Origin of the sequence: Mesorhizobium sp. M7A.F.Ca.CA.002.15.2.1, assembly GCF_003998715.1 — a bacterium.
Lineage (GTDB): Bacteria > Pseudomonadota > Alphaproteobacteria > Rhizobiales > Rhizobiaceae > Mesorhizobium > Mesorhizobium ciceri.
In genome coordinates this window covers 1-42,069 of the sequence record NZ_RZPI01000003.1, presented here as the reverse complement: position 1 = coordinate 42,069, position 42,069 = coordinate 1, and the positions used below count along the sequence as shown (strand labels likewise).

The window sequence follows — 42,069 nt, the reverse complement described above, 5'->3', positions numbered from 1 at the left end:
GCGGCTCAGCGCATCGTTCATCGCGCGCGGCAAAACCCAAAATACCCCATGGGATCGCATCCAGATCAGCAAAACCTATTCACTCAAATGACATAGACAGATGAGTGTTATGAACAGGATTTAGGTCCTGCCTCCATTCGGCAGTGGCACTGCGGGCGTGGTCGAGGCCGAAGAACAGGCCATCGTTCAACAGCTCGTCTCGCATTCGGCCGTTGAGGGAATCGCGTAGCCATTTTGCATCGGCTTGCCCGGCGCGGTGTAGTGCCATTCGCTCCTGTTCAGCCGCTGATAACAGGCCAGTCAGTTGTTGCCCACAAGAATCAGGATCTCGTGGGCGCGCCGCACCACTGGCGGATCTATCATTTTGCCATTCAACGAGAATGCGGACAGTCCACGCGTGGCGGCATCATTTGCCGCCGCGACAACTTTATGGGCCCACTCGAGCTCCTGGGCGCTTGGCGAGAAAGCCTCATTGAATATGGCCACCTGTGTCGGATGGATCGCCAAAGCTCCGGCAAAGCCAAGCCGCCGCGCCCGCACCGCGGCCTCACGAAGTTTATGCGTGTCCGAGAACTCGCCGATGCTTCCTATGAAGCCCAGCGGGAGCAAGCCGGCCGCGCGGGCGGCAAACAGAACAGAAAGGTTCGGCGTCAAAAGAAGGTCGAATCCTGGGGCGCCGCCAACAGCGGCGCTGAAGTCTTCAGGGCCAAGCGCCATTGCGACCATCCTTGGATGCGCCGACGCAATGGCCGCAAGCCTTTGCAAGGCGCCCGGGGTCTCAATCTGGGCAAGGAACCGGATGCCTCCCTGCGGAAGATTTCTTTCACGTTCTAGTTCCGAAACCGCATTCGCGATCTCTATAACCCACTCTGCCGAATCCGTCTTCGGAAGAACCAGTGCGTCAACACCCGCCATCACGGCTGCATCGAGATCGGCCGCCAAGGCGCGCAGACCATGATTCACGCGGACCAAAACAGATGCGCCTTTCCGGCCCACCTCTGCCACGCATTCAGGAAGCTGCTGCCGTGACTCTCCTTTCCGATCCTGGGGCACGGAATCCTCCAGGTCGAGAATGACGCCATCTGCGCCCCGCTCATGGGCCGTCTCTACAAAGCGCGGAACGTGAACAGGAACGAAGAGCAGGGATCTCCAGCGCGGTACAGACATCGCGCCTTCAACGGCCGCAAAGGTGTCCTTGATCATGGAGACGCCTTTGCGGCCGATTTTAGCGCGGGCGCTGCCAGTGAGCTTTCTAGGCGGCCGGTGCGCTGAAATGATCCGAGGTACACAGGCATTTTGTAAACCGCGAGCAGTCTCACCTTACTGAAACGCGCGCTCACGCTGACGCGGCTCTTTCGCGCAAAAGCGCCCGCACCTCCTCGCGGACAGCCTCGGTATGAGAGCCAAGAGCCGGGACTGGGCGAAGCGAGGGGAGCTCCGAGTTGAAAATCGCCGCCGGCGCTATCGTCTCGACGGCTCCATCGGGTGTTCCAACCTGCACCCTGCGAATGTGTGGATGCTTTGAAACATCCACCACTTCGTTCAGTCGGCCATATGCCAGGCCGGCCGCCTCGAGCTCCTGCATCGCATCGTGGCAGGATAGTTCAAAAAACCGCTGTTCAATGATCTCATCAAGTTGCGCACGATGAGCGAGGCGCTCCATATTGTCAGCAAAACCAGGTGCGCGTGTGAGCCCGGACTGCTTCAGGAATTTCTCGCAGAAATTCACCCATTCGCGGTCATTCTGAACCGAAAAGATGACCTCTTTGCCGTCGGCACAGCGATAGGCACCATACGGCGCGAGCGACGGGTGTTTCACGCCTGCGCGTACCGTCTGGTAGCCGCTGTAATCATTTTGCAAAACCGGCACGTTCATCCAGTCGGCGACGGCATCAAACAGTGACACCTGGATGCTGGTCCCTTCGCCGGTGACCTCGCGGTGGTACAGTGCCTGAAGAATGGCGCTGTGCGCTGTCATGCCCGCCGAGATATCGCAAACCGAGACCCCTACACGCGCAGGCCCCTGTTGGTTGCCGGTGATAGCGCATAGACCTGTTTCGGCCTGGACGATCAGATCGTAGGCCTTCAAATGGGAATACGGCCCTGACTCCCCGAAACCAGAAATGTCGCAGGTGATCAGCCGCGGATATCGTCGACGCAGATCAGCGGACGCGAACCCCAGTTTTTCTATGCTGCCCGGCTTTAGATTCTGGATGAAGACATCAGCACTGGCAATGAGCGTGTCGAGGACGGCGCGATCCGCCTCCAACCTCAGGTCTAGACAGACCGACTCCTTACCCCGGTTGAGCCAGACGAAGTACGCGCTCTGCCCCCGCACCAGCTTGTCGTAGTTTCGGGCAAAGTCCCCTTCGGGCCTTTCGACCTTGATCACCCGGGCGCCTGCGTCAGCAAGGCGAGACGATGCGTAGGGAGCTGCAACGGCCTGTTCGACCGCCACAACCGTGATGTCCTTGAGACTGTTTAGCATCAGGGCGCTTCCTACGCGGCTTTCAGGTTTTGTGCCCGACGCCGATCAAGCATGGCGAGCAACCGATTTTGTTCGTTGCCTACAATGGAAAGACCTTCGTCGATGCCCATGCCAGGCTTCGCGAGCATCATGTCCGCCTGTGTTGCCACCGAAATGTGAACCGTCGCTCGCGCGGAGAGATCCGTCTCGCTGCAGCTGCCTCCCACATAGGCGTCCACGTTGTTCTCTTTGCACAGAAGCACCGCACGGGCGCTGTCGGCGATCGAGCCCACGTCCGGCGTCTTGATCTGCACGAGATGGGTCGCCTTAGCCTCCGCAAACAGACGCACATCCTCTAAGGTGTTGCAGCGTTCATCGACAACGATGCGCGCACGTGACGCGCGCGCATTCAGAATGCCGACGATCTGCCCGTAATTTTCGACCTGCGCCGGCGTAGACCCGAAGTCGGCTGGCGATTCGATATTCACCGTGAACTCCGGAACCGCGTCAGCAACCTTACTGATGAAGTCGGCGATGCGCTGGACGTCGAGCCCGATCTCCATACCGATCCAGCCGTACACATCGAAATGCAGCACCGGAGAATAGTCTGGTTGGCCGATTTGCTTGACGCGGTGCGCCACCCATTTGACGAAATCCAGAAAGGTTTCTCCCCCAACGCCGAATTTGCTACGCGAGTTGATGAGGCCATGCGGGATCACATCCACCCCCTTCAGGATCATTTTATCGACATTGATTTCGCGCGCATCACCGCTCTGGCAATAAATTGGGACACGACGATGCGGCATGGATAGGCAAAATTCCGAACAAACCACCTCCGCCATGGTACGACGCGCAGCATGGGCAGCAGCGCTTAAAAGGGCTTGGCTGACCCCATATTCGATGCATAGTGGGAGTCGTTTCCCAGTATGGAGATCGAAGACACTGGAGCAGGCTGTCAAAAAGCTGGACGCATCAATGTTTAAGAGCCGCGGGACAACAACACGTGACGTGAGATCCATGATGGCTCCGACGTCAAACAGGGGGTCACGCCCGCCAGCCCCTGAGTATTGCACTCCCATCATATCGCCCCAGGCGACCATATCGTCTTCCAGGACAAGCCCGACGCTTAAGCAAGCTGCCGGAACACGGATATCACGGAAGCCGGGCGTCAATGGCTCGCCGACGTAAACAAAACCGTCCTGGCCAACCCCTGCCCTAATGGCAGCTTGATCGTCATAAAAGAAGGCGCCGTTGCCGGGCGTGAGAATGACGTCTTTGATCTGCACTGAATTATACTCGAGTTTGGCCAAGCTATGAGCTGCGGCCGGATTTGCGCGCTCTGTCCTAAGTTATGCCCCGTTCGGAATCGGTTTTGCCAATATAAAGCCCCGAACGTGCCCATCTCGTTTTAAGATACGATAAAGTTGTTTTACGGGCGTCAGCGGGGACGGCACCGTCCGCCTCCCCTCTTGGTCGCGGTGCGCCGGATCGTCGCCCCTGCTTCCATAACAGAAGCTAGGCGATCAATCCGTCCGGCCAGCTCCCATCTCGGACCGCCACTTTCAACCATGGTTAGTATAAACCAAGCGATCAAGGATCAAGCAATCTTTTTGGCATGATTTTGGAAGACAGGATCAGCCGCTGATCGATCCGAGGAGCTGGCCTATAAGCTCCAGTCGAGGCCAGTGCCTTCATACCGGAGTTACTACAGCTGGCCAAGGCGCGGCTAATCTGTACCTCTAGTTATGCAGCGGCCGCGCAAGGATGGCTACCCCTTCATTGCGGTCGACATGCGCGCCCGATCCTATGGCTAGGACGATTGATGGCCCAGGCGCTCGGATGTCAATGGACGGAGCGGAAACAGAATCCATAGAGTGTAGGATACCTATAAGATCTCCCGACCTCACTTCATCCAACACAGAGCAGCGAGGTTCGAAGATACCCTGCGCGGGCGATTTCAACTCGTCTGATATCAGCGTCTCAAGGGTCTGACTGGACCTTTTGTTACGGAAAGACACGTCCTCGACTTTTCCTTCGACGAGTCCAAGCATAACGAGCGCGTTGCGAACTCCAGCTTCATAAATCGCTAGAGCTTCTGCGCTAACCGTACCACCGCCGAATTCCGCGCAAACGAATACCTTCCCTAGGCTATGTGCCCAACTGTCGAACATCCCAGCCGTGTCGTCATGTTGCCAGAGCAATGTTACGGGCAGCTTAAATGCCGCTGCCATTGCGAGCGTCTTAGCCATGAGATCCGCATCAGCAATTGGATGCGTGATGACCGCCGGGGGAAAATCCCACGTTGGGCCGAAGCTGTGCAGATCGAAAACGATGTCGGCATTTGGCAACAATACGCGTGAAACCGCATCCGCGATTCGTTCCGTAACAGACCCGTCGGCACGGCCCGGAAACACGCGGTTCAGATTCAAACCATCAAGCGGAGTATTGCGGCTCCATGCTTGAACTGCCAATGGATTAAGCACTGGCAGCACGATGATCCTACCACTGGTTTGCGCTTGTGGCAGCCACTCGATAAGCCGCCGCGCGACTAATGGCCCCTCCATTTCATTGCCATGATTCCCACCGGTGATAAGAAGGCGCGGTCCATCGCCCTTATTAAGACTAAAAACCGGAAGCGAGAACTCTTCATGGTCGGCGCCTCCCGGCACAACGAGGTGTCCTCTGCTCACGCCATGCGCATCGAGATCAAACGTAAGATGTGGTGCTTCGTTCATTGCTTAACCTATTGCGGGTGATCTGGCGACTTTGACCGGGCATATGGTCTTGTACACGGCTATTTTTTTCGCCTGGAACTATGCACACGCGGTCACCACTTCGCCAATATAATGTCCGAGACGGCACCATCGCGTTTTCAGATGACCAGGGCTCGCTCTGCTGACCTGTCCCTTGGTTCGTCACCTTGATCCCGGTGCACTAAGGGAGGAGGAAGGTCAAAGTCGCGGTGGGTAGCCGATTTCAGAAATCGCGCGATCAGCCGGTTGACGTTGGCTAGCTGTTCGTTGTTCAGACGGGCGAAGGATCTGTGCGATCCGGTCAGCGCCGTTGACCTCGAATTCCATCCTGGCGCGCAGCAAGAGGATCGGCAGGTCTGAGCTTGCTGGCGAGCAAGGCCGGCCGATCCCAGACATAGTCCGAATCCTTGATCCGCATGTGCCAGATGATAATTGCAAGAGCTTTACTGGTTTCCGTTTTGGACCAGGTGGCCATTTTATCCGCCCGTTGAAGCCCCGAACAGATGCTTGTCGCCAGTCCGTAGGAATAGGTCGGACGCATCATCAGGAAGTGGATCTGCCACGCCAGTTAGGCAGCGGCTTCCTGTAATGTTCGCTGCATGCTCGGTCGAGAACGCCACCAGACGGCATAGAGGACAAGCATCCAGATTAAAGGCAGAAGCATCAAAAGAGAAGCGACTGCAGCAATCGTCGGGTCGATTTGGTGGCGGATATTCTCCAGCATCTTCAAGGGCAACGTCCGCACCGACAGACCGCCGACCAAAGACGTTATGACCGCTTCATCGAATGACTGGAGGAATGCGAACATGGCGCCGCCGATCACTCCCGGCCTGATTAACGGCAGTGTTACGCGAAAAAACGTTTGCAGTGGTCCGGCACGCATACTCTTGGCCGCCTGCTCTAACGTCCGATCGAAGTTGGCCAACGTCGCAGAAACGATCACCACCACAATTCCAACAGCGCCGATACTGTGAGCGAGGGCGATACCACCCTTTGTGCCGATTAGACCAATCTGGATGAGACCCAGATAAGTCGCGATACCGACCACGATAACTGGAAAGGTGATAGGCGTGATTATGATCATTGTCAGCACGCCGCGAAGTCTTGCGCTTATTCGGCTCAATCCGAAAGCAGCAAGTGTTCCCAATAGAGTAGAAATAACAGCTACCTCGACACCAATCTCGACGCTGGTCCAAGCTGCTCCGCTCCAAGATGCATCGCCGAAAAACGAGCGATACCATTGAAGCGACAGGCCCGAAGGCGGAAATTGCAAAAATGCCCCGGAACTGAACGACATGATGACAACGATTATCCCTGGGAATAAAAGAAAGGCCATCACCAAAACGATAAAAACGATCGCGACGACTTTAGGCCATCGCCTTTCCGCCCCAGGCACGTAGCGCCGTCCCGTCCACCGTTTGACACGATAGGGACGCAGAATTTCGCTGAAGTTTCGTTTGATAACAAGAACAATGGGTAGTCGGGACATCGAGCCCTTCGGAGCTCGAGTTTGGCTTTGCTCTTGTTTGCCGGAGAGGTCAAGCCCGACCATGGAAAGCACCACAATGGCAAACCCGAGAAGGATGAAGGACGCAGCGGCAATGCGCGGAATATCGAACGAGCTATTCACCTCGGCCGCAATGAAGGTTGAAAGCATGGCATCGCGCAATCCCCCAAGTGCCGCCGGCGTGATATAGAATCCTAGGCAGAACACAAAAACTAGGAGCGAGCCACTCCGTGCGCCTGGAATGCTAAGGGGGAGAAATACACGCCTGAAAGCGGTGAAAGGTCCCGCTCCCATACTGCGTGCAGCAGCCATCAAGGACCGATCGATCCCCATCATCGCACTAACCAAGGGAAGTATCATCATCGGCAGCATGATGTGGACCATGCCAATATAGACCGCGGTTCGGTTATAGATGAGTTGCAGAGGTCGATCGATCAATCCGACGTCCAGCAAGATGTTGTTGATGACCCCGCGATCCCCAAGAATAACAATCCATGCGTAGGTACGCGCCAGCCCACTGGTCAAATAGGGGATGATCACGAGAGCGATGAGCGTCATGCGCAGAGTCTTGGATGCCGTGACGATCAGATACGCGGTTGGATAGCCTACGATTAAGCAGATGGCAGTTGCGACCAGACTTATTTCTATCGTTTGAAAGAGCACCCGCACATTAGCTGGCTGGGCGAAAAACGCTCCGTAGTATTGGAACGAGAAATCGGGGGCATTGACACTGCTTAGGAAAAGCAAGGTTATAGGGGCACCGAAAACCACAAGCAAAAGCGCGAACGCGGGCGCGGTTAACCCAAGTGGCACCTTGGCCATTCTGCGCAAAAGCTTCATGGATATCCCTTATCAATCGCTTATGGCGAAACGAAGCGAATGTCTGACCGCAGCCACGTGAGGCAAACCTCCTCGCCTGGCTGGAAAACAGGTTGGTCTGCCGCGACATGTTCCCGGACGATGAGAACATTGTTGCCAACGCGAACATGGTATTTTCGCAGAGGGCCGGCAAAAATCATATCGTCGACCGCACCGGCAACATATTGCCGCTGGTCCGTTTGAGCCCACTCCGCAGTCTTCGGAAGTACACTGATGCGCTCTGGCCTTATCATCGCAACGGTGCCGATTTGCGGCGCGTTGCCCCCTCTGGCCAGCAACAAGGCATCCTCGAGAATGTTCGCCTCACCCAGAAATTTAGCGACAAAGCACGATGATGGCCGATCATAGAGGGCCTCTGGTGTATCGATTTGCTCGACACGTCCTGCGCGCATTACAACAATCCGGTCTGACAGAGTAAGCGCCTCCTCCTGGTCATGCGTAACGCACACCGTCGTGATACCGAACTCCTTGTGCAAGCTCTTCATCTCGATCTGCATCTGCTCACGCAGGTTACGGTCGAGTGCGCCAAGCGGTTCATCAAGTAATAGGAAGGGTGGATCGGCAATCAGCGCGCGGGCTAGCGCCACGCGCTGCTGCTGACCGCCACTCAATTGGGATGGCATGCGACCGCCGAATTCCCCTAGATGCACGCGCTCAAGCATACGGGCTACCCGAACCTTCCTCTGATCGGGAGCCATGCCCCGCATTTCGAGAGGGAATTCCAGGTTTCGAGCCACTGTGAGATGCGGGAACAGCGCATAGCTCTGGAACACAATTCCTTGATCGCGCCGGTAGGACGGGACCGAAGCCACTGAATGGCCGGCGATCATAATATCACCCGAACTCGGGGCCTCAAAGCCGGCCAAGAGCATCAGGGTAGTGGTCTTACCCGAGCCGCTCGGGCCGAGAATCGTCAAGAACTCGCCGCGACGCACGGTCAGCGACAGATCCCTGACCGCCGGAACACTCCCGTACATCTTGGTAACACTGCTGAACTGAATTTGTGGCACCGATTGGTTCACATCTGCAGCGTCAACTTCCGAACGGGGGGCGGTATTCATTGCGTGCATGTTCACTGTGGCTCCTCCACCATCGCTGGCGTGCATTAGCAGGCATTTGCCGTACCTTCTGCCGTCGTACCCGATGCCGTGAGCGGAGAGGCTAGTGGGCTACCCCGCTCCCCGTCACATTTTCAGCATCAGTTTCGACTTTAGCCCGGTATGGAGTTACCCCGACCGGACTTTCGCACTTCAACCAACCCTACTGCAGGATCCACTCATTCCACCGCTGGATAAGCATCTCAGTGTTGGAAACACCGCTGGGGCCTACCTCATTGTACCATTTGCCGTTGATGGAAACGCTGCTCTTGATGTAATCTGGGTGGGTAGGGAGCTTGCGCGCAACTTTCTCGGGAAGAAGTTTGAACGCATTGCCGTTGCTTGGTCCCTCAGGAAACAATTGGCAAAATGCTGCCTGACGTTCCGCGCGAGTGGCGAATTCGATAAACTTCTGCGCAGCCTTCGCGTTGGGTGAACCCTTTGGAATGACCCAATAATCCCACTGCAGCTTCGCCTGGTTTCGATTGATCTCCGTCGCGGCGCCCTGATCGATCAACAGTAGAGCTCTTCCGTCATACGATTGAGCGATGTCAACGACCTTATCATGCAACATCTGTTGAATCTCTGATCCGCTGCTCCACCACTTACGGATGTGCGGCTTTATTTTGTCCAAACTGGCAAACACCCGGTCGATATCCATCGGGTAGAGCTTATCGGGAGATACACCGTCCGCTAACAGGGCCTCTTCCCAGGGTCCTTCTGAACCAAACTGGCCGGACACCAAGGTGCGAACGCCGGGAAACTTATCAGCATCCCAGAATTCAGCCCAGTTTGTCGGCCGGGGTTTATCAGCTGGGAATACGTCTGTGCTATATACCATATTATATGAGTAAATCAAATTTGCCACGCCAAACGGTTGCTTGGCAAATTCATAAATTCCGTCTAGCTCTTCTTTCCTGAACAAGGAGTAATCAATTTCTTCAAGAATTCCTTTCTTAGCTGCGACCAAGCCGGACCCTTGCGTAAGCGCCCCGACATCTACCGTGACATTGCCCGATTTTACCATCAACTCGACCTGTCCCATACCCATGTCGTCGGTGATTGGGTTGACCTTGATACCGGTCTCAGCTTCAAATGGCTTAGCGTAAGCCTCAATGTTAGCCTTTCCCCAATCGCCGCCGCCTAGCACTACGTTGATCTGGTTGGGTGTTTGGGCCGCAACGCGGCCCGCAATTGAAGACAGAGCGCCAGCCGCCATGGCGGTCGATGTCGCCTGCAGCAATCGTCGGCGATTTATTTCGTATTTCATGTCGTTACCCTCTTCTTGTGATCTCAGCCTTGATTAGCCAAGGTTGTTTTGCTTGGACAATGTCATGGTGCTAGAGCAGCCTCGGCCAAGTTGACCCAGTATCCAATGCCGTATGGCAGTGCTTCATCGTTAAAGTCGTAGGTTGGATTATGGAGAGCAGCAGTCGATCCATTTCCAAGCAGTATACATGCCCCCGGCCGCGCCTCTAGCATGTACGCGAAGTCCTCTGACCCCAAACTAGGTTTGACTTTGGGGTTCACCGATGAATGGCCGACCAGAGCACGCGCCACCTCTGTTGCCCGACGCGTTTGATCGGGATGATTGACAGTGAGGGGCTCCAGGCGGCGATGCTGAAACTCGACCTTCGCCCCGGAAGCGCGTGCAATATTTTCCGCGCACGCCTCAATCTGTTTTTCAGCGAAGTCGCGCAAAATCGGTGACAGTGTCCTGACTGTTCCGGCAATCTCCGCGCGTTCGGGAATGATGTTGTAAGCTTGTCCGGCGTTCAGCTTTGTGACGGAGATCACCAGGGACTCGGTGGGGTCCGTGTTGCGTGAGACTAGTGTCTGCAAGCCTAAAATGATCTGAGCTGCAACAACGACGGGGTCAATTGTCAGATGGGGAGCGGCCGCGTGACCCCCTCTGCCTTTGACCACAATATCGAACTCGTCGAGCGCGGCAAAAATCGAACCTTCGCAAATGCCGAACGCACCAACCTCCATGCCTGGCCAATTGTGCATGCCAAAGACCTGAGATATCCCGAAACGGTCCATGATCCCCTCCTGGACCATTCTTTGGCCGCCGCGGCCATCTTCCTCGGCAGGTTGGAAGATCAGGGCAACGGACCCTTTGAAGTTCCGGGTCGCGGCGAGGTATTTCGCGGCGCCAAGGAGCATTGCAGTATGCCCGTCGTGACCACACGCGTGCATCTGTCCGGACCTTTTCGACGTCCAAGGTTTGCCTGAAGCTTCGAGTATAGGCAGAGCGTCCATGTCGGCCCGCAACCCGATAGTGGGCCCATCTCCGAGTTGACCTTGGATCAACGCAACCACGCCGGTTTCAGCTATCCTGCACTCGATGTGGTTAATCCCGAAGGAAGCCAGCTTTTCCGCCACAAATGCCGCTGTGTCATTCACCCGATAGTCAAGCTCCGGATTCTCGTGCAGGTACCGGCGCCAAGTCATCGCTTCGATCTCGATCTCCTTGAACCTGTCAACGCCAACCATAGGCACGTTCCCGCATTTGAGTAATTTGGATCAGGCGCCGGTGCGTAATTAATGATCGATGCCACCGGTGTTTTCGTCAAATGCAGTTTGGATATCGTAACCATCTAGAACCGAGATAGCCCCGCGTTCAGGCCTCGGTGTTGGCGCCGGCGACTGCGACCCGATAACAAGCCGTTTGCCCTCAAATGGATAAGCTTCGGCCTTAGAGGACCAGCTGCGAAGTGCTGGCAATCATAAACTCTGGCTCTGCTGGCAACGGCCAATGGCAAAGGTCTGAGTAGGAAGAGCTGTCACCATCGCGACACTCCTCCCCCTCCCACGACCTACTTTCCAGGACTGCATGCGCTTTGCCACTCAATCCGCAAACCGCAGACCCTAGGCGGCGTGGACAAATTCGATGTTAGCAGGGTCGCTTTCCTGCGATCGGGTTGTTAGCATTGGGAATGACACTGGAAGAAGAGAGCGAACGAGCTACGTCGATGCTGATTGGCAAGGTTGTTCGCCGTGTCATGCGCCACCGCGATGGAGAGGTGGTGATCGAGTTTGAGGATGGCAGCCGATTTTTCGCGGATAGCGACAGCCCTCTCGAACTGTCCATCACCTTGGCGGAATAGTATATCCGCCTTACGGAATTTCGGACGTCGATGCGATTGACGTAGCCCAAGAGGATTGATTCAAGGCTGCTTTTTGGAGGCAGGTTTGAGCAGGGGCGATCTCACCGAAGCAGAATGGCGTGTTCTCAAGGGCTTGCTGCCCATCGACCCTGACAAACGCGGCCGAGGTAGACCTCCCAAGCAGAATCGTTCGATCATCAACGGCATTCTCTGGCGGCTCCGCTGCGGCGCTCCATGGCGGGATGTCCCGCCCAAATACGGCAGTTGGAACACCATCTATCGTCGGTTCCGACGCTGGAGCGAGGCCGGGGTCTGGGAGACCGTGGCGGTAATGCTCGCCGAGGTCATGGCGGACAGCGGCCACTACAGCATCGACAGCACCACAGTTCGCGCCCATGTCTCGGCAGCGGGCGGAAAAGGGGGACTCGTGCACCGGACGCCTTCCTTGCGGACAAGGGCTACGATGCCGATACCATTCGCGCCGATCTCGCCGAGCGGAAGATTAAACCCGTCATACCCGGCCGATCAAACCGCCGCGTGAAGATCGAGTATGACCGGGCGCTCTACAAGCAGCGGAACCGAATCGAGCGCATGTTCGGCCACCTCAAAATCAACCGGGCCATTGCCACCCGCTACGATCAATTGGCCAATAGCTTCCTCGGAATGGTCTACCTAGCCACCGCCAGATACTGGCTCAAATTTGTCCACGCCGCCTAGCATCACGCCCGATAAAGTGTTGGCGGGATTTCGCTCAGGAGTTCCGCGCCGCGCTCTGTCACGAGCACGTGTGCGCCGGCACCAAATAGGTAGCCACTTTCGCTGCACAAAATGTTTGGCATGTGCAGGGTCATGCCAGCTCGGAGTGGTTCATTTACATCGGGCTCCAGGCTTAGGTCGCCGCGCTCAGTCCAATTGATGCCAGTTTGGTATCCTGTTCGTTGGCGGAAGACGCCCTTGCGTCCAGATCGCTTCAACACCTCGCCCCCAGCAGCGTGAACGTCCGCCGGCGTAGCACCTGGTCGAATCGAGGAGACAAGGGCCGCAATGACCTCTTCAGCCAAGCCGTGCAAAGATTCGGTTTCGGGATGTTTGCCAAGGACTGCGCATCGAACCATTCCCACTGTATACCCGTGTTTCGAAGCCCCTATCTCCAGAAAGGCAGGTTCGTTGTTGCTGAGAGGATGATGGGTCGCTGGCGCATGGGGCAACTTCACTCGCTCTCCAAACAAAATGGTACCCGGCGCAAGCCCGATATCCCCAGCGGCGTTGCTGGGGTCGTTTGTTACCGCCGCAGCTAGGGCCGCTGCCATTTCGATCTCCGTAATGCCGGGACGAAGCGATTGCTGAAAGGTTCGAATTGCCACGTCAGTGAGTCGAACAGCATCGCGCATACACGCCAACTCAAGTTCTCCTTTCACTGCTGACACTGACGAGACCAGTCGGGTGACGTCAGTAATCTTCAGATCCGGGAGCTGGTCTTGGACTGCGCGCACGTCGGCGGGCGCGAGATTCCAGCAGCCAAGCTCGAAACCGACTCGCTTATTGTCCAGTCCGAGTCGACGCAATACATCGGCGCAGACCCTGCCAAAATCAGGCTGATGTGTATAGGTTTCAATTTCCTCGATGCAGCTATATGAACGTACTGCCTGCTCGTCATATTCTCGGACAACAAATATCGGGACCCGACCCGGCATCAGAATAAGAGGGAAAGGCGCGAAATATCCACCGCTCCCATCGTAGCCGCTGAGATACTTCAAGTGGCCGTGCGCCGTTACTACGATTGCGTCCAAGCCTGCCGTAGCAACCGCATCCAGCACATTGTTTTGCCGGCGCTCATACTCTGATATCGGAAACGGTACACCAGTCAGAGGAATTGCGGAGCGTGTCGTCGCCATATCTCACCTCAATCAGTGTGTCGTGGTTTGGTTGCGCAAAACGCGCGATCGCGTCCATGTTCGAAATTGAACAAAAGCTTCGCCGGCTCATGCGGGGTGACAATCCCCTTTCCTGGCGGCTAGCGTCAAATGCTGTTTTTATATCGGCTGCATCTCGCAGCGAGATGCGCATAGTGCCTTCATCGGCCGCTCAATGCAGGCAACGCTGGTCTCCGACAGCTTTGTTCTCGCCAGAGGATCGCCGACAAAGGCGCCGAGTTGCTCGGCAAGCTCGTCAGCCTCGGCCAGAAGAACCATGCTGACGACCTTGAGCTTGGCAGCGAGTCGGCGCGCCTTCGCATTCTTGCCGGCGAAGCCGCCGACGCCGGGGGAACTGTGCCGGCGCCACGCAACAGCATGTTTGCACTGATGTAAGGCCGCTGCGACACCAGCGACGGCTCTCCGCCGCCACCTCCGCATCTCGCTACCAGATGACACTAATACAAAGACTGCATTTGGCGCATCCGACGTGTAAGAGGATCGTGTCGCGCGAAGTGGTTAAGCTTGGCGGAACCGAATCGGTCGGAGCAATGAGCAAAGCGGCGGGCGCAGATGCGGATGTAGTTTCGCCGAAGACGTTTGCGCCGCTCAGGAATACGACATTTCGCTCAATCTGGTTTAGCCTCTCAAGTCTCTTCCCTTGGCTGGCTGATGCAGACCGTTGCTATCAGCTGGCTAATGGCAACGGTTCCGACCTCCGATCTGATGGTTGCGCTCGAGCAGGCTTCGTCTAACCTGCCCGCTTTCATTTTGTCCATTTTCGCTAGGGGTTCTCGCCGACAACTTCAGCCGTCGAAGAGTCATGTTCGCCGGCCGATGCCTAATGGTAATAGCATCCGCGATGCTACGGCTTCAGTGGTGCTGGGCTTTATCGCCCCGTGGATGATCTTCGGCTTCAGCTTCTTGATCGCAAGTGGTGCCGCGCTCAACGATACCGCCTGGCAGGCTTCTGTTGGCGATATTGTGGACCGACGCGAAGTTCCCGCTGCCGTCACCCTCCTCTCCATTGGCTTCAACACTGCACGGACCGTGGGACCGGCGCTCGCGGCATCATGATTGCGTCGTTCGGACTTATGACGGCTTTCGCTATGTTTACACTCACCTATATGATCCCTTTGGTCACCATATGGCGATGCAAATGGAAGGTTCGCTCCTCACTTCTCCCACGTGAGTCAATGAGGACGGCCATCTATGACAGGCTGCGCTTCACAGCGATGTCATCGGAAATCAAGACGGCGATCGCCCGCGGAACCTTCTTTGGCCTGTCGGGCATCGCCATACTCGCACTGCTGCCATTGGTTGTCCGCGATCAGCTGGGCGAAGGACCGCTCGCCTATGGCACCATCATCGCCGGCTTCGGCACAGGCGCCGTCATGGCTGGCGTCGCCAACAGCCTATTAAGACGGAGCTTGTCAGAAGAGCAACTAATGACGCTGGCATGCGTCGCCTGTGCGGCGTGCTCCCTTTTTCTGGCACTGCCTCTTCCATTGCGAGCGGCGTCCTGTTTCCCCTTCGCGAGGGTCGCGAGGCCGAGCCCGACCCTTTGGAGGAATTCGACGCGCCGGCAGTCGCCCTCAGTCTCAAGCCGAGAAGCGGCCCCATCGTGGTCAAAGTCGAGTACCTCATACTCGTGGAAAATCTAGAAGAATTCCTCGCCATGCGCGGGTGCCGGCATGTACAGAGTCGCGTTGGTGCTCGGCACTGGACTCTCCAGCGCAACCTTCAGGAGCCTGTGCTATGGACGGAGACATTCCGTACGCCGACCTGGACCGACTACCTTCGCCTGAATCATCGCCTTACCGAGGCCGACAAGGAACTGGACGAGAGAATCATCCTCCTCCACAAAGGAAAGCATTCTCCACGAATAACATTGTCAATCGAGCGCCCCACGAGTGCTCCACGCAAGCCTGAGTCATCAACGCCTTTTTTCCCCCGCCATTCAACGAAACGGCCAGCGTGCCACCGCAGGCTGAATGAAGATACATAAGAAGGCACGTCAACTGCTAACCACATCGGGCGGGCAACAAGCATCGCCGCCTTCGGGTATATGACAGACAGAATGTAGCGGACTTGAAAAATGAAAGGCGCTCACCCACCGCCAACATTTCTCGGCTGGTTCCCGGCATTCAAGGTCCTGCGGCTATACGCGAAGGCGGCAAGCCGCGTTGAAGTCGTCGATATTCAGTCGCATCGAAGGACAATGACGTGTTGCCCTGATGCCACTCTCTGCGAGGTTAGCTTGTTTCTCGGATGAGGAGACAGACAATGGTCTGCCCCCTGAAAGGTCCTCCCTGAGGTATGTGTCCATTCTTGAACTCGGCTCGACAATGATAGCGAACCCTGTTGACCGTCGCACTGTCAGTCTCGAATCAAGTGCTCTCCTACAGCAGATGCGATTATCGCCAATGCGTACTGGTAGCGCCCGAAGCGCGCGTTATCGGCAGCCGCCGAGGGCCGTGATGCGGCCGCGATCGAGCCTTGTAGTAACAGACGCGCTCTCCGGTGGTCGGGCCAGCACCTTACCCCTCTTCCCTATGGCCCCAAGGCAGAGCAATTGCCAATGCGGGACATCCCGCTTCTAAGTCTCCTGCAACATTATTGGAGGCCGCGACGGCCCTGCTCGTGACGATCAGGGGTGGTCGCCGCACACCAGCGGGATCATTGCCCCACAAGCGCATCCAGATTCCGGCCGGGCGTTCCGCTGTCAATATCAAAGTCGGCCGGCGGGCGCTAAAGTGTCGATCCTCACCTTGCCGCCAGGTGAGTTCGACCGATATGTTCCTGCTACAATGGTAAGCGGCCTATACTGTCGCATCCTCAACAGTCAGCGGGAGACAGGACGACCCTATGTTCGAGCTCCCTCCGTATGGACTCCTCTGAATATAACAAGGGCTTGTATTCGCCCCGTTGCCAATCGTGATTGAGGTCACGATAATGACTTGAGATCGGAACACCCGACTGACCTGGATTGTTAATAAAGAGACTGTCATCCCATGACCCAACGTCCATGATTATCCGCACTGACGGTCCTTCTGAAACAGAGAATTGGCCGCTTCGGTAACTCGAAAAATTGAGCGTTGAGCTACTTCCGCCGAGGGCTATGGCGCCCAACGACCATTGTTCAGACGTCAGTGCCTGCAGAGGGTGGCGCAAATCAAGCTTATGTATACTGCCCCATGCCCATGAGGCAGAATCGTCGCCAAATCGACATATGCATTCACTCCAGGCAGAAGTTAGGGATTCCATTATGGAATGCTTCAACTTTTCACTAGGCTCTGCCTGTTCGAGCCAAGAGGCTATGGCCGAAGGCTGTAAAGGCACGAGCAGTGCCAACACTTCATCGTCAGCGCTTTCTAAGCGAGCTACTGTCGGGCCAAGGTGTTTGCTAAGCCAAATCTCAAAGAACGCGGCGGCTGGCGAACTCGCATCCAAATGCCGGTCCCAGTTAGAAAATAAGTGCAACGCAGGCATGTTTGCAACCGAACCGAGAAGAGTGTCTAGTTTCGCAAGAATACGAACTGCTATCGGCGAATACACCGAACATTGCAGCGACATGCAGTCCCGCAACGAGATCTTCTCTGATCGTGAGAGAGTTGTATGAAGGGTATCATGTCTGCTGCTGTCAGACCACTCGTAGCCAAAAGCAGGATGCGATCTACTCCATTCCTCCGGAACATTCATTGCGTTGGCAGTGGCGACAAAACCTTTGGCGGGGTTCATCTCGAACGGCCCATCGTCCGGTGACAAATACCCTTCCCATTCGAACCGACCGTCTCCTGGAACCGGAAGCAGGCCGTCCCAATTTCTTCGGACCGGAGCCGCACCTGACGGTTTCCACGCAATTACATTCGACGTGTCCGCATAGATGTGATTAACTGAAGGACAACCCCAGTTTGCTAGACTGGAGGTGTATTCTGAAAATGTCTTAGAGCGCATTACGGCCAAGCTGGCCATGTAAGGTGCCATGCCGGGATCCATCCATACGGTTCTCAGTGCGAAGGCGCGGTCTTTTTCAGCATTTTGGTTTAAAATGGGTCCATGGCGTGTGAACTGAAGCTTTACCTCCTGGTCGGTGTGGGCGCGAACTGGAATTTTCTCGTGTATAGTCTTCACCTGCTCCCAGGCCCCTTTATATAAGTATTTATTTCCCTCACTCTTGGTTTCGTAAACATAAATATCTTCTTGGTCAGCGCCGAAAATAGTCAGACCAAAGGCGGCTGTCCCGTTGTGACCCATGGAGATTCCTGGGATCATAGGCTCTCCAGCGCCAATTACATCGAGCCCGGGCATACTCAGGTGTACAAGATACCTGATGGACGGAAGGACGTGCTTGCGATGCGGGTCTAGAGCAAGGATTGGTCGCTCCGTTGTGGTTTTTGTTGCGGATATGGCCCAGTTGTTTGAGCCCTCTTGGAACACCGTCTGCATGATCTCATCACTCGGTGTTACGCGGGTCCAACGGTCAGCTTCCTGAAGACTTGCTGCAAGTCTTTCCCTCGAGAATGAGACGGGACAGATTGCCAAGCGAAAATCCTGCAGTACTCGATCTGTCATAAAGGCGAGGTCAAGGCCCTCCGCTGGTCGTGGCGCTATCGGAGGTGACAATTCTTGTCTCAACCTGTCGAGGCGGGTACCTCGTTCCACACCTGCCAATGCCATCACCCTGCAGCGCAGAAGCTCCGAAATCGCATTTCGGGTTAGTGAGTGCGTTCGCACGCGAACGACGTCTTCGGGTTTCCAATAGTCGGGAGTGTGACCGAGGAGGCCAAACTCGGGTGGCAAGGCAATCAAACCGTCATGGCAACTGTCTACGTAGGAATTGATCCCCTCGGCAAACGCTGAGCATATCTCTTCGGAATCCGGGCCGTACGCCTGCCATTCTGCACTCATGGCTCCGCGAAATAAAAAGAGACGCGCCGCCCGATCCTGCTCCAAATATCCGGGGCCAAAGTCTCGTGACAGGAGACCGAGACCTCGTTTGCGCGCAATATCAATTTGCCAGAGGCGGTCTCGAGCTGCATTCCAACCCTGCGCGAAAAATAGGTCGTGCAAGTTCTGAGCCTTGATATGAGGAACCCCCCATTTATCAATGTCGATCGTGACCTCACTCTTAAGCTTGTCGGAGCTGTGGCGGTCGAAGGTTATGTTCTTTAACATGTGTTGATCCGTTTGGTTCACCCAAAGATGGTCGGGAATCTGCCAGAGGACGACGTCTGCAGATTGTGGTCGGTTGCGGGCAGAGGGTTGAGGCCGCACTCTTGCAACCTGATCATGTGTGGCGAGCCAATCCTCAGCGCGCCTGGACGCGAACTGGCACGGTGGGCTGCGCACAAGCTCAGCGGGATCCTACTCTCGCGCTTCCGGGAACGAGGCGCTTGCCGAGAACGCTCTGATGTATGTCAGCCAATACGTACGAATACAATATCCGCACATGTTGTCTCGCTGGCCTGAGGCAACGCATTCGATACACAGTAACTCGGTCGAACGGCCTCGTTGAAGGATGGCTCCCTCAATGCGACAAGATCTGGCTGAGAAACAATTTCGTTCTTTCGTGCTGCGGGTTTCTGAAGAAGTCGTGCGGTGTACCCTCTTCGACGATCTCACCTCGATCCATGAAGATTACTCGATCGGCCACGGCGCGCGCAAAGCCCATCTCGTGGGTGACGCATACCATGGTCATGCCGTCGCGTGCGAGTCCGGTCACAGTCTCGAGCACTTCAGCGACCATCTCTGGATCGAGCGAGGAGGTCGGCTCATCGAAGAGCATGACTGCAGGCTCCATACAGAGGGACCGGGCAATTGCGACGCGCTGCTGCTGTCCCCCGGAGAGCTGAGCCGGATATTTGTTCGCCTGTTCGGGAATGCGCACGCGCTCTAGGAATTTAAGCGCGATCTTTCTAGCCTCACCCTCTGGAACGCCCTTTATCCACATCGGCGCCGCCATACAGTTCATCAGCACGGTCATGTGCGGGAAAAGATTAAAGTGCTGAAAAACCATGCCGACGCTTTTGCGAACTTCAGCTACGTTGCGCATTTTGTTATGTAACCTAATCCCAGTGACGGTAATCTCGCCATCCTGGTGCGCTTCGAGCCGATTGACGCAACGGATCAGCGTCGACTTTCCCGAGCCTGAGGGCCCACAGATGACGATACGTTCGCCCTTGCGGACGGTTAGGTTGATGTCAGTTAGTGCTCTGAAGGCACCATACCATTTGGATACATTCTTAGCTTCGATGACTTCGTCGCTCAATATTGCATCTCTCTTGTTCATTGGCGCATCTGTAAGTGCCTTGAAAATGGCCGAACCAACTTAGACGTCTTTTTTAGCTTGACCAATGAATTCACGATCATCGCTTCTTACTTCTGGCAAAATGGTCCTCGATCCGGGATTGGACCAGTTCCAGGCAGGCGGATAAAATCCAATAAATCATTGCCGCTGTTACTAGCATCTCCATAGTATGGAAGGTTGGCTGGCCGAGTGAGTGAGCTAGATACGTCAGCTCCCAAACGCCAAGAACCGAAACGAGAGAGCTGTCTTTGAGCATTGAGATGAACGTGTTTCCCATCGGGGGAATGATAACCGGAAGCGCTTGCGGCAGAATGATTCTGCGCATTGTGAGCGCAAAGCCGAAACCTAATGACCGGGATGCCTCCCACTGGCCGCGATCGATGCTGGCTATGCCCGAACGGAAGATCTCCGTCATGTAGGCACCACTGCATAGCGAAAGCGCCAACACGCCTGCAGGCACGGCATTAATAACGTAACCTACCTGGGGCAAGCCCATGTAGATCAGATAAACCTGCATGAGAAGCGGCAGACCCCGGAAGCATGAAGTGTAGAAGCTGACTATCGCGTAAGCCATGCCGTTGCTTGACAGTTTCGCAATCGCGCCGATTATTGCGATAGCCGACGCAAATAGCAGTGACATCGCTGATACGTAAACTGTAGTAACTACCCCCTGCGTAATTAGAAATGGCAGGTTTGCCCAAATAAATGGCATGCTTAAGTCAAATGCCGCGAAGAGCGAAAGGAACAGTAGCACCAACTCAAACCATACGATCCCGATTTGGATTTTGAGCGGGACAAAACCAATCAGCACGAGGTTGAGGCAGAACATTGCGGCAATTACAAAAGCGATCGCAATGCGACTGTAAAACTTCACTTGTGCGTGATCGCCAATCACGGGCCGTAGGAGTTCGCCCATCGTGGTGCCCGCTACGTTGAAGATAAGAAAAACCGCGAGCACAATTGCAAATATGCAGCCGATAAACCATGGCTTGTGGACGAGCACCTCAGATTCAACTGTATCGTGGTAAAGCATAAGCATTTTCTTCCTAAGAAGAGGCGCCCCCGGGAAGGGGACGCCCACGATTGTGTCATGTTATTTATCGACGCTGAAATCCCCCCCGAACCACTTGACCGAGAGTTTAGCAAGAGTGCCGTCATCCTTCATCTTCTTGACCGCGGCAGCGACCTTGTCGATAAACTCCTTATCGCCACGCTCGATTGTGACAGCGCCCGGGGCGTAGAATAAGGGATCGCCAATAACCTTCAATGGATAGCCAGATTTGATTGCCGCAGCCGCCGTCGTTCCTTCAGTAATGACGCCATCGAGACGAACACCATCGCCGAGGCGCAGGTCGTCAAGCGTAAGAGAGTTAGCACTTGGATAAGCCTTCACTTGGCCCGCTGTAAATTGATATTGTATTGGCTTAGCGCCGATCCATGCCGGTGTGAGCTTGTGATTGGCATACAAATCGCCAAGAGTTCCCGCTCGGACGCCGACGATCTTGCCCTCCAGGTCGGAAGGCTTCGTCGCTTTGCTATCCTTGTGAACGACAGCGACTTCGCCTTCGTAGAAGTACATGGCCGGGAAGGCGAATTTTTTGGCGCGATCGTTGGTCGGCGTCATTTGACCCATGGCCATGTCCCAACGCCCCCCCCACTGGCCTGCCTGAATGATATCCCAGCCCGGGGTCACGAATTTGATCTTCACGCCCAAGTAGTCCGCAATGCCCTTCGCGACCTCTACATCATCACCGTCGAGTTCATGTTGGTCGTTCAAGTGAGACAAGGCTCCCCAGTCGGACCCGACCGCTACCGTCAATGTCTGTGCCGCGAGCACACGATCAAGGACTTCGCCGGCGCAAGCCTTGGCTGACAAAGACATCGACGCAACCGCCATGGAGACTGCAACTACGACCGTCGTTACATGATTGTTCATCTATAGTTCCCTTTTTTCTCGTTCTTATTTTCTTGAAAGCTACCTTCGTCGCCACCGAGAGGAGTGTCTTAGCGGTGCGCCATTGCTCCCTGCTGATTGGACCCATCCCGGTCCGTCATTTAACGAACGACACCTTATCGCTCTGCATTGTTGGCATTCAGCGAAATCGAGTTCGATGATGCAGGTTTCCTGCGAACTACCCTTGGCTTTCGCCGGATCGCTCTGGCGATTTCACAAAGCACGGATACCCTGGCCTCAGAGAGGTCGGCGAACTCGCCAACTCGCTGGACTCCGAAGGCTGCAGATTGCATCGCCACAAGACGTCTTGTTTGGAAGGATCTAAACTGGACTGGCGCGTTGAATTACACCTTGCAGGGCTGACTCTGGTCACGTGGGAACTGCGGTCCAAGCCCCTCTCTCTCCCTAATCTCGACCTCCCTAATCTCGACCTCCCTAATCTCGACGACCTCTTCGCCGGCCGTGTGCGCACCCGCTACTCAACCGTCGGGGCGCTCGAGGAAGAATGCTTCTCTGCCGACATCGTGGTCGGGGCCGTGCTGATCGCCGGTGCTGCCGCGCCAAAGCTCGTCACCCGCGAAATGATGTCCGGCATGAAGAAGGGCTCGGAGCTGGTCGACGTCGCTATTGACCAGGGCGGTTGCTTCGAGACGTCGCATGCGACGACTCAAGCCGAGCCCACCTACGAAGGCGACGGCGTTATCCACTATCGCGTCGCCAACATGCAGAGTCGCCCATGCCATTTCGCGATTTCTTGCCTTGCGAGTTCGCACGTATCCCTCTGGGTCAACATCGTTGATAGACCAGAGAATTTTTGACTCATCGTAGCTCGGACAGCGGAGACGCGTTACAATTGTCAACCCGTTCGGACCCGGTTTAATCGAGATGTACTCGGCATACTGCGCATGATGGCTCATGCCTCTTGTAGCTGGAAGCGTTCGGCAAGTTAGGTCCTACTTGCCACGCGAGAGCGGGGCCGCAAGTATGCGCCGGCCGCAATACAACGCTGATTTGCTGCGTTGTCGAGGACATTTCGCATAGAATGCGCGCCTGCCGCTGCTATGATCATAACATGTTGTGATTTAGTCCAGTCCGAACTCCCGAGGTTGGGTCGCAACTCTCGATAGCCAGCTGGCGCCGGGGGCGCCTAGGCATGAAATTGGATCCCATGTATGACAGAATTCAAACAACGGCAAACCGTCGGTAACGCGTCGGAGAGCGTACTCGAATTCGACGGACAGCAATACCTGGACGGCCGTGCATCGGATCCTCGCGAATTTGGCTGGATGCGCGGTGCGCCGCCGCCGCCAGACAAGCGTGTAACATTCGAGAATGAAACTGTTTGGACCTTTCCTCAGCTTCGCTGGTCGCTATCGCATATGCGTGAGCTGCGGCCCACAGTCCAAGTGTGGCGAGGGCGGGGCGGACCGTCGCAGCTTGAGTGCAGCAACAGGTCTACCGAAATCGATGGGCTCACGTTCGTCGACATGGACGACCGCACCAACCGGTTCGAGGAGGCGCTATTCGACACCTACACCGACGGCATTTTGGTCCTGCATCGGGGGCGGATCATATACGAACGATACTTCGGCGCACTCGCGCCGCACGTACAACATTCGTGTCAGTCAATCACCAAATCGTATGCGGGCACCCTAGCCGCGGCGTTGGTGCATGAGGGCATTCTCGACGACAGGAAGACAATATCGCAGTTTGTGCCGGAATTACGAGGTACAGGGTGGGAAGATGCAACGCTCCGCCAAGTCATGGACATGCAAACTAACGTTGCTTTTACTGAAGATTACACAAGTGTAGACAAGTCATATAGATGCGAATACCTGCGTACCATACGAAAGGAAGGGGCGCACGGCAAATTTGTCTACAAAGGCGTCGATACCAATGTTATGGCTTGGGTTATGTCGCGCGCAACGGGCCGGTCGTTCGCACAACTGTTGGAGGAGCGCTTATGGTTGCCACTGGGCTGCGAAGAAGACGCCTATGTCGAGATCGACCCGACAAACGGTATGCCGAGGGCGCATAGCGGACTCAATGTGACGTTGCGCGACTTGGCGCGTTTCGGCGAGCTGATGCGATGTGAAGGCTCGTGTAATGGCAAGCAACTGGTTCCCGCGAGTGTTGTCTACGACCTTCAAGATCTCGACCACCCCGCCAAGCCGGACCTCCCATTCGGCTATACATACCGAAGCCAATGGTGGGTATCACACGACGAGCTTGATGCTATTGAAGGTCGGGGCCTTTACGGCCAGAACCTGTACATAGCGCCAAAGGCGGAGATGGTGATTGCGCGCTTCGGGTCGCACCCCGCTTGCGACCACATTGATCGGATTAGAAGGCCGCAGATGCAGGCATTGGGGAGGATGCTCCGCGCGTAACTTGATGCACTAGACGGTCACCGCGCTTGTTTAGGAATTTCCTGCAAATTCGCGGTTGAAGAACTGGGGCGCCTACGCCGAATTCCTGCGTTCGGCTAGGGGGCAATTGGCGCAAAAGGCCTGTAGACGCTGCTACGCTTATGAAGTAAATACCAGAAGCCTCGCTTCCCATATGCATAATGCAGACCGATCTGGCTCGCTTTTGCTGAGGAAACAATGATCACCGAACATTGCATATTGATTGGGGCCGTCGCGACTTTGTATTGCGAGAATGGAACCGGTGGACCTATTGTATTCTTGCATGGTGCCGCTTTCGGGCTTATCCGTCAGCTTGACCTGAAACAAAACCCAACCCAAACATCAACGAGACCCAGGATCAGACCGAAAAATGGCCGCCTTCAAATCGGAATGCTGGCCGGAATGAAATCGGAATGACTGGCCGGCTTCAAATCGGAATCGGTGGCCGGCTTCATCGGAATACGCAGGCAATGGTATCGGCATCAGTGGCAGCGCTCTTGCGCTGCTTCTGGACGGTGAGATCGGCGGTTACCTGGGAAAGCCGGGCGACCAGCGCCTTGAGCCGCTGCTGGGCCGCGCTCGGCGGCAGCGTCGGCTGCAGCCGTTTGACCTCGCTATAGCGGGCGATGACGGCGGCGTCGATCCTGTCGGTCTTCTCCAGGAAGCCCATCGCCTCGGCGAATCAGCGTACGCTCCTCGCATTGGCCATGCCGCAGGCTACTCCCAACTCCCACGACAGCAGGAAGGGAAGCCGTTCGTAGCCGCCACTGGCCTCCATGACGACGAGCTCGACACCATTGACCTAACACCAGGCAGCAAGCTCGGCTATGCCTGCCGCATCGTTGCGAAAGCGGCCCGCCGCTCCGCTCGGCACGACATGGGTATCGAGCCAGTCTTTCGAAACATCCACTCCACAGATAGTCTTGTTCACGGTAACCTGCCTTGTGCGTGCGATTGGAGCCAAGCGACTATTCGGTCGTACGTGACGAAGGCGAAGATCCCAGGCTCACCCACGGTTGTGGCCGGAGGGGTGTCGGGCGACTTCGCCTTGCTTCGAACCGGATGGCCATCCGGTTCGAGGCTCAGTCGCTTCCATCGCACAAAGTCCTCTGCGTGCAGATACAAGGGGTTAACCTCGAAGAGTCAGTGTCGGAGAAAATAACGTGCTGATTCATCGGACTTTAGGGCCGAGCTTGTTGGTCGCTCGATAAAAAGCATGATTTTAGGCGGAAGCTGTCCTGCATGCAATTTCAGCACTTGTTTACCCAATTCCTTGTCTGCTTCCGTGAGACGATGGTTCAGGCGAAGGTAGTCGGTCCAGGTCGGCGTGCGGAATGTCTCTATCCATTGCATAGGCTCCTGAAGGTTGCGCTGGAGAGTCCAATGACGAGCGCCGACGCGACTGTGCACATGCCGGCGCGCCCGCATGAGTTCCAGGAATGCTTCGCGATTTTCCTCGGGCACTAGGTACTCGACTTTGACCACGATGGGACCGCTTCTTGGCTTGAGATTGAGGGCGACTGCCGGTGCGTCGAAGTCCTCCAAAGCATCTGGATCGGATTCGCGGCGCTCGCGAAGGGGAAACAGGAGGCCCGTGGCGGCGACCAGCAGAAGGGCTCCAGCGGAGCCCTCCAGTGCCAAGGTCAGTGAATGGTTCTGGGCCACCGTGCCCCACACCCAACTGCCCGCTGCGATGCCGCCATCGATCAATGCATAGTAAATCGAGATGGTGCGCCCCACGACCCAGCGCGGGCTTGCCAGTTGCACGGTCACGCCGACCCCGGACCAGGCGGTGACCCAGCCCGCGCCACCCATGGCGAGTGCAATTGCCGCCACTGCAATCGAAGAAGTCAGCGCAAGCGAAAGGGAGCATGCCGCGCAGGCGACGCATGCGAGCGTCATCAGCCGCTCTTGTGACAAGCTCCGTCTGAACACGCTGTTCGAGATGCCGGCGAAGACGGCGCCTGTCCCGAATCCGGCCATGAGCGTGCCATAGGCGAGCGGTCCGCCTCCCAGCTGGTCGCGGACAACCAGCGGCAGCAGCGCGAGAATGGCGATGCTCGCCAGACCAAAGAGGGTTCCGCGAGTGATCGCCGTCTTAATCTCCGACGACATCGCCGTGAAGCGTAGCCCGTCATAGATCGCCGTCCTCATCGACTCACGTGGGAGAGGTGATGAGCGAACCATCCACTTGCAGCGCCATATGGTTACCAAAGGGACCAGATAGGTAAGACTGGTTACGGCGAAAGCCGTCATCAGCCCAAAAGAGGCAACTACTATGCCACCGAGCGCCGGGCCTACGGTCCGAACAGTGTTGAAGCCAACGGAGAGGAGCGTGACGGCGGCGGGAACGTCGCGTCGGTTCACCATATCGCCAACCGAGGCCTGCCAGGCTGGATCGTGGAGAGCGCCGCCGCATGCGATCAAGAAGCTGAAGCCGAGGATCATCCACGGATCGACAAAGCCCAGCACCACAAAAGCCGTCAGCATCGCAGATGCCAATACCATAAGGCACCGGCCGGCGAACATGACCCGGCGCCGGCTGAAATTATCAGCCAAGGCCCCGGCGAAGACGGATAAGATGAACGCTGGCAGGTTTGAAGAAGCCTGAACCAGCGCGACCATCAGATCGGAAGTCGAAATCGTAGCCATCAGCCAGCTGATGGCAACAGTCTGCATCAACCAGCCGAGCGAGCTGACCTGCGTGGCGAACCAGATTGAACGAAAGCTCGGATTTCTGAGGGGCGCAAATGCTCCTGGCGAATTTGGATCGGCGACTTGGTCCGCAAGACTGCTCATCAATCTAACTCTTGCCTATGAGCCAGTTTTACATTGCTCCGACAGCCAGCAGCCGCCCAACCCGTTGAAGGTCCGAATCGGCCAATGTGCGCAAATAGTTACAACGCCCGGCAGGAGATTGAACTCGCTGCCGGGCCGATGCGCCTTGGGAGGAGGCGTAGTTGGAACCTTTGTGAAGACTTGGAACCAGCCGCATCAGGCCAGCCTACACTTACAATATGAGGATCAGACCACTCCAGGATTTTAGTGCATTGAATGGGTACTCTTCCAGCAATCCTCGCCAACAAATGCAGGAGATCGGCGTCGAGCTCCTAAATCTGCATAATATCGGTGATTCGCGGGCGAGCAGTGCAGTGGGCACATTCTCCAAGCTAAACGCTGAACGGGCTTTTTGCTTCTCAAATCGCCATAACAGGGAGAGATGGGCAAATACTACTTCAATATGCTCCCAAGGACGCTGAGTTGACTGCAGCCTCAGCAGAGCTCTCCGCGTGCCTTTTTGCGGCTCCCCGCGGTGCTCGCGCCCGCCGCGCCTGCAAAGGCTTTCCTCAACAGTCGTTCAGTTCGAGCAGCCTTTGCCAACTCTGACTCAAAAGCTGCCCGACTGGATTGACGGCCTCAGCTTCTTCGGCGGGTCACTGAGGCGATCCGTCTGCTACAACCTGGTGTGGCCAAGGCGCTGTGGTTCGCGCCGACGCTGAACGCGACCGTTGCGACAATGACCGAGCAGTACGACACTGCCATATTGATCGCTGGGAAGCGCGCGAAGGGTAAATTCAACTTGCCCACCACCGCGATCAAATGTGCGCCGGGTAATGGCGCCGCTAACAGGATCGACCACCGGAACCGGTTACCGGCAGAGTCGGTCTGCATCCGGGAATTGCAGGGCCATCCTGTGTATAGGCTTAAATTGCGCTATTCTTCTCTACTGTGACAGGCGGGAGCCGCCGTCGACGGGGATCACTGCGCCCGAGACGTAGAACGCGTCGTCCGAAGCAGGAAGGCGATCACCGCCGCCTGCTCCTCCGGCGAGGAGACGCGCTCGAGCGGATTGGCGCGACCATCAGGCGTTGGTAGCTGCGTACGTGCAGCGCTCGAGTCATGTCGGTGGGGACCACGCCGGGCGCCACCGCATTCACGGTTATACCCTACAGGCCCTGCTCGCCGGCCTGCTGGAGCGTGAGATACGCGATCCCGGCCTTGGCCACCGAATAGCCTACCGTTCCGGGATAGCCCGTAAGCCCGAGGATCGAGCTGACATTAATGATCCGCCCGCCCGGCTGGCGCATCCGCGGCCGCAACTCGCGGGTCAGGCTGATGACTGCACGCAAGTTGATATCGATCAGCGGGAACAAAAGGCATCGTCAGTATCGGCGAGCGACTTCGAACCGCCAATGCCGGCATTGTTCACGAGGACGTCGAGCGTCTCGATCCTTGCGGCATCCAAGGCGGCCAGAACCCGCCCTGCGGCGTCGGGCATGGCCAGATCGCAGACGAGCGCCGTCTGGCCAAGGCCCGCAGCTGTGTCGTGCACTTTATCCAGAACATCCACTAGCAACACCCACGCCTCTTCCGAGCCAAGCCACGCCGCTGTTGCGGCACCGATCCCGCGCGCCGCGCCGGTGACGACGACAGTGTTTCTGACCGGAGCTTAGGCAAGGCTGCCTCCGTCGACCGTAAGCGCGGCGCCGATGGTGAAGCCCGCCGCATCGTCCAGCAGATAGCCGACAGCTGTCGCCACCTCGGACGGCAACCCCATTCGGCCCATCGGATGCGCAGCGATGATCTTCGTCCGGCGCTCGACCTGTGCCGCTTCTCCCCGGGCGAAGGCGACGCCGGCCTCGGCCAACGGCTGGCGATGGTTCCGGGGCAGACACAGTTTGCGCGGATATTTCTGCCGCGTGGTTCAGCGCCAGCGTGCGAGTCATCATCACAACCGCCGCCTTGGTCACCGAATAGATCGGCACGTCCTTCGAGGCCTGCAGACCAGCAGTCGAGCTGAAGAGCACCACCGATCCGCGGCCAAGCTCGCGCATCTGCGGGATGCAGCTTGCAGATTCGCCAAATGGCCCCGACGTTGAAGCTGAACATGGCTTCGTACCCTTCACGTCTATCAGCCGCTTCATCGCACCGTAATGCCAGCGGCCGCGACCAAGCCCTCAACCGGCCGGCCAAAGCTCTCGCGGGCGAGGTCGACCAGCCCTTCCAGCATCGCCGGATCGGTCACGTCGCAGACAACTCAACGGGCACCAGGACAGGCGGCCAGAGTTTGGTCCAGAGCCTCTTGCGACAGGTCAGCCAACACCAAATCCGCTCCACCCGCCGCCAGCAGTTTGGCACTGGCCGGGCCAAGCGCGCCACCCGCCGGTAATCAGCACCGTTTTTCCGGCAAAGGTCGTGTCAATCAAGATTGTAGTCCTCCTCCAAGATAAGAACTCCCACTGTACCCGCTCTGAAAGCGAATACCGGACAGCGGATGATCCGCGTCATTCCAAATCCATTGGTGACCGCCGCAACGGTCGAGGCGCAGGACGGCTTGCGCCGCCCCAAGAACACCGCACTCTACCGGCGTTCCTGTCTGAGAGTTTTCAGAGACATGAGGACGCACGCTCGGCGACCTGATGATGTGTGGCGAACCAAACGTCACCCTTTGCTTTGGCGCGTCGAATTAATTCTTCTACGATCCAGATCCGTGAGCGATATCCAATGACGTGTGGATGCAGAGTCAGCTGAAATAAATCGGCATCTTGATAGGCCCCTTCGAACTCCCGAATAAATACAGAAAGCACGTCGTCGACTGATAAATCTGGCCGTGAAGACCCATCGGGACTCATCCAAAGATAAGTGGCATCGTCTCGAATCCATTCGACCGGTATTTCAATCACTCCCGTGGGTTCCTCGTCTTCCAGCAGCTCATAGCAACTATCATCGGCCATAAGGGATGAGTCGTATGTCAATCCGGTTTCACGTATGATCCGTAGAGTTGCGTCGGAAAAATCCCAGGAAGGCGTTCGAATTCCCGTCGGGCGTTTGGAAGTGATTTTTTCAAGAGTGTCGGCACTCCTCATCATTAAAGAGCGCTCGCTCTCTGCGCTCAGTTCCGAGTTTAGCTCGTGTATCCAGCCGTGCATGCCAATTTCATGGCCTTCATCGACAACTGCGCGTTGCTCGTCTGGATACAACTGAGCGATCACAGCGGGAACGAAAAAACTCGCCGGAACGTCGTACTTTCTCAAGAGTTCCAAAGCCCGAGGCATCCCTCGTCGGCTCCCGTACTGACCCCAGGATAATCTGCTTAGCGATCGCCCTCCCCTGCGCAATTCGTTCGACTCATGATCGACGTCGAACGAGATGGCGAAGGCACAGCGTTTACCGCCGGGCCACATTGGTCTTAGTGCCTTGCCCGCTCTGACTTTGTTGATGCGCCGCCGCCAATGGCTTTCAGGCCATTCCCAGGGATTGAGTGCGGTCGAATTGGCCACCAGTTCCTCCTGAGCAGTGTCTGCATTGAATTCCGCCGAAAACTCAATGAGCGGAACGCGGCACCAGCTCAGCTGGCAGCCCCGCAAGCCGATCAGGCCGTCGCTTGAGTTTGCGCCTTGATTACGACAAGATGGCCCAACTCATTCAGATTTTCTCACTCTCGCGAACAAGCTCATCCATAACCGAGCGCACGGCGCTTTCTGCGATTGCAACAATCTCCTCCGCCTCAGCTTTGGTTGTAACCAGCGGCGGAGCAAAGCCCAAAATGTCCCCGTGCGGCATGGCCCGAGCGATAAGACCACGGTCACGGGCGGCCTTCGAGATTCGCGCACCTACCTTGAGCGCCGGATCGAAACGCTTCCGATTGTCGCGATCGGCAACGAACTCGATTGCGCCCATAAGACCGACGCCCCGCACTTCGCCGACGATCGGCAACTGCGCGAACCTCTCCTGCAACTGCGCCTGGAAAAACGCGCCGACGTCACGCGCATTGCCGGGGAGGTCTTCTTTCTCGACAATATCGAGGACCGCGTTGGCCGCGGCGGCGCCGATCGGATGACCAGAGTAGGTGTAGCCGTGCGAGAATGCCCCGACCTTGTCGGCTCCATCCTCCAGGACTTTATACACCTTCTCACCGACGATTGCCGCTGAAAGCGGGAAGTAGGCCGACGTCAAACCTTTAGCGATCGTGATGAGGTCTGGCTCGATGCCATAGTGCTGTGAGCCGAACATGGAACCGGTGCGGCCGAACCCTGTGATCACTTCATCGGCAATCAGCAGCACATCATGTTTTTTGAGGACCGTCTGTACCGCTTCCCAATAGCCTTCCGGCGGAGGCGTGATACCACCTGTGCCGAGGACGGGCTCGCCAATGAAGGCGCCGACGTTGTCCGGGCCGAGCCGCTCGATCAACTGATCAAGCTCGGCGGCGCGGCGAGCGGAGAATTCGCGCTCGGTTTCGCCCGGGGTTGCGCCCCAGTAATGATGTGGAACACCCGTGTGAACAATCTGCGGAAGTGGCAGGTCCATGTGGTCGTGATAAAAGCTCATGCCCGTCATCGAGCCCGACACGACGCTGCAGCCGTGATAGCCGCGTTCACGGGAGATGATCTTCTTTTTGGTCGGCTTGCCACGCAGGTTGTTGTAGTACCAAACAAGCTTGGCCTGGGTCTCGTTCGCATCCGAGCCGGACATGCCATAGAACACCTTGCTCATCTTGCCCGGCGCCATCTTCACAAGGCGATCGGAGAGGATCGCAAGCTCGTCGGTCGTGTGCGCCGCATAGGAGTGGTAATACGCCAAGCGATAGGCCTGACGCGAGATCGCATCGGCGACTTCCGTGCGGCCATACCCGACATTGACGCAGTATAGGCCGGCAAAGCCATCGATAAATTGGTTGCCATGCGCGTCCTGGATGCGGATCCCCTTCCCTGTCACCACGATCGTTGGGTCGCCGAGCTTGCCAGTGGCGAAATCTTTAAGCTGAGTGAAAGGATGCAAGACCGAGTTGCGGTCCTTTTCGGTGATCTCTTTGATGTTGATGGTCATTGAATGCTTCCTTTCAGGCCGCGATGTTGCCGATGCAGAGGTATTTGGGTTCGAGATATTCGATAAGACCGTGCCTTGAGCCCTCGCGACCAAGGCCGGATTGTTTCCAGCCGCCGAACGGAATGCCCGGCCCCGTAAATTTTGGAGTATTCACGGCAACCATGCCATATTCGAGCCGGTCGGAGAGCCGCATGGCTCGGTTGAGATCTTGGGTATAGACGTAGGCCGCAAGTCCCATCTCGGAATTGTTGGCTCGCGCGACCACCTCCCGTTCGTCGTCGAAGGGCAGGATTGCAGCGACAGGTCCAAACGTTTCGTCCTTCGCAATCACCATGTCATCGGTCACATTAGCAAGCACGGCCGGCGTGACGAAGTTCCCGCCAAGCGAATTGTGCTGTGCGCCTGCTACCATTCGAGCCCCGGCTGCTAGAGCCTCAGAAACCTGGTGCCTGCATTTGTCAGCACCAGACGTCTTTGTCATCGGACCGATGTCGACACCTGGCTCCAATCCGTGCCCGACCTTTAGTTTACTGGTGGCCTCGGCAAATTTTTCCGTAAAATGCTCGTAAATCTCTCGCTGCACATAAATCCGGTTTGCCGCGAGACAGTCCTGACCGGATGTCGCGAACTTGGCTGCCATGCAACCGGCGACCGCAGCGTTGATCGGCGCATCGCCGAAAAGGATGAAAGGAGCATTGCCGCCAAGTTCGAGCGAGACTTTCTTCACTGTCTTCGCGGATTGCTCGAGAAGGATTCTGCCGACCTCGGTGGAGCCCGTAAAAGAGAACGCACGCACGTGGGTATGCAACAACAGCCGTTTGGCAAGTGGCGGAGCTTCGCCCGTGATCACCTGAAACACGCCGGGCGGAATGCCAGCATCCCCGGCAAGGCGGGCAAGCGCGAGGGCCGACAGTGGCGTTTCGGGTGCCGGCTTTACAATCATTGTGCAGCCAGCGGCCAGTGCAGCTCCAGCCTTTCTGGTGATCATTGCCGCTGGGAAGTTCCATGGCGTAATGGCGACAGTCACCCCGATCGGCTGCAAATGCACGGCCAGCCTGCTTGCGGGGAGATGGCTGGGAATCGTTTCGCCGTAAGCCCGCTCCCCTTCCCCTGCAAACCAATCTAAAAAGCCGGCAGCGTATGAAACTTCGCCGCGGGCTTCAGCAATCGGTTTTCCTTGCTCGGCCGTTATGATGACAGCCAGGTCTTCGGCGCTCTCCCGCATGCCTGCCGCCCATTTCCGCAGATATGCACCACGCTGTAACGGAAGCATGTCGCGCCACTTGAGGAACGCTGCTCTTGCGCAATGGACCGCGTCGTCAACGTCGGCGTCTGCGCAAGCCGCAACTTGAGCGATCTCGTCACCGCTGGCAGGATCAAACACGGCAAGAGTATCTGATTTGGAGAGCCAGGCGCCGTTCAGATACGCATCACCACGCAAAAGGTCTGGCCGTTTGAGCCTGCGTAATGCCGTGATTGACGTACCCCTCATCTAAGACTCCAATGGTATGCTGATGCCTTTAGGTTATTGCTGCCACAGCGCCGATCGGCAGCGCAGTTGATGCCCCTTTAGCTGCATTCCTGCAAACAGCAGCCAATTCGCGTAGAATTGGACACGGCTCACAACTTCACTTGCCAGGAGGCTTAGCGACCGCGAGCGAAGGTCGCGCTGGTCGCCGGCGGCGCGGAAAGTAGTTGGTTCCAGCGCCGATCTCCCGATCCCGAGTTCCCGATCTGGCCTCGTGGCATTAAGTTCTCGACCGACACCGATCAGGCGCACTGACGCAGGCGCAACCGCCTCGAATCTTAGACGGAACTCGCCGCAAGGCTACTTTCGTCCGGCACTGTGCAGGGTGACCGCGACCGCTTCAGACACGATGGCATCGCGGACGACTTCATTCGGAAGGAGGTCTTGGGGTCCCGAAATTGAGGTCCCCGCGATAACCCAGACATTCACTTGGTGAAGTGGTGAAGTCGCACGAAACAGCAGAAAAGGATGAAGCGAGCCCCGGGCAAAAGGCGAGCTTCGCTGCCGAGCCATCTATCGGGAACAACGTGTGCTGATGTCGCGACGTGTTGCACGGACGGGGCGGACCATACTCGCGTTCCCACCGGCGCGCAGGGTTGGCAAGAGCCCGCTTCAGGCGCGCGTAAACTCGTCCTCAATGCTCCTCAAAAGCTAAGTCCTCTTGCGTCATCCGCGCATTTGTAGAATGGGGCAACGTTCACGCCGCGCTCGCGTCACAGGTGGCTCATTTCGGCCTACGGATCTTAATCTCCGCTGATGCAGAGAACTCATGTGCTAGGCGAGATTCTCCTGTCCCAGAGGTTGGGCATGCCGCACCTCTCAGACAGCGCCGTCCTTAAGCTAGATCCGTTCATCCGCTCGCCGCAGAAACAAATTTCAACCGGCTTCGAACGGACCCAGTGAGATCGCAAAACGATTTGGGTCACATCCAAATCACCTAGTCCACGACGATCAAGCGGCGATCAACATCTGCCAATCGCTCACCGCCCCTTTCGGTTACAATAAATGATTCAGAGATGGCGGCGCCGAACCCTTCGAGCCTAACCCCCGACTGAAAATGGAAGCACATTCCTGGTTGTAGGATGGTCTTGTCGCCCGCGCGAATACTAACCGTGCGTTCGCCCCATTCCGGCGGGAAGTTGAGTCCGATTGAATAGCCGGAGCGGCCTATCTTGATATACCCGTTCCGCTTGAGGATATCTTGCCACACCGCATTAAGCTCCTCAACGACGGTACCAGGCTTTGCCATCTCGAGCACAGCATCCCCGCCTTCCACTATAACCTCAGCAAGACGCGAGACCTCTGCGGGTGGCTTTCCGATGTGGACGGTGCGGCACAGCGGCGCACAGTAGCGGCGTCGGGTGGCGCCGAACTCCATGAGAACCAGGCCAGAGGTCGGCAAGGGCTCCTCGGTCCAACTGAGGTGCGGAGCGTTCGTTTGTTCGCTAGTCTGGATAAGAGGAGGACCGCTAGAGTCGCCATATTTACCGTCCACCCCTCGTGTCTGGGCCCGGTACACCTCCGCGACGACCTCATGTTGCGGCACTCCAGGCCTTAGGTTAGCGATTGCCGTCTGCATCGTATGCGTTGCAAGGTGGCCCGCTTCTCTCATGTAGACTAGTTCAAGGTCAGATTTTATAAGCCGTGCCCAATTGACTAATTCGCGGCTATCAGAGAATTTTGCATTCGGAAGGCCTTTGACGAGATGTTGATGTGCTCGGGCAGTATAGAAGTGGGCGTTAAGCTCGACACCGATTCGATCAGATCCCCAGCCGCGCGAATTGATAAGCTCGCAAAGATCGTCAAATGGATGTAATTCTGGATGTTGAAGTCTATGATCGGAAAATGAGCTTATATTTTCTCTAGGCAGATCCGTCGTTATATAAGCGGAATTTACATCGACGAAACGTCCGAACCAGAGGGGCATGTCCGACTGGAGATGCACTAAGACCACCTGAGGCACGTAGAACGAATAGCCGTCAAAGCCGGTAAGCCAATACATATTCGCGGGATCCTGGCAGATCAGCAAGTCCAGCCCCGCTCGCTCCATCCGCTGCTTCACGTCATGAACACGACGCCGAAACTCCTCGGGCGGAAATGGCTTCTCATATTTCATCTCGTCGAGTCCTTCAAAACAGGCATTCCTCGAACGGATCAGGCATTCGTCCTGTCCGCATACTTTCTCTTCGTATCACGTCACAAGAGGCTGTTTTCCCCGAGGATTTCTTCTTGTCGCGGAAAATCTGCATTTCCTAGGCACTTGCCGTACGTTATCCGCATATGAGCGCCAAATTTTCGGTGGCTCTGCGTCTCCGGTGGAAGATCATGCCCTCCCTATGGTGAAGACGCACTCTGCCTGTCGCAACAGAATTTCAAGCACGGGCGGCAAGATCTACGTGGGAAGCGCCGACGAGACCAGCGAAGATCGGGACGTTGCGGCCGCCACGCTCATGCAGCATCCGGGGCGTCCGCGGCCCAATGGACGGGGTTTGAGCACCCCCATCAGGCCGGCCACTCCTAATATGTGAGCATGATTCTCTGGTACAAATCAGCAGCCTTGGTCAGTTGATCGATTTCAACGAACTCGTTGTTCGTATGGGCTTGGGCAGTACGCCCGGGTCCGATAATCACACACGGGATCCCAGCCAATGACAGCTGATTTGCATCCGAGCCGCCGGTGGCTCCCTTCTGCTCTCCGGTCCCCGCGACGTGGGCACAAGCCGCTCCTGCGACTGCTGCAATTTTGCTCGACCCGGAACTGATTGGAGGCGGGTCTTCCAATGCGGGAAGCAATGACCGAACATTGATCTTGTCTTCGCCCTGGCGAAGGCCTTCCAGTATGCTTTCTACCTCCGCCAACGCGTCCTGCGGCCGCTCCCCGGGTATGAGACGCCGATCGACCCAGATACGGCATACCGGCGGTACAGTGGTAAGTTCCAAACCTCCTTCGATGAGGCTCACGGTCAGCTGTGATGACCCTACCAATGGGTGCTGCGCCCGAGACACAAGGGATCGATGGTGCTCATCAAGTGCCAATACCACCTTGGCCATGCCCGTGATCGCGTTCACTCCGAGATGAGGCTTCGACGTATGAGCCGGTACACCCTGAACCTCGATTTGCCAGCGGACAGAACCCATGTGAGCTACAACGAGCTCTAATTCGGTGGGTTCACCGACTACCGCACCCTCATAAGCGACACCGGAATCGGCTATAGCGCGGGCGCCAAGTTTGCGGTACTCTTCGTCAATGCTGGCTGCCACAACAACCGTGGCCCGGGGCTGCCGTTCACCAAGTGAGCTAAGCGCAATCAACATAGCTGCAAGTGAGCCTTTTGTGTCGCAGCTACCTCGCCCATATATTCGCCCGTCCCGTTGCTCACCCGAGAATGGATCTGATTCCCACCTATCGATAGGAACGGTATCCATATGAGCAATGAATAGAATACGCCTATCGGGTTCTTTCCCAGGTACCCAGGTCAGGAAATTCGAGCGACCATCGGCCACCTCCTGTATCCCGTAAGCCAGCTTCCGCTCCTTGCAAAAACCCTCGAGGAACTTGGCTACACCTTGCTCTCCACTACCTTTTGGCGACAGCGATGGATTGATGCTCTCGATCTTTATAAGATCTTGGAGAAGTCCGATAGTCTCGGCGCTCTGGGTCGACATGTACTCTCCTGTGTGCATGAACTAGCCGTGTCGCTCTTACTTCGACCAGCTCTTGGCCAGATTGATTACGCGATCGACTTCATCGGCGGTGTTGTAAAGATGCAGGGAAAACCGGAGCATGCCTCTGCGTATTGAGACGATTACCCCGTTCTTCGTGAAATGCTCGTGAAGCGACCGAATGCGGGCGTCGACTGGGCGCCCTTCAACAAGATCGCTGGAATCGCCAACGGCTACGATACTTCCAGTGTGAGCGCCTGGTGGCCCGCCGCAGACCGGAAGCCCGATATCTAAGAGACCAGTGGCCATACGTTTTGCGAGTGAGGTAACGCTCTGGTCGATCGCCTCGGTTCCGATATCAAGTAGCTGGCCCATTGATGCATATGCAGCCAACATGCCAGGGAAGTTGTAATGCCCGATATCAAAGCGGGGCGCGCCAGAGCGCAACTTTACAAAACTAGGTACCGGAGCTGATTCTGGCGCGTTTCCGAAATCTACGCTGAAGCGCGCAAGATAGGCCGGGCTCAGCCGATCGGCCCATTCTTTACGGCAATATAAAAAACCCGATCCATAAAGACCCATCAAACCCTTCACAGTGGACACTGCTACACCGTCTACGCCAAGTCGATTGACGTCGGTGTGGAGTATCCCAACAGATTGCGTCGCGTCCGCCAAAAGAAATGCACCGTAGTGCCTACAGGCTTCGGATATCTGCTCCATGACGGTCCGAAACCCCGGAACCATCGTCACCGTCGCCAAGGCAACAACGCGGGTATGAGAATCAATCGCCTTTACGAATGCATCAGGGGGAATTGAGCCGTTATCCGGCTCTACGACTCGCAACTCGACATTGTAGCGGTCTCTGATCTGAATCCATGGCAAGATATTATTTGCGTGTTCCAATTTTGGGCATAGAACGACGTTGTCTCCATCTCTCCAATCGATCGCATTAGCGATGATGTTGATGCCTTCCGATGCATTCTTGGTAATTGCAATTTCATCGTGATCTGAATTGATAAATTGTGCGAACCTAGCGCGAGTACGCTCGACGTGTTCGAGCATTCTTTCTTCGTCGTTTAGGCCATGCAGCCGATTGTTCAAATGAGGCTCGATTGAAGCCAATGTTGTGCTTGATATGAGGCCCTGGTTCGCGACATCCATGTAGATGGCGTTTGCTGTGGCTGGAAACTCCTTTCGGAGGATGTCCAAGGGAAGCATATGGCTTTCTCTCCTGGGAGTGCGGACGGCGGTTGAGCTACCTTGTTCAGGCGATCGTTCCGGCAAGGGTAAGAATGCCGCCAGACTGGTCTGCGCTGACCTGCCCATTTTACACGGTGCTCGTGCCGACTTTGGTCTAACATTCGGTCTCCCACGCCGCATTCCTGCGCCAAACCGCGATTCACGCAGAGATCGCGAGCCATTCTCGCGGATCACTGAAGCGTCTCGACGGAATGCAGCTGCAACAACTGCCTCACGAGAGATCAATTTGGGTAATTCTCAGACCGCGGATAGGGCTTCTTACCAGTGCTTGGAGCGACGTTAGCCTGACTGAGCCGACGACCTTCTCCTCCAGCCCCACACCCATGCGGATCATAGTTCACTCGCGGCCGACGCGCGAGGGCCGTAAGGCATCCGAAAGCCGGGGCCGGTTCATAGCCTGACTCTCATGGTCTCCGATTTATGCTGCAACGCCGACACCCTTGGTGATGTCGCTCCCTAACACGCTTGCCTCGAACTGATGCGAGCGTGCTGCAACTCATGTTTTCTGCGCCTGAGCAACGAGATCGGTAGGATCTTTTCGACCGGGGATCGCCCCCACCCGATCGAATCTGCCGTTCTTGCGCTGGCCCGCAACTGCTCACCAGCAACGCCCATCGATTCAGCGGCACCCCTCAGATAGTTATACTATGCCGGTATTGTGCGCAGATGGCGAAAGAAACGCCGATTTTCTGCGACTTGGACCGACTTTAGCGCCGAGAGGGCGTTTGGCACTTGCTACATTTTGGACGTACGGACTGGCGGCCTTGGCATTGGCCGATATCATCATGAGCAGAGATTGTGAATGGATCTGGATCGAATTGACCGGAAGATTCTCAACGTCGTGCAGCGCAACAATCGCCTTACGACAGAGGAATTGGGCGAACTTGCCGGACTATCGGCTACCGCTTGTCAGCGGAGATTAAAGCGACTTCGAGACGCTGGCGTCATCGAAGCGGACGTTGCCATAGTTTCACCGGAAGCCGTCGGTCGGCCCCTGCTCCTGCTGGTATCCATCACTCTCGAGCGCGATCGCGCCGATATCATCGATCGTTTCAAGCAGGCAATTCGGCGGACGCCTGAGATCATGAACGCTTACTACGTTACGGGTGAAGCGGATTTTATTATTACGGTCTCTGCTCAGGACATGGCCGAGTACGAGGCGTTTACCCGTCGTTTTTTTTACGAACATCTTGAAGTAAAGGGGTTCAAGACAATCGTTGTAATGGATCGGATCAAGGCGTCGTTTGCTCTGCCAATTGCTGAAGAGTAGCCTTCAAAAGAGCCCGCCCAGGCAACCACCACGCGCCTTCCGCGGGTCGCAGTTGTCCCGCACTTCTGAATGTCGGCTGTCCTATTTTGAATGGTCCCGCATATATACCAGGGCACCTCCTCTCAGCCTGCAGGTGTTATGCGCCAATGACCAAAAAACGATGATATTCTGCGGGACCAAGGCGCCCTTCGCGCAACCAAGCTCTTTGGCACTTGCTACATTCTGGGCGGAGCGGAATTCAGGATTGTCGGTCCCCGGCTAATTGGAGCGGCTTCAGTCGGCGGAATAGCTGGGGTGCCTACGTCGCACAGAGGATGCTGTGCTCCCGGCAGCGCGGAAACGGGTCTCCCGGCTCTCGCAAGGACAAAGCGTGAAATTCGCCTGCAACCGGCAAGAAAGGAAAGTCCCCGTGGCAATTCTCAATAGCGTCGCAGAGTTTCTCCCCGAGATAGTGGCTTGGCGCCGGGACATCCATGCACATCCCGAACTGGGCTTCGACATCCCCCGTACTTCGGCATTTGTCGCCGAGCGCCTGCGCGAATTCGGCTGCGACGCCGTCGCGACCGGCATCGGCAAAACCGGCGTCGTTGGCGTCATCAAGGGCAACGGCGTCGTGAGCGACGGTAACCCAAAGGTTATCGGATTGCGCGCTGACATGGATGCGCTGCCGATCAACGAAGCGACCGATCTGCCCTATGCGTCCAAGAACAAGGGCTTGATGCATGCGTGTGGGCATGACGGCCACACCGCGATGCTGTTGGGTGCCGCGCGCTATCTTGCCGATACTCGGAATTTCGCTGGAACGGCGGTCATGATCTTCCAACCTGCCGAGGAGATCGGTACCGGCGCCGTTGCCATGCTAGATGACGGTTTGATGGAGCGGTTCGGCATCGAGCACATCTACGGAATGCACAATCGTCCGGGCTTGCCGGTAGGTGTCTTCGGAATCCGGCAAGGTCCAGTGATGGCGGCAACTGATAGCATAGAAATTAGCATTGAAGGGCGAGGGGGGCACCCTGGAAGGCCTCATGAATGCATCGATCCGATTCTGGTCGGCGCTCAGCTTGTGACGGCCCTGCAGCATATCCTGGCTCAGAACATTGACCCTGTCGACTCGGCAGGAATTTCGTTCCACCAGTTCCAGTCCGGGCAGAGACTAGTCCCCGTCGTTCCGCAAACAGCGGAGTTGGTGGGCACCATGCGGACGCTAAAGCCGGAGGTGCGCAAGTTCGTGAAGGAGCGGGTGGGCGAAGTGGTCGCCGGCATCGCCCAGATAACCGGCGCGAAGATAGATATTAAATTTCAGAGCTTCGACGCAATTCTCTTCAATGAGGTCCAGCAGACCGACCTTGCGAGAAGCGCGGCCAAGGGCGTGGCCGGTGAAAACAATGTGCTCGAGACGCCACCGGTAATGGGGGGGGAAGATTTCTCCTTCCTGGCGCAGGCGCGGCCGGGTGCTTTCGTCTGGTGCGGGAACGGTGACAGCGCCGGCCTGCATCACCCTGCCTACAATTTCAACGACGAGGCGATTCCTTATGGAACATCGTACTGGATCAAGCTCGTAGAGAACACGTTGGGATCCCGTCCGACGTCTTGATGATCGGTCTGACAAGGGCCGCAGAACGAATGAATAACTGCCGTCTTATGCCAGGCTTGAATGTAGCGGACCTCGTAAAATGAAAACTCGTTCATCCGTGCCAACATCTCTTGAGGGTCTGTCGGCGTGCGAATGCCTGGAACTCTACCGAAGGCGGCAGCTCTCGCCTGTTGAAGTCGTCGATGACTGTCTCAGCCGCATCGACGCCAACAACCCGGCGCTGAACGCATTTTGCCTCGTCGACCACGAAGGGGCCAGGTCTGCTGCCCGGGCCTCGGAGGGTCGATGGATGAAGGGGGAACCAGCCGGAGTACTAGATGGCATTCCGGCCACCATCAAAGACCTCACCTTGACACGAGGCTGGCCGACAAGACGTGGCTCATTGTCCGGCAGCACCGAGGGACCCTGGACTGAAGACGCCCCTGTTCCAGCCCGTATCCGTGAGACCGGTGGCGTTATCCTGGGCAAGACAACCACTCCAGAATTTGGCTGGAAAGGGGTAACAGACAGCCCGGTCTACGGG

The 42,069-nt window shown here is 56.6% G+C and carries 29 protein-coding genes and 7 pseudogenes; 10 read left to right on the top strand and 26 right to left on the bottom strand.

Annotation, left to right across the window (positions count from 1 at the left end; all coding sequences use genetic code 11):
• Positions 1-148: 148 nt before the first annotated feature.
• The 10 genes and pseudogenes from ENZ74_RS00570 to ENZ74_RS00525 form a co-directional block, all read right to left on the bottom strand.
• Positions 149-276: pseudogene (locus ENZ74_RS00570) on the bottom strand (integrase core domain-containing protein); the annotation flags it as partial.
• Positions 277-300: 24 nt separating this feature from the next.
• A complete protein-coding gene (locus tag ENZ74_RS00565; RefSeq protein ID WP_210326668.1) occupies positions 301-1,203 on the bottom strand; it encodes a CoA ester lyase in 903 nt (300 codons plus the stop codon).
• A 133-nt stretch (positions 1,204-1,336) separates the two neighbouring features.
• Entirely contained in the window at positions 1,337-2,488 is a 1,152-nt protein-coding gene (locus ENZ74_RS00560) for a CaiB/BaiF CoA-transferase family protein (protein ID WP_063169312.1), read from the bottom strand.
• Positions 2,489-2,499: 11 nt separating this feature from the next.
• Positions 2,500-3,753, bottom strand: coding sequence for a methylaspartate ammonia-lyase (locus tag ENZ74_RS00555; protein WP_063170371.1), 1,254 nt, complete (start codon positions 3,751-3,753; stop codon positions 2,500-2,502).
• A gap of 453 nt (positions 3,754-4,206) precedes the next feature.
• Complete coding sequence (locus tag ENZ74_RS00550) at positions 4,207-5,202, bottom strand: succinylglutamate desuccinylase/aspartoacylase family protein (protein ID WP_063169313.1); 996 nt, start codon at positions 5,200-5,202, stop codon at positions 4,207-4,209.
• A 319-nt stretch (positions 5,203-5,521) separates the two neighbouring features.
• A complete protein-coding gene (locus ENZ74_RS00545) occupies positions 5,522-5,764 on the bottom strand; it encodes a hypothetical protein (protein WP_127273917.1) in 243 nt (80 codons plus the stop codon).
• 24 nt (positions 5,765-5,788) lie between these two features.
• Positions 5,789-7,567, bottom strand: coding sequence for an ABC transporter permease subunit (locus ENZ74_RS00540; protein ID WP_063169314.1), 1,779 nt, complete (start codon positions 7,565-7,567; stop codon positions 5,789-5,791).
• Positions 7,568-7,587: 20 nt separating this feature from the next.
• The gene (locus tag ENZ74_RS00535) at positions 7,588-8,676 is read right to left on the bottom strand and encodes an ABC transporter ATP-binding protein (RefSeq protein ID WP_224570037.1); all 1,089 of its coding nucleotides are present in this window, start codon (positions 8,674-8,676) and stop codon (positions 7,588-7,590) included.
• Positions 8,677-8,866: 190 nt separating this feature from the next.
• The gene (locus tag ENZ74_RS00530; protein WP_063169315.1) at positions 8,867-9,973 is read right to left on the bottom strand and encodes an ABC transporter substrate-binding protein; all 1,107 of its coding nucleotides are present in this window, start codon (positions 9,971-9,973) and stop codon (positions 8,867-8,869) included.
• A 62-nt stretch (positions 9,974-10,035) separates the two neighbouring features.
• Entirely contained in the window at positions 10,036-11,199 is a 1,164-nt protein-coding gene (locus ENZ74_RS00525) for a M20 aminoacylase family protein (protein WP_063169316.1), read from the bottom strand.
• A gap of 443 nt (positions 11,200-11,642) precedes the next feature.
• Between ENZ74_RS00525 and ENZ74_RS34300 the strand changes: the two genes are divergently transcribed.
• A complete protein-coding gene (locus tag ENZ74_RS34300; RefSeq protein WP_164548526.1) occupies positions 11,643-11,813 on the top strand; it encodes a hypothetical protein in 171 nt (56 codons plus the stop codon).
• A gap of 85 nt (positions 11,814-11,898) precedes the next feature.
• Positions 11,899-12,530: pseudogene (locus ENZ74_RS00520) on the top strand (IS5 family transposase).
• 2 nt (positions 12,531-12,532) lie between these two features.
• Here the strand turns inward: ENZ74_RS00520 and ENZ74_RS00515 are convergent.
• Complete coding sequence (locus ENZ74_RS00515) at positions 12,533-13,708, bottom strand: Xaa-Pro peptidase family protein (protein ID WP_063169317.1); 1,176 nt, start codon at positions 13,706-13,708, stop codon at positions 12,533-12,535.
• A gap of 258 nt (positions 13,709-13,966) precedes the next feature.
• Here ENZ74_RS00515 and ENZ74_RS34295 point away from each other — a divergent pair, with 258 nt between their 5' ends.
• Together ENZ74_RS34295 and ENZ74_RS00505 are read left to right on the top strand one after the other, a co-directional pair.
• Entirely contained in the window at positions 13,967-14,122 is a 156-nt protein-coding gene (locus tag ENZ74_RS34295) for a hypothetical protein (RefSeq protein ID WP_164548527.1), read from the top strand.
• Between the two features lie 155 nt (positions 14,123-14,277).
• Positions 14,278-15,734 (top strand): annotated as a pseudogene (locus ENZ74_RS00505) (MFS transporter).
• Positions 15,735-16,564: 830 nt separating this feature from the next.
• Here ENZ74_RS00505 and ENZ74_RS00500 read toward each other — a convergent pair.
• From ENZ74_RS00500 to ENZ74_RS00485, 4 genes are all read right to left on the bottom strand, one after another.
• Positions 16,565-18,904: a penicillin acylase family protein gene (locus ENZ74_RS00500; RefSeq protein ID WP_063170375.1), complete on the bottom strand. Its 2,340-nt coding sequence runs from the start codon at positions 18,902-18,904 to the stop codon at positions 16,565-16,567.
• 352 nt (positions 18,905-19,256) lie between these two features.
• Entirely contained in the window at positions 19,257-20,000 is a 744-nt protein-coding gene (locus tag ENZ74_RS00495; protein ID WP_135921822.1) for an amino acid ABC transporter ATP-binding protein, read from the bottom strand.
• Positions 20,001-20,094: 94 nt separating this feature from the next.
• Positions 20,095-21,069, bottom strand: a complete 975-nt coding sequence (locus ENZ74_RS00490) for an amino acid ABC transporter permease (RefSeq protein ID WP_063170377.1) — start codon at positions 21,067-21,069, stop codon at positions 20,095-20,097.
• A 60-nt stretch (positions 21,070-21,129) separates the two neighbouring features.
• A complete protein-coding gene (locus tag ENZ74_RS00485; protein WP_063169318.1) occupies positions 21,130-21,972 on the bottom strand; it encodes a transporter substrate-binding domain-containing protein in 843 nt (280 codons plus the stop codon).
• 458 nt (positions 21,973-22,430) lie between these two features.
• Here ENZ74_RS00485 and ENZ74_RS00480 point away from each other — a divergent pair.
• Together ENZ74_RS00480 and ENZ74_RS00475 are read left to right on the top strand one after the other, a co-directional pair.
• A pseudogene (locus ENZ74_RS00480) lies at positions 22,431-22,808 on the top strand (alanine dehydrogenase); the annotation flags it as partial.
• Between the two features lie 354 nt (positions 22,809-23,162).
• A complete protein-coding gene (locus tag ENZ74_RS00475; protein ID WP_063169320.1) occupies positions 23,163-24,380 on the top strand; it encodes a serine hydrolase in 1,218 nt (405 codons plus the stop codon).
• Between the two features lie 505 nt (positions 24,381-24,885).
• On the opposite strand, the pseudogene ENZ74_RS00465 reads toward ENZ74_RS00475, so the two are convergent.
• Together ENZ74_RS00465 and ENZ74_RS00460 are read right to left on the bottom strand one after the other, a co-directional pair.
• Positions 24,886-25,272, bottom strand: a pseudogene (locus tag ENZ74_RS00465) (transposase); the annotation flags it as partial.
• 269 nt (positions 25,273-25,541) lie between these two features.
• Entirely contained in the window at positions 25,542-27,197 is a 1,656-nt protein-coding gene (locus tag ENZ74_RS00460) for an MFS transporter (RefSeq protein ID WP_063169321.1), read from the bottom strand.
• Positions 27,198-27,778: 581 nt separating this feature from the next.
• Between ENZ74_RS00460 and ENZ74_RS34885 the strand changes: the two are divergent.
• Positions 27,779-27,945: pseudogene (locus tag ENZ74_RS34885) on the top strand (IS21 family transposase); the annotation flags it as partial.
• 400 nt (positions 27,946-28,345) lie between these two features.
• Here ENZ74_RS34885 and ENZ74_RS35635 read toward each other — a convergent pair.
• The 9 genes and pseudogenes from ENZ74_RS35635 to ENZ74_RS00415 form a co-directional block, all read right to left on the bottom strand.
• On the bottom strand, positions 28,346-28,552 hold the full coding sequence (locus tag ENZ74_RS35635; protein WP_199489648.1) for an SDR family oxidoreductase: 207 nt from the start codon (positions 28,550-28,552) through the stop codon (positions 28,346-28,348).
• A pseudogene (locus ENZ74_RS35630) lies at positions 28,540-28,821 on the bottom strand (SDR family NAD(P)-dependent oxidoreductase); the annotation flags it as partial. The gene ENZ74_RS35635 and the pseudogene ENZ74_RS35630, both read right to left, overlap by 13 nt.
• 27 nt (positions 28,822-28,848) lie before the next feature.
• Complete coding sequence (locus ENZ74_RS35625; protein WP_063169323.1) at positions 28,849-29,046, bottom strand: SDR family oxidoreductase; 198 nt, start codon at positions 29,044-29,046, stop codon at positions 28,849-28,851.
• A 739-nt stretch (positions 29,047-29,785) separates the two neighbouring features.
• On the bottom strand, positions 29,786-30,679 hold the full coding sequence (locus ENZ74_RS00440) for a polysaccharide deacetylase (protein ID WP_224570030.1): 894 nt from the start codon (positions 30,677-30,679) through the stop codon (positions 29,786-29,788).
• Between the two features lie 145 nt (positions 30,680-30,824).
• Positions 30,825-32,228, bottom strand: a complete 1,404-nt coding sequence (locus tag ENZ74_RS00435; protein WP_063169325.1) for an aspartate aminotransferase family protein — start codon at positions 32,226-32,228, stop codon at positions 30,825-30,827.
• 13 nt (positions 32,229-32,241) lie between these two features.
• The gene (locus ENZ74_RS00430; protein ID WP_063169326.1) at positions 32,242-33,720 is read right to left on the bottom strand and encodes an NAD-dependent succinate-semialdehyde dehydrogenase; all 1,479 of its coding nucleotides are present in this window, start codon (positions 33,718-33,720) and stop codon (positions 32,242-32,244) included.
• Positions 33,721-34,693: 973 nt separating this feature from the next.
• A complete protein-coding gene (locus ENZ74_RS00425; protein ID WP_063169327.1) occupies positions 34,694-35,872 on the bottom strand; it encodes a Xaa-Pro peptidase family protein in 1,179 nt (392 codons plus the stop codon).
• Between the two features lie 401 nt (positions 35,873-36,273).
• On the bottom strand, positions 36,274-37,422 hold the full coding sequence (locus ENZ74_RS00420) for a M20 family metallopeptidase (RefSeq protein WP_063169328.1): 1,149 nt from the start codon (positions 37,420-37,422) through the stop codon (positions 36,274-36,276).
• A gap of 36 nt (positions 37,423-37,458) precedes the next feature.
• On the bottom strand, positions 37,459-38,637 hold the full coding sequence (locus ENZ74_RS00415) for an aminotransferase class V-fold PLP-dependent enzyme (protein WP_063169329.1): 1,179 nt from the start codon (positions 38,635-38,637) through the stop codon (positions 37,459-37,461).
• Positions 38,638-39,481: 844 nt separating this feature from the next.
• Here ENZ74_RS00415 and ENZ74_RS00410 point away from each other — a divergent pair.
• The 3 genes from ENZ74_RS00410 to ENZ74_RS00400 all read left to right on the top strand — a co-directional run.
• Positions 39,482-39,949 carry an Lrp/AsnC family transcriptional regulator gene (locus tag ENZ74_RS00410; protein ID WP_063169330.1) on the top strand — a complete coding sequence of 156 codons (468 nt, stop codon included), beginning with the start codon at positions 39,482-39,484 and terminating at the stop codon, positions 39,947-39,949.
• 409 nt (positions 39,950-40,358) lie between these two features.
• Complete coding sequence (locus ENZ74_RS00405) at positions 40,359-41,546, top strand: M20 aminoacylase family protein (RefSeq protein ID WP_063169331.1); 1,188 nt, start codon at positions 40,359-40,361, stop codon at positions 41,544-41,546.
• A gap of 79 nt (positions 41,547-41,625) precedes the next feature.
• Positions 41,626-42,069, top strand: a 444-nt coding sequence (locus ENZ74_RS00400; RefSeq protein ID WP_245470923.1) for an amidase family protein, incomplete at its 3' end; no start/stop codon positions are given.

What these genes read in the sequence shown, in the direction of transcription:
- ENZ74_RS00565 (WP_210326668.1), bottom strand. Translation starts at nt 1,203, where the DNA reads ATGATCAAGGACACCTTTGCGGCCGTTGAAGGCGCGATGTCTGTACCG.
- ENZ74_RS00545 (WP_127273917.1), bottom strand. Translation starts at nt 5,764, where the DNA reads ATGATGCGTCCGACCTATTCCTACGGACTGGCGACAAGCATCTGTTCG.
- ENZ74_RS00415 (WP_063169329.1), bottom strand. Translation starts at nt 38,637, where the DNA reads ATGCTTCCCTTGGACATCCTCCGAAAGGAGTTTCCAGCCACAGCAAAC.
- ENZ74_RS00460 (WP_063169321.1), bottom strand. Translation starts at nt 27,197, where the DNA reads ATGAGCAGTCTTGCGGACCAAGTCGCCGATCCAAATTCGCCAGGAGCA.
- ENZ74_RS34300 (WP_164548526.1), top strand. Translation starts at nt 11,643, where the DNA reads ATGACACTGGAAGAAGAGAGCGAACGAGCTACGTCGATGCTGATTGGC.
- ENZ74_RS00530 (WP_063169315.1), bottom strand. Translation starts at nt 9,973, where the DNA reads ATGAAATACGAAATAAATCGCCGACGATTGCTGCAGGCGACATCGACC.
- ENZ74_RS00485 (WP_063169318.1), bottom strand. Translation starts at nt 21,972, where the DNA reads ATGAACAATCATGTAACGACGGTCGTAGTTGCAGTCTCCATGGCGGTT.
- ENZ74_RS00475 (WP_063169320.1), top strand. Translation starts at nt 23,163, where the DNA reads ATGACAGAATTCAAACAACGGCAAACCGTCGGTAACGCGTCGGAGAGC.
- ENZ74_RS00550 (WP_063169313.1), bottom strand. Translation starts at nt 5,202, where the DNA reads ATGAACGAAGCACCACATCTTACGTTTGATCTCGATGCGCATGGCGTG.
- ENZ74_RS00560 (WP_063169312.1), bottom strand. Translation starts at nt 2,488, where the DNA reads ATGCTAAACAGTCTCAAGGACATCACGGTTGTGGCGGTCGAACAGGCC.
- ENZ74_RS00535 (WP_224570037.1), bottom strand. Translation starts at nt 8,676, where the DNA reads ATGCACGCAATGAATACCGCCCCCCGTTCGGAAGTTGACGCTGCAGAT.
- ENZ74_RS00435 (WP_063169325.1), bottom strand. Translation starts at nt 32,228, where the DNA reads ATGACCATCAACATCAAAGAGATCACCGAAAAGGACCGCAACTCGGTC.
- ENZ74_RS00540 (WP_063169314.1), bottom strand. Translation starts at nt 7,567, where the DNA reads ATGAAGCTTTTGCGCAGAATGGCCAAGGTGCCACTTGGGTTAACCGCG.
- ENZ74_RS00525 (WP_063169316.1), bottom strand. Translation starts at nt 11,199, where the DNA reads ATGGTTGGCGTTGACAGGTTCAAGGAGATCGAGATCGAAGCGATGACT.
- ENZ74_RS00490 (WP_063170377.1), bottom strand. Translation starts at nt 21,069, where the DNA reads ATGCTTTACCACGATACAGTTGAATCTGAGGTGCTCGTCCACAAGCCA.
- ENZ74_RS00420 (WP_063169328.1), bottom strand. Translation starts at nt 37,422, where the DNA reads ATGTCGACCCAGAGCGCCGAGACTATCGGACTTCTCCAAGATCTTATA.
- ENZ74_RS00425 (WP_063169327.1), bottom strand. Translation starts at nt 35,872, where the DNA reads ATGAAATATGAGAAGCCATTTCCGCCCGAGGAGTTTCGGCGTCGTGTT.
- ENZ74_RS00410 (WP_063169330.1), top strand. Translation starts at nt 39,482, where the DNA reads ATGGATCTGGATCGAATTGACCGGAAGATTCTCAACGTCGTGCAGCGC.
- ENZ74_RS00515 (WP_063169317.1), bottom strand. Translation starts at nt 13,708, where the DNA reads ATGGCGACGACACGCTCCGCAATTCCTCTGACTGGTGTACCGTTTCCG.
- ENZ74_RS00430 (WP_063169326.1), bottom strand. Translation starts at nt 33,720, where the DNA reads ATGAGGGGTACGTCAATCACGGCATTACGCAGGCTCAAACGGCCAGAC.
- ENZ74_RS00500 (WP_063170375.1), bottom strand. Translation starts at nt 18,904, where the DNA reads ATGTTAAAGAACATAACCTTCGACCGCCACAGCTCCGACAAGCTTAAG.